This window comes from Prevotella aff. ruminicola Tc2-24, from assembly GCF_900110895.1.
In the GTDB taxonomy this organism is placed as follows: Bacteria; Bacteroidota; Bacteroidia; order Bacteroidales; family Bacteroidaceae; genus Prevotella.
This window is the reverse complement of record NZ_FOIQ01000001.1, coordinates 819158-876828: the sequence shown is the minus strand read 5'-3', so window position 1 is coordinate 876828 and position 57671 is coordinate 819158. Positions and strand designations below refer to the sequence as shown.

Annotated in this window: 47 protein-coding genes (2 of these 47 running past the window's edge); 22 read left to right on the top strand and 25 right to left on the bottom strand. The window is 48.9% G+C overall.

What is annotated here, in order from left to right:
- The 3 genes in view from BMY63_RS03755 to BMY63_RS03745 are tightly spaced (at most 32 nt apart) and all read left to right on the top strand, a layout consistent with a single transcriptional unit that may run on beyond the window.
- On the top strand, positions 1–1206 hold the 3' portion of the coding sequence (locus BMY63_RS03755; protein WP_091899819.1) for a RapZ C-terminal domain-containing protein. 339 nt of this gene lie to the left of the window's left edge; only the last 1206 of its 1545 coding nucleotides appear in the window; its start codon lies beyond the left edge, outside the window; its stop codon occupies positions 1204–1206.
- A gap of 32 nt (positions 1207–1238) precedes the next feature.
- Positions 1239–1598 carry a hypothetical protein gene (locus BMY63_RS03750; protein WP_091899818.1) on the top strand — a complete coding sequence of 120 codons (360 nt, stop codon included), beginning with the start codon at positions 1239–1241 and terminating at the stop codon, positions 1596–1598.
- 11 nt (positions 1599–1609) lie between these two features.
- Positions 1610–1891 (top strand): TIGR04076 family protein, encoded by a 282-nt coding sequence (locus BMY63_RS03745; RefSeq protein ID WP_091899817.1) that lies wholly within the window; start codon positions 1610–1612, stop codon positions 1889–1891.
- 57 nt (positions 1892–1948) lie between these two features.
- On the opposite strand, the gene BMY63_RS03740 is transcribed toward BMY63_RS03745, so the two are convergent.
- Positions 1949–2506: an MptD family putative ECF transporter S component gene (locus tag BMY63_RS03740; RefSeq protein ID WP_091899816.1), complete on the bottom strand. Its 558-nt coding sequence runs from the start codon at positions 2504–2506 to the stop codon at positions 1949–1951.
- 297 nt (positions 2507–2803) lie between these two features.
- Here BMY63_RS03740 and BMY63_RS03735 point away from each other — a divergent pair, with 297 nt between their 5' ends.
- The 3 genes from BMY63_RS03735 to guaA all read left to right on the top strand — a co-directional run bounded on the left by BMY63_RS03735 (position 2804) and on the right by guaA (position 6037).
- A complete protein-coding gene (locus BMY63_RS03735; protein WP_369807697.1) occupies positions 2804–3565 on the top strand; it encodes an SGNH/GDSL hydrolase family protein in 762 nt (253 codons plus the stop codon).
- A 122-nt stretch (positions 3566–3687) separates the two neighbouring features.
- Entirely contained in the window at positions 3688–4425 is a 738-nt protein-coding gene (locus BMY63_RS03730; RefSeq protein ID WP_091899814.1) for a nucleotidyltransferase family protein, read from the top strand.
- A gap of 1 nt (position 4426) precedes the next feature.
- Positions 4427–6037: a glutamine-hydrolyzing GMP synthase gene (guaA, locus tag BMY63_RS03725; protein WP_091899813.1), complete on the top strand. Its 1611-nt coding sequence runs from the start codon at positions 4427–4429 to the stop codon at positions 6035–6037.
- Between the two features lie 8 nt (positions 6038–6045).
- Here the strand turns inward: guaA and BMY63_RS03720 are convergent, their stop codons facing one another.
- From BMY63_RS03720 to mscL, 10 genes are all read right to left on the bottom strand, one after another.
- Positions 6046–6414 (bottom strand): hypothetical protein, encoded by a 369-nt coding sequence (locus BMY63_RS03720; RefSeq protein ID WP_143065707.1) that lies wholly within the window; start codon positions 6412–6414, stop codon positions 6046–6048.
- Positions 6411–7868 carry a hypothetical protein gene (locus BMY63_RS03715; protein WP_091914770.1) on the bottom strand — a complete coding sequence of 486 codons (1458 nt, stop codon included), beginning with the start codon at positions 7866–7868 and terminating at the stop codon, positions 6411–6413. Before BMY63_RS03715 ends, BMY63_RS03720 begins: the two co-directional genes overlap by 4 nt.
- Before the next feature lie 18 nt (positions 7869–7886).
- Positions 7887–9593: an SLC13 family permease gene (locus BMY63_RS03710; RefSeq protein WP_091914768.1), complete on the bottom strand. Its 1707-nt coding sequence runs from the start codon at positions 9591–9593 to the stop codon at positions 7887–7889.
- A gap of 83 nt (positions 9594–9676) precedes the next feature.
- Complete coding sequence (locus tag BMY63_RS03705) at positions 9677–10147, bottom strand: CYTH domain-containing protein (protein ID WP_091899809.1); 471 nt, start codon at positions 10145–10147, stop codon at positions 9677–9679.
- A 4-nt stretch (positions 10148–10151) separates the two neighbouring features.
- Positions 10152–10796 (bottom strand): hypothetical protein, encoded by a 645-nt coding sequence (locus tag BMY63_RS03700; protein ID WP_091899808.1) that lies wholly within the window; start codon positions 10794–10796, stop codon positions 10152–10154.
- A gap of 42 nt (positions 10797–10838) precedes the next feature.
- Positions 10839–11678, bottom strand: coding sequence for a lamin tail domain-containing protein (locus BMY63_RS03695; protein ID WP_091914766.1), 840 nt, complete (start codon positions 11676–11678; stop codon positions 10839–10841).
- A 37-nt stretch (positions 11679–11715) separates the two neighbouring features.
- The gene (locus BMY63_RS03690) at positions 11716–13077 is read right to left on the bottom strand and encodes an OprO/OprP family phosphate-selective porin (protein WP_091914764.1); all 1362 of its coding nucleotides are present in this window, start codon (positions 13075–13077) and stop codon (positions 11716–11718) included.
- 67 nt (positions 13078–13144) lie between these two features.
- Positions 13145–14707: a helix-turn-helix transcriptional regulator gene (locus tag BMY63_RS03685; RefSeq protein WP_091914762.1), complete on the bottom strand. Its 1563-nt coding sequence runs from the start codon at positions 14705–14707 to the stop codon at positions 13145–13147.
- A gap of 15 nt (positions 14708–14722) precedes the next feature.
- The gene (locus BMY63_RS03680; protein ID WP_091899804.1) at positions 14723–15370 is read right to left on the bottom strand and encodes a DUF47 domain-containing protein; all 648 of its coding nucleotides are present in this window, start codon (positions 15368–15370) and stop codon (positions 14723–14725) included.
- A 311-nt stretch (positions 15371–15681) separates the two neighbouring features.
- Positions 15682–16065 (bottom strand): large conductance mechanosensitive channel protein MscL, encoded by a 384-nt coding sequence (gene mscL, locus BMY63_RS03675; RefSeq protein ID WP_091899803.1) that lies wholly within the window; start codon positions 16063–16065, stop codon positions 15682–15684.
- A gap of 279 nt (positions 16066–16344) precedes the next feature.
- Here mscL and gap point away from each other — a divergent pair, with 279 nt between their 5' ends.
- The 8 genes from gap (at position 16345) to BMY63_RS03635 (ending at position 26900) form a co-directional block, all read left to right on the top strand.
- Positions 16345–17370 carry a type I glyceraldehyde-3-phosphate dehydrogenase gene (gene gap / locus BMY63_RS03670; RefSeq protein ID WP_027451058.1) on the top strand — a complete coding sequence of 342 codons (1026 nt, stop codon included), beginning with the start codon at positions 16345–16347 and terminating at the stop codon, positions 17368–17370.
- 397 nt (positions 17371–17767) lie between these two features.
- Positions 17768–19435, top strand: coding sequence for a hypothetical protein (locus BMY63_RS03665; RefSeq protein WP_143065706.1), 1668 nt, complete (start codon positions 17768–17770; stop codon positions 19433–19435).
- Between the two features lie 17 nt (positions 19436–19452).
- Complete coding sequence (locus BMY63_RS03660) at positions 19453–20025, top strand: DUF5025 domain-containing protein (protein ID WP_091914758.1); 573 nt, start codon at positions 19453–19455, stop codon at positions 20023–20025.
- Positions 20026–20176: 151 nt separating this feature from the next.
- A complete protein-coding gene (gene miaA / locus BMY63_RS03655; protein ID WP_091914969.1) occupies positions 20177–21109 on the top strand; it encodes a tRNA (adenosine(37)-N6)-dimethylallyltransferase MiaA in 933 nt (310 codons plus the stop codon).
- A gap of 44 nt (positions 21110–21153) precedes the next feature.
- Positions 21154–22089, top strand: coding sequence for a diacylglycerol/lipid kinase family protein (locus BMY63_RS03650; RefSeq protein WP_091914756.1), 936 nt, complete (start codon positions 21154–21156; stop codon positions 22087–22089).
- A 169-nt stretch (positions 22090–22258) separates the two neighbouring features.
- Positions 22259–24208: a glycogen debranching enzyme N-terminal domain-containing protein gene (locus BMY63_RS03645; RefSeq protein ID WP_177178368.1), complete on the top strand. Its 1950-nt coding sequence runs from the start codon at positions 22259–22261 to the stop codon at positions 24206–24208.
- A 12-nt stretch (positions 24209–24220) separates the two neighbouring features.
- Complete coding sequence (locus BMY63_RS03640; RefSeq protein ID WP_091914752.1) at positions 24221–25489, top strand: glycosyltransferase family 4 protein; 1269 nt, start codon at positions 24221–24223, stop codon at positions 25487–25489.
- Between the two features lie 28 nt (positions 25490–25517).
- The gene (locus BMY63_RS03635; protein ID WP_091914750.1) at positions 25518–26900 is read left to right on the top strand and encodes a glycoside hydrolase family 57 protein; all 1383 of its coding nucleotides are present in this window, start codon (positions 25518–25520) and stop codon (positions 26898–26900) included.
- Positions 26901–26921: 21 nt separating this feature from the next.
- Here the strand turns inward: BMY63_RS03635 and BMY63_RS03630 are convergent, their stop codons facing one another.
- Positions 26922–27722, bottom strand: a complete 801-nt coding sequence (locus BMY63_RS03630) for a tRNA threonylcarbamoyladenosine dehydratase (RefSeq protein ID WP_091914748.1) — start codon at positions 27720–27722, stop codon at positions 26922–26924.
- Between the two features lie 895 nt (positions 27723–28617).
- On the opposite strand from BMY63_RS03630, the gene BMY63_RS03620 reads away from it, so the two are divergent.
- Complete coding sequence (locus tag BMY63_RS03620) at positions 28618–29118, top strand: hypothetical protein (RefSeq protein ID WP_091899795.1); 501 nt, start codon at positions 28618–28620, stop codon at positions 29116–29118.
- A gap of 228 nt (positions 29119–29346) precedes the next feature.
- Here BMY63_RS03620 and BMY63_RS03615 read toward each other — a convergent pair whose 3' ends face one another.
- Genes BMY63_RS03615 through BMY63_RS03595 form a run of 5 tightly spaced genes read right to left on the bottom strand, consistent with a single transcriptional unit; the run spans position 29347 to position 34399 of the window.
- Positions 29347–29943 (bottom strand): response regulator transcription factor, encoded by a 597-nt coding sequence (locus BMY63_RS03615; protein ID WP_091914742.1) that lies wholly within the window; start codon positions 29941–29943, stop codon positions 29347–29349.
- A 10-nt stretch (positions 29944–29953) separates the two neighbouring features.
- On the bottom strand, positions 29954–31111 hold the full coding sequence (locus BMY63_RS03610; RefSeq protein ID WP_091899793.1) for a sodium ion-translocating decarboxylase subunit beta: 1158 nt from the start codon (positions 31109–31111) through the stop codon (positions 29954–29956).
- A gap of 22 nt (positions 31112–31133) precedes the next feature.
- Positions 31134–31586 carry a biotin/lipoyl-containing protein gene (locus BMY63_RS03605; RefSeq protein ID WP_091899792.1) on the bottom strand — a complete coding sequence of 151 codons (453 nt, stop codon included), beginning with the start codon at positions 31584–31586 and terminating at the stop codon, positions 31134–31136.
- A 44-nt stretch (positions 31587–31630) separates the two neighbouring features.
- On the bottom strand, positions 31631–32650 hold the full coding sequence (locus BMY63_RS03600) for an OadG family protein (protein ID WP_091914740.1): 1020 nt from the start codon (positions 32648–32650) through the stop codon (positions 31631–31633).
- A 57-nt stretch (positions 32651–32707) separates the two neighbouring features.
- Positions 32708–34399: a putative transporter gene (locus BMY63_RS03595; RefSeq protein WP_091899945.1), complete on the bottom strand. Its 1692-nt coding sequence runs from the start codon at positions 34397–34399 to the stop codon at positions 32708–32710.
- Between the two features lie 228 nt (positions 34400–34627).
- On the opposite strand from BMY63_RS03595, the gene mutA reads away from it, so the two are divergent.
- The 4 genes from mutA to BMY63_RS03575 are packed head-to-tail and all read left to right on the top strand — an operon-like array spanning position 34628 to position 40749.
- Entirely contained in the window at positions 34628–36493 is a 1866-nt protein-coding gene (mutA, locus tag BMY63_RS03590; protein WP_091914738.1) for a methylmalonyl-CoA mutase small subunit, read from the top strand.
- 18 nt (positions 36494–36511) lie between these two features.
- On the top strand, positions 36512–38677 hold the full coding sequence (gene scpA / locus BMY63_RS03585) for a methylmalonyl-CoA mutase (protein ID WP_091899789.1): 2166 nt from the start codon (positions 36512–36514) through the stop codon (positions 38675–38677).
- Positions 38678–39706 carry an NAD(P)/FAD-dependent oxidoreductase gene (locus tag BMY63_RS03580; protein WP_091914737.1) on the top strand — a complete coding sequence of 343 codons (1029 nt, stop codon included), beginning with the start codon at positions 38678–38680 and terminating at the stop codon, positions 39704–39706.
- Complete coding sequence (locus tag BMY63_RS03575) at positions 39703–40749, top strand: NAD(P)/FAD-dependent oxidoreductase (RefSeq protein ID WP_091914735.1); 1047 nt, start codon at positions 39703–39705, stop codon at positions 40747–40749. Before BMY63_RS03580 ends, BMY63_RS03575 begins: the two co-directional genes overlap by 4 nt.
- Before the next feature lie 148 nt (positions 40750–40897).
- Here BMY63_RS03575 and BMY63_RS03570 read toward each other — a convergent pair whose 3' ends face one another.
- Entirely contained in the window at positions 40898–42169 is a 1272-nt protein-coding gene (locus BMY63_RS03570; RefSeq protein ID WP_091899786.1) for a phosphoglycerate kinase, read from the bottom strand.
- A 180-nt stretch (positions 42170–42349) separates the two neighbouring features.
- On the opposite strand from BMY63_RS03570, the gene queC reads away from it, so the two are divergent.
- Positions 42350–43006, top strand: a complete 657-nt coding sequence (queC, locus tag BMY63_RS03565) for a 7-cyano-7-deazaguanine synthase QueC (protein ID WP_091914733.1) — start codon at positions 42350–42352, stop codon at positions 43004–43006.
- On the opposite strand, the gene radA is transcribed toward queC, so the two are convergent.
- Positions 43003–44427 carry a DNA repair protein RadA gene (radA, locus tag BMY63_RS03560; RefSeq protein WP_091914731.1) on the bottom strand — a complete coding sequence of 475 codons (1425 nt, stop codon included), beginning with the start codon at positions 44425–44427 and terminating at the stop codon, positions 43003–43005. The genes queC and radA overlap by 4 nt on opposite strands.
- Positions 44428–44554: 127 nt before the next feature.
- On the opposite strand from radA, the gene BMY63_RS03555 reads away from it, so the two are divergent.
- Complete coding sequence (locus BMY63_RS03555; RefSeq protein ID WP_091914728.1) at positions 44555–45475, top strand: ABC transporter substrate-binding protein; 921 nt, start codon at positions 44555–44557, stop codon at positions 45473–45475.
- On the top strand, positions 45472–47661 hold the full coding sequence (locus tag BMY63_RS03550; protein ID WP_091914727.1) for a tetratricopeptide repeat protein: 2190 nt from the start codon (positions 45472–45474) through the stop codon (positions 47659–47661). Before BMY63_RS03555 ends, BMY63_RS03550 begins: the two co-directional genes overlap by 4 nt.
- Here BMY63_RS03550 and BMY63_RS03545 read toward each other — a convergent pair.
- From BMY63_RS03545 to BMY63_RS03520, 6 genes are all read right to left on the bottom strand, one after another.
- Positions 47621–48787: an acyltransferase family protein gene (locus BMY63_RS03545; RefSeq protein ID WP_091899781.1), complete on the bottom strand. Its 1167-nt coding sequence runs from the start codon at positions 48785–48787 to the stop codon at positions 47621–47623. The two genes, BMY63_RS03550 and BMY63_RS03545, sit on opposite strands and share 41 nt — an antisense overlap.
- A gap of 3 nt (positions 48788–48790) precedes the next feature.
- Positions 48791–50029, bottom strand: coding sequence for a cardiolipin synthase (gene cls / locus BMY63_RS03540; RefSeq protein ID WP_091899780.1), 1239 nt, complete (start codon positions 50027–50029; stop codon positions 48791–48793).
- A 67-nt stretch (positions 50030–50096) separates the two neighbouring features.
- Positions 50097–53870: a two-component regulator propeller domain-containing protein gene (locus tag BMY63_RS03535; protein ID WP_091899779.1), complete on the bottom strand. Its 3774-nt coding sequence runs from the start codon at positions 53868–53870 to the stop codon at positions 50097–50099.
- A 16-nt stretch (positions 53871–53886) separates the two neighbouring features.
- Positions 53887–54834, bottom strand: a complete 948-nt coding sequence (locus BMY63_RS03530; protein WP_091899778.1) for a KpsF/GutQ family sugar-phosphate isomerase — start codon at positions 54832–54834, stop codon at positions 53887–53889.
- A gap of 21 nt (positions 54835–54855) precedes the next feature.
- A complete protein-coding gene (gene kdsA / locus BMY63_RS03525; protein WP_091899777.1) occupies positions 54856–55617 on the bottom strand; it encodes a 3-deoxy-8-phosphooctulonate synthase in 762 nt (253 codons plus the stop codon).
- A gap of 57 nt (positions 55618–55674) precedes the next feature.
- Positions 55675–57671 carry the 3' portion of a mechanosensitive ion channel family protein gene (locus tag BMY63_RS03520; RefSeq protein ID WP_091899776.1) on the bottom strand. Its footprint extends 340 nt past the window's final position, so only the last 1997 of its 2337 coding nucleotides appear in the window; the start codon falls outside the window, past its right edge; it ends in the stop codon at positions 55675–55677.

Here is a 57671-nt window from a genome sequence, read left to right as displayed (position 1 = left end):
TTGTTGAAGCGCACCATCCGTGAGTTGCCAAACGTTCAGATCCGCGGAGCACGTGGCCTCGACTTCTCGAACTGCTATCCGCAGGCAGAGTTTGACGTGGACAGTGTGCTGTTCGACTTGAATTACTTCAAGTATTGTTTTCTGAAAGCTACGGAGATAGACTTCCATGAGTTGAAGCTCGAGGCTGACTTCCGATTGCTGGCCAAGGATCTGACCAACGACGATTCTGCTGTGGGCGACTGTTTTCTCTATCGTGACTTCCAGGCACGTAATGTGATGCTCGACCGCGATGGTAATCCATGGTTCATCGACTATCAGGGTGGTCGTAAAGGACCGTTCTACTATGACCTCGCCTCGTTTCTCTGGCAGGCCAGTGCACGCTATCCTCACAAGCTGCGCCGCGACTTGGTGTATGAGTACTACAACTCGCTGAAGAACTATACTGAGGTGCCGCCTGTGCGCCATTTTGCCAATCGTCTGTCGCTCTTTGTGCTCTTCCGCACACTTCAGGTGCTGGGTGCCTATGGCTTCCGTGGCTATTTCGAGCAGAAGAAACACTTCATCGACAGCATTCCGCCTGCTATACAGAACCTGCGTGAGCTCCTGAACAGCTCTTCGCAGTTCCACTATCCTTATCTGGTGGAGATACTGAAACATCTGACAGAGTTGCCACAGTTTGCCCAGATAGAGGCAACTGCCAGTCGGGCCGATGGTTATAAGACGACGTCGCTCAACCCCTATAAGACTCATCCGCAGGACGGACCTGCCACCTTCTCGAAGTATGATGCCCAGGGACCTCTGGTCGTGAAGGTCTTCAGCTTCTCCTATCGTAAGGGCATCCCAGAGGATGAGAGTGGTAATGGTGGCGGTTATGTGTTCGACTGCCGAAGTACGCATAACCCTGGCCGCTATGAGCCGTATAAGCAGTTAACAGGGCTCGACGAGCCTGTCATCCGATTTTTGGAAGACGATGGTGAGATCCTCACCTTCCTCGATTCGGTCTATAAACTGGCTGATGCCCATGTGCGCCGTTATATCCAGCGTGGTTTCACCTCGCTGATGTTCTCTTTCGGCTGTACGGGTGGTCAGCATCGCAGTGTCTATTCCGCCCAGCATCTGGCGGAGCATATCCATGAGAAGTTCGGTGTAGAGGTCCGCATCTGTCATCGGGAGCAGGCCGTCACTCAGGTTCTTGAGGCAAGATAAGTATATTACCAATTATATAAAACTGACAGATTATGAAAGGAAGACATCTTTTGATTTGTGGTGCTTTGGCACTGACATTGACCTCCTGCTACACGAAGCAGGCAGCAATCAACCAGTTGGAGAATTTCTCCTATGAGTTACGTGACAACAGTCGCTATTACGATCTGAACGATTGGGAGCATGCTGGTAAGAAGTTTGTGAAGATCACCAAACGGGTGAAGAAACACGAGTTTGATTATACCCCTCAGGAGAAGGCCAAGATCGGCCGTTTGGAGGGAGAGTGTGCTGGCTATATGGCCCGTGGTGCCAAGGATAATGTCAGCGATCGTCTGCGTGGCATCTTTAATGAGATCCGGGGGATCCTTGATGGTGTCACTGACGTCTTTAAATAGATGTTATAAAAATGGAAGAAAACAAAGAGAAAGTGAGCCCGAAGTATGCTGATTATAAAGTAAAGGCAACAGTTATCGAGAGTCATTGTCCCAAGTATAAGGTGGGCGATGTCGTTTGTTTCGAAGGAAGCATGCTCGATAAGGAACACAGTGATAATGTCTGTATGGTAGCAATGAACGCGATTTATCCGTTTGTCTACGCATTCAGAAGAGGCGGCAACTTAAGAAACGGTCCGTACCAATGCACGGATTGCGGTGAGACCGTTAAGTTCATCATAGAAATAGTTCCTTAGGGGGCTGATAAGAAAAAGGGTGCCGAAGGGCACCCCTTTTTGTGAAAAGGCTTGTATTCAGGGTTGTGGTTTGATCTTTGCCGCACAGCGGATGCCGATATAACCTGCTAGCGCCGTCAGAAGCACCAGAAGTATCAATGCCCAAGGACTGGCAAATGCCATGAGTCCTTTCGCGTAGTCGGCACTCATCTCTCTGGTGGCTCCTTCGTAATACCATGTGGTATGGGTCCACAAGGGCAGGATCCATGCAATGACGCCTATACTCTGAATCGGGTAGCCAAAGGTCATGGCTTCTTGCGATTTGTTACCTGCCACCATGCGAACGATGTCTCCCAGTACACCAGCGATAACGATCAAGAGGCATCTCGGGGGGGTACATTCGTCGAGGATGAGCAGGAGGGCGGCAAGCACGACAGCCAGTAAGGTGCTCACGCCGAAGCTCTTCCACTTAGAAGCAATCATGTAGTAAGAGAATGCTCCGAACAGGGCGGCTATCACAGGGAAACCGACCCAGCAGAGAGGTGCTGTAAAACCGAGAAAAGCAGTCGCGAAGGTTGTCACGACATAGAGAATGGTGAATCCGCAGATTCTCCCGTAGTTGATTGATTTGTCCATTTTCTTTTAATAATTAAATCGTCGGCAAAGGTACGATAAACGACTAATCCGTGCAATACCCAAATCGGATGATTTTCTGTTTACACGGATAGGTGCATACTTTGTTCCTGTGATACTCCTTCGTGATCTTCGTGGATGATGTAACGAATGTGTTATATGTTTCTTAAAATGTGTCTTATTGGTGAAAAGCGGCAGATGAAAACCTGTTTCCCCGAGAAAAAATCGTACCTTTGCATAAAAATATAAAGATACAAAATGAAACGATTATTGACAGTCTTGTTCGTTCTCGTGCTCACCATGCCGGCCATGGCGCAGCATATGATCAGTCACCCCTGGCAGGGTAAGCGTGTTGCCTATTTCGGCGATTCAATCACCGATCCGTCCAACAGCGGTTCAAAGAAGAAATACTGGGGCTTCTTGAATGACTGGCTCCAGATAGAGCCTTATGTCTATGGCATCAGCGGACGTGAGTGGAATGATATCCCTGCCCAGACCGATAGACTGAAGGCAGAGCATGCCGACGAGGTTGATGCCATCCTGATTTTTATAGGTACCAACGACTACAATACGGGCATCCCCATAGGTGAGTGGTTCGTGGAGAAGGATGAACAGGTGATGGCTGGCATCCATGAGGCAAAGCGTCTCGTGAACCGCAGGCACCGTTACCCCGTGATGGCCGACTCGACCTATCGTGGCCGAATCAATAAGGCACTTGACTATGTGAAACGGAGCTATCCGTCGAAACAGATCGTGTTGTTGACACCCATTCATCGTGCCGAGTTCTATGCGAACACGTACAACTGGCAGCCCCGTGAGGACTACACCAACAAGTGTGGGGAGTATATCGATGCTTATGTGCAGTCGGTGAAGGAGGCGGGGAATATCTGGGCTGTGCCTGTGATTGATCTCAATGCCCTTTGCGGACTTTATCCGTTGATGGATGAGCAGACTCTGTTCTTCAAGAATGCTGAGAACGACCGTCTGCATCCTAATGATGAGGGGCACCGTCGCATGGCCCTCACCATCATGCAGCAACTTCTGTCTCTCCCTGTGTTCTGAACGGGGTACATTCGTACCTCTACCATCAAAGATGGCGAAATTACTTTGTTTCAGAAAAAAAGAAAACGAGTTTCTTTGTTTTGCGCTCGACTTTTCGTAATTTTGCAGGCAAATTGCGGAAGATGAAGCAAGCGATGATTTTTGCGGCTGGGTTGGGCACTCGTCTCAAGCCCCTTACCGATGCGATGCCAAAGGCGTTGGTAAGGGTGGACGGACAGCCCCTGCTCTGGCATGTCGTTATGAAACTGAAAGCCGCCGGCTTTGAGCGGATCGTGGTCAACGTGCACCATTTCGCTCAGCAGATCATCGATTATCTGGAAGAGCAGAATCTCTTTGGGATAGATATCCGGATCAGTGATGAGAGCGACGGTCTGCTAGAGACGGGCGGGGGTATCAAGAAGGCTCTGCCGCTGTTCGACCCGTTAGAACCTGTTCTTATCCATAATGTCGATATCTTCAGCAATGTCGATCTGGCCGCGCTTTATGCGTTTGCCAAAGAGCATGAGCCCGATGCGCTGTTGCTGGTGAGTCGCAGGAAGACCAAACGCTACCTGCTCTTCGACGACGAGTATCTGCTGGATGGGTGGACGAACATCGAGACTGGTGAGGTGCGGAGCCCGTATCCGACTCTCGACACGACCGCACTCAAGCAGTTGGCTTTCTCGGGTATCCATGTGATTTCGCCGAAGGTTTTCTCTCTCTTCAGTGAGATGCCTGATCGCTTCGGCATCATTGATTTCTATCTGAAGTATTGTCACCAGCGCGCCTTCCTCGGCTGGGAGAAAAGCGACCTGCGTCTTCTTGATGTCGGCAAGCTCGACTCTCTGCATGAAGCAGAAATTTTCATTAACAACTTATAATATGACACAGAAGATTATTATTTTGGATTTCGGCTCACAGACGACCCAATTGATCGGTCGTCGTGTGCGTGAGCTGGACACCTTCTGCGAGATTATGCCTTACAACAAGTTCCCGAAGGACGATCCGTCGGTGATCGGTGTGATCCTGAGTGGTTCACCGTACTCGGTGCACGACCCGGAGGCATTCAAGGTGGACCTGAGTCAGTTTATCGGCAAGCTGCCTGTACTGGGTATCTGTTATGGCGCGCAGTTCATCTCCCATACGCTTGGCGGGAAAGTGGAGAAGGCCGACTCTCGTGAGTATGGTCGTGCGAACCTCCAGACGGTGGACACGACGAACCCTCTCTTCAAGGGCTTCGACCAGCACTCACAGGTATGGATGAGTCATGGTGACACCATCACCGCCATTCCCGAGAACTTCGAGGTAATCGGCTCTACGGCTGACGTCAAGAATGCGGCTTTTGCCAGTAAGCAGCAGCCAGTCTGGGCTGTGCAGTTCCATCCCGAGGTGTTCCACACCCTGCAGGGCACACAGCTGCTGAAGAACTTTGTGGTCGACATCTGCGGTAGTCGTCAGGAGTGGAGTGCAGCCTCGTTCGTCGACTCGACGGTGGCAGAGCTGAAGGCTCAGTTGGGTAACGATCGTGTGATCCTCGGCTTGTCGGGTGGTGTCGACTCCTCTGTGGCAGCCGTGCTGCTGAACCGTGCCATTGGTAAGAACCTGACTTGTATTTTCGTCGATCATGGTATGCTCCGTAAGAACGAGTTTACACAGGTGATGGACGACTACAAGGTGCTCGGTCTGAACGTGATTGGTGTCGACGCTTCGGCGAAGTTCTTCGGTGATCTGGCTGGTGTGACGGACCCTGAGCAGAAACGTAAGATTATCGGTCGCGACTTTGTGGAGGTGTTCAACGCAGAGGCGAAGAAGATTACCGACGCCAAGTGGTTGGCACAGGGTACGATCTATCCCGACCGTATCGAGTCGCTGAACATCACAGGAAAAGTGATCAAGAGTCACCATAACGTGGGCGGACTGCCGAAGGAGATGCATCTGCAGCTCTGTGAACCGCTGAAGTGGTTGTTCAAGGACGAGGTGCGCCGTGTGGGGCGTCAGCTCGGTATGCCAGAGCATCTGATCACCCGTCATCCGTTCCCAGGCCCGGGCCTGGCTGTCCGTATCCTCGGTGATATCACACCCGAGAAGGTACGTGTGCTCCAGGATGCCGACGATATCTATATCCGCGGTCTGCGCGATTATAAGGTAAAACTCTCTGGTGAGGAGGCCCGTAAGGTCCTGGCTGCAGGTGTACCTGCTCAGATGACTGATGGTGAGATCGAGGTGTCGCTCTACGACCAGATCTGGCAGGCAGGAGCAATTCTGCTCTCTACTGTACGCAGTGTGGGTGTGATGGGTGATGAGCGTACCTACGAGCATCCCGTGGCCTTGCGCGCTGTGACCTCGACTGATGCCATGACGGCCGACTGGGCTCATCTGCCTTACGACTTCATGGCTAAGGTGTCGAACGAGATTATCAACAAGGTGCGTGGTGTGAATCGTGTTTGCTATGATATCTCGTCGAAGCCACCCGCAACCATCGAGTGGGAATAGTCAACTGGCTATTTCAGTCTGACCTCGATGTTCCGTCGCCTGAAGGCAAAGAGATTCTGACGGAGTTGGGTATCGGACTTATTAATGGAGAAATTCTTCTGTGACCGTTGCTGGATGCTCGGAACACGGAATGAGATAGAAGACCGGTCTTTGCTGTAAGTATATGGCAGAGGCTGGTTTTTCTCGTTGAGTAGGATTAGTGTGTCGCTGATGCTGATATCGAGCCATTGACGGATGGTGTCAAGGGCGATGGTGACCTCTCTGTTCTCCAGGGGCTGGTCGCTGCTGTTGGAGATCAGAATATTGACAGAGTTTTGGTTGTCGCATGCCGCCAGCATGACGGCGGACAGTATGAATAGGAGTATCTTCTTTCTCATCTTATCTCTTTGATTTTGTGTATGCCCTTCCTGCTCATGCACACACGATAACGATAGAATCGGGTGGTGTTCTCGTACTTGAACTGGATGATGAGGTTCAGGTAATACACTTTGCGTCCTTCGGCCGGCACGTACTGGCCGTCGCCCTTGTTGGCACACAATGAGACCTTGGGGTTATCCATCTTACGCATGAACTCAGAGAGGTTGTAGCGTACGATATCGTTGATGCCACTGAGCGGATAGGGTGACAGACGGTTGACGGCCTTCTGGTTCAGGTGGATACGCTTACGATACTGGATGACCTGTTCTTCTGTTCCTCGGCCGATGACCAACGGTGAGTGCCTGTTACGCATCTTCCTCACAGGCGAGGAGATCTTCTCGGGTGTCAGGAAGTCGAACCCTTCCTTACACCAGCCCACCTTGATATCGCCCACGCGGATGCCAATCTTATAGTCGAACAGACGACTGCTCAGACGGGTGGCGAAGTAGATACGCACCAGTTCCTTAATACGATCCTTAAACATATAGCTGATGACGAGGGCGATGAAGAAGGGAAGGGTGAAGTTGCCATAGGTCTGCTGGAATGCAAACGAGATGACTGTGGCAAAGACCATCGACAAACCAGCCGCCAGACTGAACACCATCTGCTCGAGGAAGACGGCATTGCGACGTTTGTGGGTGGGCAGGTAGAGGTTACTTTCGATATACTTCTTAAGCTGACCAGCGTGATATACGAACTGGGTATTGCTCTCGTCGTCTTTCTCTTCGACGCAAAGATAGCCGACGCGCTGACGATAGCTGTGCTCGTTGTCGAGCACCTGACGGATTGAAGGCTCTAGTGTCGTGTAGCTCTCTGGGGCCTCGGAACGCAGTCGCTCGATAAGGCGCGACACATGCTGTTCCACAACGTTAGACATGAACTCGTCGCCGTAGTGGAAGTAGAGCATCTGCTGACTGGGTACTGGTCGTTGCTCCATCTCCTTGCCGAGTGTGCGATAGATATCGAAGATCTTCGATATGCTCTCCAGAGCATCCTTGCAGTGGGCCTCGCGGAGCGTCCCTTTCTCGTTGAGCGCGTTTCGGAACGTGTCGCGGATGCTGCTTTTGAAGATCGAGGCATACATCTTAATCTCGCGTTCGTAGTTCTTCTGCTCTTTCTCGTCGGGCTGCCGATGGAGCGCCATGCACACATCGCTCAGGCGACGGTAGGGCAGGCACGTGGTCGAAGCCAACTCGTCAAGATGGTAGAAAGGGGTAATCAGTCGTATATATGACAGTATGTCACGATAGAAATTCTCCTTCAGATAGGTGTGACGGTTTACACCCAGAGTCTCTGGGATATAGATCCATGTGTTCATCTCGAAGTCATTATATGTGGCTCCGTTAGAGGCCTTATAGCCCACCTTGAACTCGAGGGTATTCCTGTCGTGTATCTTTGGTTGAATATCTATCATGGCAAAACTGTTGGATGGTTAGAAAAATACGCCGCTGGTGTAGCCGAACCACTTCAGAACGGTCTCACCCCATAGGATAATGGTGAGCCAGCTGATGAACATCATGGTGATGCCGAACTTGAAGGTGTCGCTCCAACTATACTGATTCGTGGTGTAGAGCAGGGCGGCAGGCTTACTGTTGAACGGGAGCACATAGACATGGCCTACGAGCATGGCTACGGGGAAGGCGAGACTCATAATCGGATAACCGTTCTTCTGTGCCACGCCGATGGCTATCGGCACGAAAATAAGCGTGAGCATCGTCTTTGACTGGAATATCAATGAGAAGAGCAGCATACCAGCGGTCAATATCAGGTAGAGTACCCAGAACGGTGTCTCGGCAGTGATTCCGAGACTATTAAACAGTGCGTCGATCAGAGTGCCGGGAAGTCCTGTGGCGTCGAGTCCGGCTCCCAGAGTATATGCTCCAGCGGAGAAGAGTAGCAGGTGCCAAGGGATATCCACGTCGTTCCATTTCACCACACCGATGCCTGGTAGCAGTGCTACGACAGCACCCATGAAGGCAACGGCCGTCTGGTTGATGCCGTGCTGTTTGTCAGTGGCCCAGAGGATGAGTACGACAACGAAGATGGCGACGGCTTTCCACTCGTCGGCGCGCATCTTACCCAACTTCTGCAGTTCCTCGCGCAGACGCTCCATGCCTCCTGCAATCTGAGGCACACGCTCCTCCTTTCTCAAAGGGAAGAAGATTTTCGTGCCCACGAACCAGGCGACGAGGATGAGAAACACGCTCATGGGGAAGGCGGCCTTGAACCAATCCTGATAGCTGAACGAGCCGATGCCCATGGCGCCGGCGATGAGTGATCCAGCTAGGAGAGTAGCGCCAGAACCCGTCAGGAAGGCGTTGGCGCCGAGGTTGATCTGGAACAGATTCTGCAGGATGAGGTTACGGCCGAAGTTATTCCTGTGGTCTCCGCCTGTGGCACCATATATGGCTGCCACTACCATGAAGATAGGTAACAAGATTGCAGCCTTTGCTGTGGTGGCGGAGATGAAGGCCGAGAGCACTAGGTTGATGATGATAAAGCTGATCATGATGCCTCCTGCATTCCGTCCGAACTTCAGTACAAACCACAGGGCAAAGCGTTTGGCCACCTGTGTCTTGACAAGCATGCTCGCCAGAATGAACGAGAGGATGTTCAGCCACATGACTGGGTGTCCCAACTGGGCATAGGCCGTCTTGTCTGTGGTGATGCCCGTGAGCACGATACCCAGTATCACCATCAGTGAGGTGAGGTAATTGGGAATGGCCTCTGTGATCCATAAGATGATGGCGGCCACAAAGACAGCCAGCATGGCATAGTTGATACGTATGAATTTCTGGTGGGCTGTCTCTTGTACCTGTTCTTCCAGTTGCGGAGAGACTTCTTGGGCGGCCTCACCAGTGGTGAGCTTTTTCATGGTGGCGTTAGCCAACTGGTCGTAACGGCTCACTGCCGATTCCGTCAGGGTCGTAGTAGTTTTATTGGTGTCGATCCTATCCACAAACGGGATGTCTATTACCCAGTAGATGAGAACGAATGCCAGAAGGGCGAGTGGTGCGCCGATGCGTTGCAGCACACGCTCGAAGCCCGACTTCTGCATCTTGGGCAGTTTCTCGATGCGGTAGTTGTTCATGTCCAGCGGATCGAACGCTGTTTTGGTTTGGATATTGTTGTTGTTCATAATTGTCAGTTGAAAAGAAAGAAGAGGTGTGGGCTCTACATGAGAGAGCCCACCCCTCTCAAGTCGTTAGAAGAATCTGGTTGTTACTTCCAGTTCTTATACGGGTTCTTCATGAGCATGGAGTTGTAGAAGCGCACATCGCCTGTCACCTCCTCACCCAGCCATGCTGGACGGTTGAACTCGGCCTGCTCGTCGGGCAACTCGATCTCTGCTACTGTCAGTCCTTCGTTGTCGCCGTAGAACTCATCCACCTCGAAGGTGAACTCGCCATTCTTCACCAGATAGCGTGTCTTGTCAATGACACCAGGCTCACAGATCTTCAGCAACTCGCGAACCTCCTCGACGGGAATCTCCTTCTCCCACTCGTAGCGACTGGCTCCGCTCTCGTTGCCAATACCTTTGATAGTGATAAAGCCCTTTTCGCCCTTCACTCTCACGCGGACAGTGCGCTCGGGTACTGAACTGAGATAGCCCTGAGTGATACGAGTACTTTTGAAAACTTCGCTTTTGAAATCACCTTTTACAAGGAATTTACGTTCTATTTCCTGTGCCATAATTTTAGTTTGCTAAAGGTTTCTTAATCATTCCAATCACACGCTTGATAGCCTGCAGGTAGTTGATGTTCTCGACACCCTCCAGTCCTACGTCGGCAATGGTCTTCTTGATATCCTCGATCTCAGTAGACTCTGAGTTGATGGTCTTCACCAAAGCACCGTTGATATAGACGTCGCCAGTCTCGCAGATGGTGTCGTTCACCATATAGCCAAAACGTACCTTCTCTACCTTCACGGCCTCGAGGTCGGGGTGAGCATCGATGATGCTGAGGAACTCCTCGAGAGTGTATGTAGGCTTGTCGAGCTTCGGCAGACCGTTCACCTTGAAGGCGGGGAACACATCGTTCTCCAGTACCTCCTTGGCGATCGGGAACTCACCCTTCATCAGCGGGTTCCACTGCTCCAGACCGTCTACGCTCTGTACGAAAGTCTTGATGTCCATCTTTCCGTCACGGATCTTAGTATTATTCACGTCGTTGGTGCGGCTCACGATATAAGTTTCTGTGCTGTGACGTTCCCATACTTTCTCAGGAACGGGTACGCTGAGGCGTGCCATACGCTTGGCAGCGTCGCAGAAGCAACGGCCGAAGCTGCGGAATTCAAAACGCGGTTTAGAGATCTCGCCGATCTTCAGTTTGTCTTTTTCCATAATGTTTTTTAATAATTAAATGTGATTTTGGTATTAATGATATTATTGTACTACAGTCTCATCATCCTTTCCTTCGCTGGCGTTCTTCTCACCGCAGGTGGGATCGGTAATCTTCCACTTACCCTCGCCATCAGGGATGCGGCTCCACGAGCCTTTCACCTTGTCGAGTGACTGACTGCCCCATTCTGCGTCTTTCTCTCCACGCTGGAACTTGTCAATCAGTTGTCCGCTGGGATCGAAGAGCTCAATCAGTACAGACTTCTTGTTGGAGAAACCGCTGCTGATACCACGCTCAGTGGTTCCCTTGGCGCCGATGATGGCGAACACACCATGTGCAGGAATTACCTCGCCCTCGATGCCTGTCCATGCCAGTTTCTCATCCTTGTTGATGGTGATGCCCTTCAGTTTGATGGGGAACTCGCTCATGTTATACAACTCGATGAACTTACCCTCGTCAGTATCGGCGGCTCCGTAGAGTTCGTTCAGACGCAGCTTCGTAAAGTCTGTTGGGGGATCGCCTACAACATACTCACGTTCGGGAGAGGTGCTGGAGAAACCAGCCTCGTTCACAACAGTCACCGTGTACTTCACGGTGGTGCCATCAGCCTGAGCAGGGATTACGCCAGTGTAGGTGCTACCGCTACCTGTCATGGCAACTTCATTGGCACTGCCGCCATTGAGGGTATAGGCTAACGTCACTGTCTTCGCTGCCTGGAGCCCGGAGATGGTGGCTGTCACGGTTACGGCGTCGTTGGAAGTGGGCGCTGCCACGTCGGCAGTTACCGAGTCAATGTTTGAAGGTCCTTCGTAGACCTCATCTTCTACGCATGCGGCCATCAGAGACATGGTGGCGAGCACGAGCATATATTTTATTGTCTTCATGATTTTCTCTTTTTAATGTTATTATTGATGTCATGACTTAGAAATTGATCTCGAAACGTACTGCCAGGGTGTTGTATTTGATACCTCCCTTGCCCTTGGGCTCTGTGACCTTGGTGAAGTCGGCGGTCGGTTTGCCGGCGGCATCATGACCGACAATCAGCTTACCCTTTCCGTTGGCATAGCGGTCATTAATTGAGCGCATGTAGTTCAGTACCATCTTGACAGAGTTTCCGAAGTAGAAGGTCAGACCTGCTGTATAGTTCTGGCCAGAGCCTCCGTAGATGTTCCGATCGTTCAGGTCGAGATAGTCGTAGCGCAGACCGAGTTCGATGTCACCCCATTTCTTACCTGGAGCGATTGATGTGAACTCACCCTCTGCCACGTTGAAGTGCTGCTGACCGCCGAGGAGCAGAAAACCTACTTGTGCGTAGTAACCGCCGAAATCATAACCCTCGCCAGGTACGGCTACGTGGGTGTTGATCCACTCAGTCTGGTATTTCATACCTTTGTAGTAGCCGGCCGACTCAATACCATAGAGCCACTGGTGGTGCACGTTAGGGATGACATCCGTGTCGATATACTTCTTACGGTTGATGCTTGTAGAGTTACGGGTGCTGAAACGCATGCCACCGTAGTCGGAAGCAGCCTCGTCGGTCTTAGGTGTACGGTAGGAACCTTTTCCTGCAAGGTAGACTCCCATGGTGCGCTCTTGGTTGTAAGGCATCCATCCGATCTTTGAGGTGATCGAGTAGCCTTGACTGCGTCCGAAGTCCTTGTTGTTGTTCTGGACATTCTCAGCTGCCTCTGCTCCTTCGATAGCCTGAAAGAAGGTTCCGATAGAGGCGCGGAAGTGGTCGCGCAGATAGGCTGCCTGGAATCCCAGATGGCGTGAAGGCGCGAGGGCCTGGGTGACCATCGGGCGCTCGATGAACTGCAGATAGCGAGAGGTGGTGGTGCGCTCCATGGAGAAGTCTTCTTTGAAGTTACCCATCTTCAACTCTACGTTCTTTAGGCCGTCGTACTCGATGATAGCATCCTTGAGTTCAAAGACACCGTCGGCCATATCCATGTCGACCTCACCGTACCAGTCTTTGGTAATCTGTGCCTTGATGGCGAAACGTACACGACGGGTGCTCACACCGTTACCGATTCTGTCGAAATCGGACTTGGCGCCCCAGAAAGAGGCACCGTCAACCTGTACGCGGTTATCCATCCACAGTTTGTAGCTTTGGTCTTTAGACTCCATGACAAGAATGTTGTTGCGTGCTTCAGTATGCAACTCCTTCCTGTCGACCGCTACGCCATACTGGTTGTAGCGTACTTCCTCGTTCTCCTGAGCCGACATGCTGCCGCTTATCAGTAGCAAGGCTCCTAAAGTCAGAAATGCAGTTTTTCTCATAATTGTTGTTGGATTAGTGAATTAATATAAATTTGGTCGTTAGAAAAGTTAGACGTCAAATGAATACTTACAGCATCTGCAGATAACCTACCAGATTCTCACCACGGTCGAGTTGCAGCTTCTTTCGCAGTCGGTAGCGATTAATCTCGATACTTTTTGTCTCCAGGTTCACGATGCTGGCAATCTCCTTGCTTGAGAATCCTAATCGTAGAAGGATGGCGAGCCGCCGCTCACGCTCCGAGAGGTTCGGACAGCGCATCTGCAGGCGGCATACGAAGTCGTGGTGCATCTTCTCCACATCCTGATAGATCTTCTCCATCTCAGGTGGATAGCACAGCGTGTCCTTCAGATCGCGATCGATATCTGTCAGCGACTTCTTGATGCTCTCTATGTTGTTCTCTTGGATGAGGCGCCTGAGGCGGGCACCCACCTCGGTCATATATTCGCGTTGCTGTTGCACGAAGAGCGATAGGTCGATGAGTTCTCTGTGTTTGAAATCGATCTCACGCGTCATGCTGTCAAACTGTGAGGTGACAGCCATCACATCCAGACGGTTCATCTCGTGACTCACTTCATCGCGGTGTCTCAGCTCGTCACTGAGCATCCGACTGACATACTTGTTCTTTTTATATTGTATGTAGTAGAGCCTGATCATCGAGCATACGAGCACGGTGAACAGAGCGACTGCCCAGAAGAAGTAGGGACGGGCATAGAACCATCTCATGCCAGCTCCGATCAGGAAGGCCAGCAATGGTGAGGTGACGGCTATCGACACAATGTTCATCACACTCCGGCTCTCCTTCCCCCGTTCCAAGATGAGGGTGTTGCTCTCTTTCAGTAGGTTAGCCGACACAAGCACGGGGGGGAACAATCCTGTGATGAGCGGCAGCAGGGTGTTCATAATGGTCATTACCAGGGCCTGTGCATAGAGCGACGATACGTGTCTGGACATTCCGTTGCTATGTGAGCGCTGGTAGACACATCTGACGATGGGACTCAGGCATACCACACTGGCGGCCACTACAAACAGCCATAGACACCAGTTGCCGGCGTGTCCTCGATATAGGGGCGTGAACAGTGAGTCGATAAACAGGCCGTAGTTACAGGCCAGGGCGATGCCTCCAAGTATCAGACCCACATAAGCAATCCATTTGGTGTAGAGCTGTTTCATCAGAAGATGCATGTTGCTCTCCTCGATATAGCTGCGTATCATCGAATGGAAAAGCACAGAGGCTGCCATGCTTAGTAGGGGGGCGACGATGATGGATACCATGACGGTAGCCCAGATAATGCTGTCGGCATGCCCTTCTTGTGTGTATTTCATGGCCAGCAGTACACCCCAGAAGATGGTGACAGTGGAATAGGGTCTGTTGATTGTCGACATGAGCACGAGAGTGAGCACCATAGATACTAGAACGGTGATCACCTCGCCCATGCCTGCCATAAAATAGCTGTTCTCATGCAGGATAATCAGTCCTGTACCTGTCGACATCGCCACGAGCAGACAGATCAGGAACGGCCATACCCTCAAGATATCTGCCACGTGGATGTCGGAGAAGCTGTTGGCAAGCTCCTTCCATCCGAGACAGAAGCATATCGATAATATGAGGATGATGGCAACGATCAGCATGAGCGAAAAGGATTTTTAGTAACGCTGTTTAACTGCCAGTACCGACAACAGGTCGGCGGCCTTGACGGCCTCCTCGGCTATTTGTTCTACATGGAGCGTGAAATAACGCAAGTGTATTTTCTGACTGAGTTTAAAGTTTTCCATCTCGTGGAACACCTTACGCTTGATGGCCTGAGCCAGTTTCTCCACCTCTTTTTCATAGAAATAAATGGTGTGAATCTTTTCCGTCAATTGCTGCGGCGAACGGAAATGATCGCGGATAGCCTGTGCCACGATTTCCACAGAGAGCGACACCAACTCCACCAGTTTCAGGAACTCGATGTTCAACTCAGAGGGGAAGAAAGGAATCTCAATCTCATATTGCACTAGGTTCTTATAGAGCTGTCCTACAATCATGTCCATGTGCTCCAACAACTGCAGAATGTCGATACGGTTCTCGGTGATGAGGGCATAGGTGTAGAGACTGTTCTCTATACCGCGACGCATGTCTGTAGTGTTGTCGCGAATAGCGGTGATCGCCTGGATATTACCATTGAAAGCATCCTTGTTTCCTTCCAGGTAGTTCCTGATGCCGTTCTTATAAATCAGTACGCACTCGTCCATCTTATCAATGAACTGGTCGAGGTCTGCTACAATCTGTTTTACTTTGTTTCGTCCAAGCATATGCTGCTAAGTTGATGAGTTTGAAAAACGGTTTCTAATTACTGGGTACAAAGGTAGTGAATAGTTTTGAAACTACAAAATCTGATATAGAGTTCGAAAAATAGCTGTGTTAAGGAAATGGAGAGTTGTGGATATATGCTAAATTATTAAGACTTAATGTTTTATAAATTTTGCATGTATTGTGTTTTGAGTGCCGTAAAAATGTGCTTGTAGAGTTTTTGTATAATTCAAACAAGGGTGGATGTGGCTAAAAAAAGAAGGACTGCATCATCGCCATGATGCAGTCCTTGTGCTTATTGCTGTCCGACAGATTACTTGTTCTTCAACAGGTCACGGATTTCAGCGAGCAGTTCCTCCTGAGAGGGACCCTTCGGTGCCTCGGGAGCTGCGGGCTCTTCCTGCTTGCGGTTCAACTTGTTCATGCCTTTAATCATCAAGAAGATACAGAATGCGATGATGACGAAATCGATGACACTCTGAACAAACTGACCGTAGGTGATGTTGGCATCACCGATGGTAGCCTTCAAACCAGTAAAGTCAATACCGCCAGTCACGATACCAAGGATAGGCATCAGAATGTCGTTTACCAGACTTGTAACAATTTTACCAAACGCGCCGCCGATGATGACACCGACTGCCATGTCCATCACATTGCCTTTAACGGCAAACTCCTTGAATTCTTTAATAAATCCCATAATTTAATAGTTTTAATGTTTAACGTATCGCTTGGCTTTGCCAGTTGGCTCGGCCAATAATGATTGAATTGTAATCTTCGTTTTGCAATCGTCCGTGTAAAAGCACCGATTTGGGAGCTTTTTACTTTTAGGTTTTCACTTTTTGCTTCTTTTTAGTTAGATTTCATGTGCAAATATAGAAAATATTTCGTAACTTTGTGCCCGAAAACGAGAAAAAGTGCAAAAATGCACTAAAATTAGTAAGGATTAGGTATAAACCCTTTAAATATTTAATGTAAAATGACAAAAGTAGCAATTAACGGTTTTGGCCGTATTGGTCGTCTCGCATTCCGTCAGATGTTCGAGGCTGAAGGTTATGAAGTAGTAGCTATCAACGACTTGACAAGTCCTAAGATGCTCGCTCACCTGCTGAAGTATGATACCGCTCAGGGTGGTTTCTGCGGCAAGTTCGGTGAGAACAAGCACACTGTTGAGGCTGGTGAGGATTTCATCGTAGTTGATGGTAAGAAGATCACTATCTATGCTATTCCTAACGCTGCTGAGCTGCCTTGGGGTAAGCTGGATGTAGACGTTGTTCTGGAGTGCACAGGTTTCTACACATCTAAGGAGAAGGCTTCTGCTCACCTGACTGCTGGTGCTAAGAAGGTTGTTATCTCTGCTCCTGCTGGTAACGATCTGCCTACTATCGTTTACAATGTAAACCACAAGACTCTGACTCCTGCTGACACTGTTATCTCAGCTGCTTCTTGCACAACGAACTGTCTGGCTCCTATGACCAAGGCTCTGAACGACCTTGCTCCGATCCAGAGCGGTATCATGACAACCGTTCACGCTTACACTGGCGACCAGATGATTCTCGACGGTCCTCAGCGCAAGGGTGATGTACAGCGTGCTCGTGCTGGTGCTCAGAACATCGTTCCTAACTCAACTGGTGCTGCTAAGGCTATCGGTCTCGTTATCCCCGAGCTGAACGGTAAGCTGATCGGTGCTGCACAGCGCGTTCCGACTCCTACAGGTTCTACCACCATCCTGCACGCTGTTGTTAAGGGTGATGTAACTGTTGAGAGCATCAACGCTGCCATGAAGGCTGCTCAGAACGAGAGCTTCGGTTACACTGAGGAGAAGCTCGTTTCTAGCGACATCATCGGTATGAAGTTCGGTTCTCTGTTCGACGCTAACCAGACCATGGTAAGCAAGATGGAGGATGGTAACTCACTCGTACAGGTTGTTTCTTGGTACGACAATGAGAACTCTTACACTTCTCAGATGGTTCGCACCATTAAGTACCTCGCTGAACTCAAATAAGCAGCGAGAGCAAACGAAAGTTTGTTTTCAGTTTGCCGAGTCGCGTATTTGAGTCGATGAAGTCAACTGAAATAATCTCATAGAGATATCAAATCCTTAAGCCGTCCGATTCCTTCGGGCGGCTTTTTGTTTGATTACCCGTCTGTTAAATAGTACAAATTACAGGGCGTGGTAATGTTAATTTGCTTTACTTTGTTTTGTAATTTGCGAATAGTTATTTAATTTTGCATAACAAAATAAAGAGGATAAACCTTTTTCATGAAATGGCGGGTAAACTGATGACGCTTTTTATGGTGGTCACATACATCAATGATGAAGTATAAACGGAGGTTATGCTGAAAATCCGGAAAAATAGAGTAGGCATATCGTATTATTAACAAATAATTATCAATCAAAAATGAAAAAACATTTTTTTAGAATGGCTTTTGCTGTATCGACTTTTAAAGTTGTGAAAAAAGTTTTAGTGTTATTTGTGTTATTCGCTTTAATCTCTTGTAGTGCTAAAGATGAGATTTCTTTATGTGAACAAGAAAACGTTAAAAGTGAGAATATTGGGATAAATCAAAACGCACAACGAGATTTTGCGATAATTCTCTCAAAGGCTGTAGAGGATAATGCTGATTTACGAATGTTCTTAAGAGATGAGGCTCAGAAGCAATTTGACAATACATATGATGTTTTTTATCCTTATGTGAGAAACTCAAAAGTTGGTGGGAATAGCACGTTTAGAGAGATATTGTTGAATTACACGACGGAGAAAGAACTTGCTGGCATCGAGAGAAGTCTTCCCTTGCTGAATATTGTAATTCCGGATTTGTCGATGTTTGATGCGTTCAGCGTGAATGAGTGGGATGCTTATAATGATGAGATTGCTGTTAGTTATATAGAAGGCAATAATAATTCTGTGTTCTATTCAAATGGTGATTCTGTTTTTTCACTCCCTAAGGGATCTCTTCCTGCTTTTCCGTATATGGTTGTGAAGAACAGCGAGCGAATGAAAGTGGTTAATCGTGGTTTTACTCGCTCATCAAATATGGATGATTTGCAATATGACTTTGTTGATGATATATTCAATAAAAGATTGAATAAGCCAACAACAAGATCCAAAACAACCAGTTATATAAATTATAATGTGAATGAGGAAGGACCATATATGAAAGCAGAATATCTTGATCAAAGAGTTAAGGAGGCCTATGCAAAATACAAAAACGATCCTTTCGCCTGTGACAGAGATTTGATTTATTATAATATGGATAAGTCGAATTCTGAAAAAGGAAAACTAAATACAAAGTGGCGTGAGAAGTTATGGAAATTCAGAGTTGTTCATAGTGCTTATTCTGAAATTGCGCAGAAAGAGCTTGGTGATCCCGTAATTGATACCGAATGCCATAGCCGCAAAGCTCCATTCTCAAATGAAGAACTTATTGAGAAAATATGGACGAACGGAGATTATGTATTTAAATTCTGGATTGAATATGGTAGAAATAATACCCAAGATAAAAGTACGGTAAGAATAGTCAATGTTCCACCATATAAGCTTTTCCAGTTTTCGAAAATCAAATGTGCGTATCAACATAGTACTGCTTTCAGAAAGTCAAAATATTATTATACGGTGGATTTGTCTGATATTAAACCCCTTTGGGTTAATGTTAACGAGATGCTAGATGGAAATGATCTTCTTTTAATGGATGAACCTTGGGATTTGACTAGCTTGTCAACCAATATTAATATCAGGATAGAAGAGTCTGATCCTACAATTGAATTCACAAAATCAGTTGAATTCAGCAATACTTTTGCTGGAAGCGCAAATTTCGATTTAGGAATCGGAGGTAAGGACGCCAGTGCAACAGCAAAGGTTTCGTTAGGCGTTTCAGGTTCATTTACAACTAAGCGAACTCACTCGGAAAAATGGGTTGAAGAATCTGATGAATTGGGAAGCGTATCATTGAATTATGTAGCTCCTGTTATTGTGTCAGATTCTGAACTATCGACAAAGGGATACAAAATACATACGCTTCATACAGGATTGATAGAAATTATGATAGTTCCTGTAACTGTTAGGTGATATAAATATTTCTAGCGATGAAGATAAAAGCTATATTATTGTTGATTGCTGTGGCGGTCATGTCGTCGTGCCATAGTGATGGCGAAGAGGATGGATTTAACAAAGTCCGTTTTGGCTATTTTGAAGGAAATATTGGGGATTCTTATGTGAATATTTGTAATACAGAAGACCATAGGGACAGAATACATGGGGCACTTCGTGAGTATCACAATGAACTCGAAGTCGCTGTTTGGGGAGTACGTTATAATTCGTCTCCATCGACTTTGTCACGTTTGCATATACGTCTTTGTTCTTTACATAGAGGAATTTATAAAATGAAAAAGACATTGAACGAAGTTGCCTTGGATCCATTGGAATATCAATATATCAGTAGTGCTGTTGAGTTCGAGAGAAAGACCGAAAATGAGAGCGTGCTCTATGGTCCCAAAAGGGAGAACCCTTTTCTCGTGTATGTCACTGATGTGAGATATGATCCGAGGGATATGGATGACCTGTCAATTGTGGAAGGTTATATGAACGGCGTTCTTTATAACAGAGAGAACCCTACTGACAGTATTGTAATCGATCATGTAAAGTTTGGCTTTCGCTGATGGCAATGCTTTCAGATAATCATTAACTTAAGCCGTCCGATTCCGTCGGGCGGCTTTTTTGTTCTTTTTATTTGGTTCTTTCCTTGATTTCTGCTATCTTTGCATCCGATAGGCAGTGCCTGTAGTGTCGTAAATGATGAACGAGAAGAAAATGATAACGATATTAGGTCCGACGGCATCGGGGAAGACCACGGTGGCGGCTCATCTGGCGGCCCTTGTCGATGGAGAGATTATCTCGGCCGACTCACGACAGGTGTATCGGCGGATGGATATCGGCACGGGAAAGGATCTGGTCGACTATCGCCTGCCTGCCGCCGAAGGACAGGAGCCAGTCGTCATTCCCTATCACCTGATTGACATACGGGAGCCTGGTACGAAATACAACCTGTTCGAGTATCAGCAGGATTTCTTCGATGCCTATCAGGATATCCGTAACAGACAGAAACTGCCTATCCTCTGTGGTGGAACAGGACTCTATATCGAGGCTGTGCTGAAAGGCTACCACCTCTCGCCTGTGCCTCAGAATCCCGAACTGCGAGAACGCCTGGATGGGAAACCACTCGCAGAGCTCACGAAGATGCTTGTGGAACTGAAGTCGAAGACGGGCTCGAACATGCATAACACGACGGATGTGGACTCCTGTCAGCGAGCCATCCGCGCCATCGAGATCGAGACATACAACCTGCAGCATCCGACACCGCGACGCGAGTTGCCACCTGTTGAGTCGCTCATCATCGGTATCAGCATCGATCGTGATGCGCGCCGCGAGAAGATCACCCGTCGACTGAAGGCCCGTTTGGAGGAAGGCATGATCGATGAGGTGCGTGCACTGCTCAACGAAGGTATCCCGCCGGAGGATTTGGTCTATTACGGATTGGAGTATAAGTTCGTGACGGAGTATCTGACGGGTAAGACCACCTACGATGAGATGTTCACCCAACTGGAGATCGCCATCCATCAGTTTGCCAAACGGCAGATGACTTGGTTCCGAGGGATGGAGCGGCGAGGTTTCAAGATCAACTGGATCGAGGCGTCTCTTCCCATGGAGGAAAAGATGGCGCAGATTCTAAAACTCAATGTTTAATCGACAATCATCAATGTTCAATCATCAATGTTCAATAGTATAACATGGCAGTAGAACCAACAAGATGGGCTATCCTGTATTGCCCGAAAGCAGGCATCTCCAACAAACGTAAGCGTTGGGAGAAGATCCAGAAGGTGCTTGATGAGCACAAGGTGGAGTATGACTTTGTGCAGAGCGAGACGGCTAATAGTGTGGAACGTCTCATGCGGATGCTGATCAGCAACGGCTATAAGACCATCATTATCGTTGGTGGCGACTCTGCGCTCAACGATGCCGTCAACTGTCTGATGGCAGAGGAGAAGGCTGTGCGCGACAGTATCGCACTGGGCGTGATACCCAATGGCATCATGAACGACTTCGCCCGTTTCTGGGGCTTCGAGGAAGACAAGATCGAGCAGACCGTCGAATGGCTTCAGAAGCGTAGGATACGGACGATCGACCTGGGCTGTATCCGTTATCAGAACGCGAAGGGCGAGCGCTGTCACCGTTATTTCCTGAACTGTATCAATATCGGTATGACGGCCGACATCATGAACCTGCGTCGCCAGACCCGTCGCTTGTTCGGCTCACGCACGCTGTCGTTCATCTCGTCGCTGTTTGTCATGCTGTTCCATAGGATGGAGTACAAGATGAAACTGAAGATCAACAACGATGTGATTGAACGCAAGGTGATGACCATGTGCGTGGGCAGTGGTCCAGGCTATGGACAGACCCCCAACGCCGTGCCCTATAACGGCATGCTCGACGTGTCGGTGGTCTACCACCCCGAGGTGGTCCAACTGCTCGAGGGACTATGGCTGTTGGTCACTGGCCGCTTCCTCAACCACCGCAGTGTGCATCCCTATCGCACCAGGGAGGTGTTTGTCGACTATGCGAAGCGGGCGATGGTGGGTATCGACGGTCGTTTGATGAAGACACCGAAGGGCTCTTATCGCATCGATATCGAACAAGAGGTTATCAACTTCCTTATACCAGAGTAGAAAAACCAGAGGGCACAGTCTGCCTTCTGGTTTTTCTTCATAGATACCCTTTGGTTTCTTAAAATAAGTGTTAAATCATATCGAACGCTTTGCCGACTGCGTAAAAATACCTACCTTTGGAAAATTAATGACTAATACAACAATAATTAAATACCTTTAGACAGGAGCTATGAGCTATTTACGATTAGAAAAGGCCGTGATGACCAACCTGCAGGAAAGTCTGCGTCGTGAATTCCTCCGGACTAACCGTTCCGGCGCCTATAGCAGTTCAACGCTTGTTGACTGCAATACGCGCAAATACCATGGTCTGCTGGTAGTTCCCGTACCCGAGCTTGACGACGAGAACCACGTGTTGCTCTCCTCGCTCGACTGTACGGTCATTCAGCACGGAGCAGAATTCAACCTCGGACTACACAAGTATCAGGGCAACATCTTCAGTCCTAACGGCCATAAATACATCCGCGAATTCGATGCCACCATCGTGCCTACGACGACCTATCGTGTCGGAGGTGTCGTGCTGAAGAAAGAGGTGATCTTCCAGCACTACGAGGACTGCATCCTTATCCGCTATACCCTGGTCGAGGCCCATTCGGCCACCACCCTGCGCTTCCGTCCGTTCCTGGCCTTCCGTTCCGTGCGTCAGTTCACCCACGAGAATGCGACAGCCAGTCGTGAGTACAGTCAGGTGGACAACGGCATCAAGACCTGTATGTATGCCGGCTATCCCGACCTCTTTATGCAGTTCTCCAAGAAGAACGAGTTTATCTTCCGTCCCGACTGGTATCGCGGCATCGAGTATCCGAAGGAGCAGGAGCGCGGCTATGCCTCCAACGAGGACCTGTATGTGCCTGGCTATTTCGAGATGCCTATCAAGAAAGGCGAGAGCATCGTCTTCTCGGCCTCTACCTCGCAGATCAAGACCTCGACGCTCATGGCGCTCTTCGACAAAGAGGTGGCTCAGCGCGTGCCGAGAGATAACTTCTACCACTGTCTGGTCACTGCCGCCCATCAGTTCCATAACCGTCAGCCCAACAACGACCGTTACCTGTTGGCGGGCTATCCCTGGTTCAAGTCGCGAGCCCGCGACACGTTCATCGCCTTGCCAGGACTCACCCTGTCGATTGGCGAGCGTGACTACTTCGAGTTGGTGATGAAGACCGCCGAGAAGGGGCTCCGTGAGTTCATGAAAGGTAAGCCCCTGACGGTGAAGATCTACGAGATTGAACAGCCTGATGTGCCCCTGTGGGCCGTGTGGGCTATCCAACAATATGCCAAGGAGGCAGGGCGCGACGAGTGTTTCAAGCGCTATGGCAAGCTCCTGCAGGATATCATCCGTTACATCATCGACGGCGGTCATCCGAACCTCCGCCTCGACGAGAACGGCCTGCTCTACTCGAATGGTCGCGACCGTGCCGTCACCTGGATGAACTCCACAGCCAACGGTCGTCCTGTGGTGCCGCGCTCAGGCTATATCGTCGAGTTCAACGCCCTCTGGTATAACGCCCTGAAGTTCTGTGCCTCGATGGCAGCCGAGAGGGGCGATGCCGAAGGTGCTGCCGGCTTGGAGCAGCGTGCCGACCTGGCCAAGCGCTCGTTTGTCGATACCTTCGTCAACGAATATGGCTACCTGCTCGACTATGTCGATGGTAACATGATGGACTGGAGCGTGCGACCCAACATGATCTTCGCTGTGGCGCTCGACTACTCACCGCTCTCACAGGAGCAGATGAAGAGTGTGGTCGATATCTGTACCCGTGAGCTGCTCACACCGAAAGGACTGCGCTCCTTGTCGCCTAAGAGCGGCGGCTATAATCCCATCTATGTGGGTCCGCAGACCCAGCGCGACTATGCCTACCATCAGGGTACGGCTTGGCCTTGGCTCGGTGGTTTCTATATGGAGGCCTGTCTGAAGCTCTACAAACGCAGTCGTCTGAGTTTCATCGAGCGTCAGCTCGTGGGCTATGAGGACGAGATGGACTATCATGCCATCGGAACCATCAGCGAACTGTTCGATGGTAACCCGCCGTTCAACGGGCGCGGCGCCATGTCCTTTGCAATGAACGTGGCCGAGATCCTGCGCACGCTGAAGCTCATGGATAAGTATTCATATCAAAAGTAAGGAGGAACGACGATGAAAGTATTGATGTTTGGTTGGGAGTATCCTCCTCATGTGTTTGGTGGACTGGCTACCGCGAACTACGGTATCTCTGAGGGTCTGAAGGCCCAAGGCGATATCGAGACCGTGCTCTGTCTGCCTCATCCCTTTGGCGACGAGAGTCAGCATGCCTGTCGTATTGTTGCCATGAACGCCGTTCCTATCGTATACCGTGATGTCGACTACGACTACGTGAAGCAGCGCGTGGGCAGCATCATGGACCCCGATTACTATTTTAGGCTCCGCGAGCATATCTATGCCGACTTCAGCTATATGAACGTCAACGATCTTGGTGCCATGGAGTTTGCCGGAGGTTATCCGGGCAACCTGCACGAAGAGATCAACAACTATTCGATCATTGCTGGACAGGTGGCACGAACGGAGCAATTCGATATCATCCATGCCCACGACTGGCTTACCTTCCCTGCCGGCATCCATGCCAAGCAGGTGAGCGGCAAGCCTCTCTGCATCCATGTCCATGCCACCGACTTCGACCGCTCACGCGGTAAGGTGAACCCCACGGTCTACTCGATTGAGAAGAACGGTATGGACTGGGCCGACTGTATCATGTGTGTGTCGGAGCTGACCCGTCAGACGGTCATCCAACAATACCATCAGGACCCGCGTAAGTGCTTCACGGTCCACAATGCCGTCTACCCCCTGCCGCAGGAGTATCAGGATATTCCGCGCCCCGATCATACGGGCAAGGAGAAGGTGGTGACCTTCCTCGGGCGCATCACCATGCAGAAAGGTCCCGAATACTTCGTCGAGGCTGCCACGATGGTGCTCCACCGTACCCGTAACGTTCGTTTCTGTATGGCGGGCTCAGGCGATATGATGGACGCGATGATCCATCTGGCTGCCGAGCGTGGCATCGCCGACCGTTTCCATTTCCCCGGCTTTATGCGAGGTCGACAGGTATATGAGTGCCTGAAAGCCTCCGATGTATATGTGATGCCCTCCGTGAGTGAGCCTTTCGGCATCTCTCCCTTGGAGGCCATGCAGTGCGGCACTCCCTCGATCATCTCCAAGCAGTCGGGCTGTGCCGAGATTCTCAACAACTGTATCAAGGTCGACTACTGGGACATCCACGCCCTGGCCGATGCCATCTACTCGATCTGCCACAACGACTCGCTCTTCCAATACCTCAAGGAGGAAGGGCAGCGTGAGGTCGACCAGATCACCTGGGAGAAGGTTGGCCGCTGGATACGTACCCTCTATCTCAGAACCCTGGGGTGGGAATAATTAAATAAAGAATTAAGAATTAAGAGTTATGAAAACGATTTGTTTATATTTCGAGATACATCAGATTATTCATCTGAAGCGTTACCGTTTCTTCGATATCGGTACCGATCATTACTACTACGATGACTATGAGAACGAGCGTAGCATCACCGACATCGTAGAGCGCAGTTATATGCCCGCCCTGAATGCCCTTCACGAGATGATCCTCGAGAACGGTAAGTACTTCAAGGTGGCCTTCTCCCTCTCGGGCACAGGTATCGAGCAGTTGGAGATGCATGCCCCACAGGTACTCGAGAAGTTGCAGCAGATGAACGAGACTGGTTGCGTGGAGTTCCTGGCCGAGCCCTACAGTCACGGACTGTCGTCGCTCGCCAACGAGGAGACCTTCGCCCGCGACGTGAAGAAACAGGCTGCGAAGATCGAGGAAATGTTCGGTAAGAAGCCCACCGTCGCCCGTAACTCGTCACTCATCTACAGCAACGATATCGGTGCACAGATTGCCGCCATGGGCTTCAAGGGTATGCTCACCGAGGGTGCCAAGCATGTGCTCGGCTGGAAGTCGCCCCATTATGTGTACCACTGTCAGAATGCTCCCAGTCTGAAGCTGTTGCTCCGTGATATCGAACTGTCCGATGATATCTCCCTGCGCTTCAATAACTCCGAGTGGGACGGTTATCCGCTCTTCGCCGACGACTATATCGACCGTATCGCTCGCATGCCCGAGGAAGAGCAGATCATCAATATCTTCATGGAACTCTCCGCCCTGGGTATCGCCCAGCCCTTGTCAAGCAACATCCTCGACTTCATCAAGGCGTTGCCGGCCTGTGCCAAGGCCAAGGGCATCACGTTCTCCACGCCCACCGAGATCTGCAAGGCCTGCAAGAGCATCAGTGAGCTCGACGTTCCCGACACCCTGTCGTGGGTCGACGAGGAGCGCGACGCCAGTTGCTGGCTCGGCAATGCCATGCAGCGCGAAGCCTTCGAGAAGCTCTACTCCGTGGCCGACCGTCTGCGCATCGCCGACGATCCGCGTATCAATCAAGACTGGGATTATCTGCAGGCTTCCAACAATTTCCGCTTCATGACCACCAAGCCCTCTAACGTCGGACTCGACCGTGGTATCTACAGTGGACCGTTCGATGCCTTCACCAACTATATGAATATCCTTGGCGACTTCATCAACAGGGTGAACGCTCTCTATCCGCTCGATATCGACAACGACGAGCTGGAGAGTCTGCTCACGACCATTAAAAATCAGGGCGATGAGATAGAGATGAAAGACAAGGAGATCACGCGCCTCAAGGCTCGTCTCGAAAAGCTCCAGTCCTCTGCCGCCAAGAAGCCTGCCGCTAAGAAAGCCGCCGCTCCCAAGAAGGCCGTAGCCAAGAAGTCAGCCGCCAAGAAAGATTGATGCGGCGACGCTCAGGCGTTCCTATTGATGACTGATATCCTTCAGCACCAGTCCGCCCAGCATGAAGCCGAAGATGGCGGTGATGTGAGCCATCGTACCGTTGATCTGTGCCTTCGCCGAGCACCACTCGTGGTTGAGTAGGGTGGGGTCGCCAGGCCCCGCTTTCGTCTTCGGACACATACACTGCTCTGTGCCGCAGGTGCCGTTGTGACCGCGGTTGGTCAGCAGTTCATCGCTGTACACACACTGGAACTTACGCTTGGGATACAGCCCCTGACTCTTGAACTTCTTACGGAGGGCTCGCGCCAGTGGGTCGCCCTTCACCTTCCAGAACTCCGTTACCTTGATGCGTGTGGGGTCCATCTTCAGGGCAGCCCCCATCGACGAGAAGAACTTCGCTTGTGTCTGACAGGCCAGACGGATGAGCAGTGCCTTATCCTTCAGCGAGTCGATGGCATCGATGATATAGTCGTAGCTGTCGAGGTCGAACGCGTCGGCCGTCTCTTGGGTGAAGATCTTCTGCAGTGCGTTGATCTCTGCCGACGGGTTGATGGAGAGCAGTCGTTCTTTCAGGGCTTCCACCTTCACCTGTCCGATGGTCTTGGTCGTCGCCATCAGTTGTCGGTTGATATTGGTGATGCACACGCGGTCACTGTCCACGATCGTCATCTGTCGGATGCCGCTTCGCACCAGACACTCTGCGCACCACGATCCGACGCCCCCCACGCCGAAGATGATGACCCGTTGCCGGGCGATCTTCTCCATGGTGTCGTCGCCGAGCAGCAGCTCACTTCTTCTGAATATCGCACTCTCTATTGCCATCGTTCTTGTATTTTGGCTGCAAAGGTACATCAAATCGTTCGAAAAACCAAAGACTTCTGTGCTTTTCCTCTCTCCCCGCCACAGCCCCAATGCCCTCCACGCTCCCTGAGCCCCCTCCCTCCGCGGTCCCTGAGCCTGTCGAAGGGCCGAAAGGACCTGTCAAAAGCATTGAAGGGGCGAAGAAAGGACAAACATGATATATCTTTACAAACGCCCTCTCATAACTCGTGTGGCAGTCACAAACATCATCATGAGCCCTGTACACGCGATTTTTGAGTTGTTTGTGTATTTGACTGATAATAAGCGAGTTAAGTTTATTCACGAAAGGGGTGGCATCTTTCGTTCAAAGAGATAGGCCCCATGAGTCATTCAGATAGGGTTTACGAGTGAAAGAGATAATCCCTTATAGGGTATAGAGATGATCCCTTTCTCTCGTAAGTGCCATTCCTTACAGTCGTGGAGATAATCTCCTTGACTGTAAGAAGCCGGGGCTACCCAGAATACCCCCTCTCTCTACACCGAACAGGGCAAAAAGGGACTAAAGAAGCCCCTTGTTTTTTCTAGTTTGCAACTTCAGACGAACACTTTTTTCGGCACTTTTTCAGGACAAAACGAAGGCTGGAGCTACTATAATTCAACAGACCTTGACGGAAATATGAAGACTTTTAGAGCCGCAACGGTACACCTTTCTTGTATCTAAAGTCCTATCACATAGGGTGATATATAACTTTTATCATCAAAGATTTGGTTCGATACGAGGAATTTGTTATCTTTGCGGAGTAGAACTTAAAACAATAGTCTGACATCGATAATAACTATATAACCAATCCCTTGTTGTTTTATACAATGAGACAAAAAATGAATAACGATGATTATAAATCGTGTTTGGACCGAGATGTATAAGGCAAAGAGCTACCTCTTGCAGATTGAATTGTATAACGATAAGAAACGCAGGTTTAACAGAGTTGCGTCGTTATTGATTGTGTTAGCTTCTGTTATTTGTGCTTCAACAGCATCGTTCTCTGAATGTAAATGGGCAACCATCATCTCAGCCGTCATAGCTGCTGTTTCTGCCATTATAAAAGAATGTTTGCCTCTTCTGATGCAGTCTGATGAAGAGCTAAAGAAGATGGATAATATATATGACTTTTATAAAGGTTATTTGCAGAAACTCGAGAAACTCTTCATGGAGCGGTACGATCCCAATACTGATGTAGATGATGTGAAAATGACTGCTCGATTTGATGAGATTGTAAAGACAGAAGGCAGCAACGAGTCTGAGCTAAACTGTTTGTGTCGTAGCTTAACAAAAAAAGAGGAAATGAAGATCCAAGAGCTTACTGATAGATATTTTGATCGGATTTATAATGATGTCTACGATAATAACATACAGTAAAAAGAAATATGGGAACAAGAACATCTGATTCGGAGAAACGCCCAACGCCTCCTAGAAGAAAGCTGGTGAATGTTGAGCCAAAGAAGCGACCTCCTGTAGCTCCTCAGAAGTAGTTGCTTGGCTTAAGAATCTTGGCTTTTATATAAGTAGTAGGCAGTTAGGAAACTGCCTACTACTACGTGTTATTTAAAACGATAGACTCTACTAAGAATGGTGGTAGACTTCGTTTTAGATCTTGTTGATGTCGACGTAGCCGTGCATGACGGCATAGATGGTAAGGGCGCTGACACTCTTCATGCCGAGCTTCTCCATGATGTTCTTACGATGGGTGATGACGGTGGACAGACCGATATGCAGACGGTCGGCAATCTCTTTGTTGATATATCCTTGTACGATGAGCGACATGACCTCGATCTCACGGTCGGAGAGAATCTTACGGGTGAGGATGTCGGGCATCGGCGGGAGGTTCTCACCATGGCCGTGGGCATGCTGCTCGAGCATGAGCAGCGCACGCACCAGGTCGGACTCAGGCACATTGATGCAGAGGCTGTGGAACTCGGACAGCTGTGACATACTGTCGAGCGAGAGCGTGAGCACAATGGTCTTCCGTCTGCGCTCGGCGAAGAACGCCTTGTTTTCGAGCACGATGTTCATCGCGGCAAAGTAGTGGAAGTAGCTGTCGGGACTGTTGGCCTCGAGCTCGGAGAACGAGCCGAAGGTGTCGACCGTCATGATGGGCATGACGGTCTGGAGCATTTGCTTCAGTCCCATGGCCGCCAGAGTGTTGGGGTCGACGACAGCTATCTTCGGTCTACCTTGCATCATGGGCGGTTGTCTATGAGAGGAAGCCGAGCAGAGCGCCGGCAGCTACGGCCGAGCCGATGACACCAGCCACATTCGGACCCATGGCGTGCATGAGCAGGAAGTTGTGGCGGTCGTACTCGAGACCGAGGTTATTACTGATACGTGCGGCCATCGGCACAGCACTCACACCGGCATTACCGATCAGCGGATTGAGCTTCTTACCTTCGGGCAGGAAGAGGTTCATGATCTTGACGAAGCACACGCCGGAGGCGGTGGCAATCATAAAGGCCATGGCACCGAGGGCAAAGATCTTGATGGTGTTCATCGTGAGGAACTCGCTGGCCTGTGTGGAGCAGCCGACGGTGAGGCCGAGCAGCATCACGACGATATCGTTCAGTGCGGCACCTGCGGTCTTCGCCAGACGGGTGGTCTTACCACTCTCCTTGAGCAGGTTACCGAAGAACAGCATACCCAGCAGCGGCAGGCCCGAGGGCACGATGAACGTGGTGAGCAGCAGACCGATGATGGGGAAGAGGATGCGCTCGGTCTGTGACACCTCACGACCGGGCTTCATCTTGATGACGCGCTCTTTCTTCGTGGTGAGCAGGCGCATGATGAACGGCTGTATCACTGGCACGAGGGCCATATACGAGTAGGCACATACGGCGATGGCACCCATGAGGTTGGGTGAGAGCTTGCTCGACAGGAAGATGGCGGTAGGACCGTCGGCACCACCGATGATGGCGATGCCTGCTGCCTGTGAGGGCTCGAAGCCCATGGCCAGCGCTACCATGTAGGCACCGAAGATACCAAACTGTGCGGAGGCGCCGATGAGCATGAGCTTGGGATTGGCCAGCAGCGCCGAGAAATCGGTCATGGCACCGATGCCGAGGAAGATAAGGGGCGGATACCACCCTTGTCGTACGCCTTGGTAGAAGATGTTCAGCACGGAGTTGTCTTCGTAGAGACCTATCTCCAGTCCGGCGTCAGCGCGGAAGGGGATGTTACCCAGGATGATACCCAGTCCGATGGGTACCAGCAGGAGTGGTTCAAAGTCTTTTCTGATGGCGAGCCAGATGAAGAAGGCTCCCACCACAATCATGATGAGGTTCCCGACGGTGGCATTGGCAAATGCCGTATAGGTGAGGAACTCATGGAAGTTCTGTATGATAAATTGTCCGAGATCCATGTGAGTAGACTATTGATTAATGCTATCCGATGGTCATGAGGACGGTGCCTTCCATGACACTCTCGCCCTGCTTGACGGTGATGGATGTGACTGTTCCCTCGTACTCAGACTCGATATTGTTCTGCATCTTCATGGCCTCGAGCACCAGCACGACATCGCCGCGCTTGACACTGTCGCCCACGGCTACCTTCACGTCGGTGATGGTGCCTGGCAGTGGGGCCTTGACAGCCGAGCCTGTACCTGCTGCCATCGGCTTACTGGCGGCAGGAGCCACCTCGGGAGCCACGGCCGGACGGGCCACGGGCTTGGGAGCCTCGACATGCACCTTCTTCAGGGTGCTGGCGGGGTTGATGGGCTGTTTCATCTCCACGTCAAAGAGGATGCCGTTGACATTCACCTTGGCGATGTTGCCCTCTACTTCTTCTATCTCAACGTCGTAGTCGACGCCTTGTACTCTATATTGATACTTGTTCATCTTTTCTACTATAATCTGTAAATCTATAAACTATCTGCTATACACTATCTCATGTCCGGGGTCGTGGGAATCACCGGCGCTGTGTGATCCTGCGGTTGAAGCGGATCGTGGAAGTGAGTCATCTGGGTGTACTCATAGCTCCAGTCGGTTTCTTTCGACTTGATGGTGATGATTCCACTCTCCACATCGTGCACATCGTCCTGGTACTGCTTGAGTGCCATGGATATGACAGCGATATAGACTTCTTTGTCGATACCCTTGGTTTTAAGACCATCCTGCAGGAGATTGCCCGTGGCATGTGCGATGTCGTGGGTCACCTCGACGGTCTTCGTGACAGCCTTGATGGGCTGGGTGTTGACGACCTTGCGCGCCGTATCGATATGTCGCATGATAAGGCCGAAGAGCCAGAAGAACACGAAGAGCACAGCCAGACAGAAGAACACGATGCCCATGGCCAACAGGGTGATGCCGAAGCCGTGGGGATCGTCGCGCTTCAGCTTGGCATCCTTGGTCTCGTCGGTCTTGATGAAGTTCTCGATGCCTGGGGTGACATTGTCGGCCGACTTCACGCTCCAGCCACTGGCATGGCGTGCGTAACTCTGGTCGGCGGCCAGTGCGGGGATGCTTACCGAGTCGATAAGCTCGGTGGCGTTACCGTTGTATAGCGCCAGCCATACGGGTTCGGAGATGGGCATCGGGAGTGAGAGATGCAGCTTACCCTGTGCAGGGTTGGAGTTGCAGAAGAAGACAAGATGCTGCCGACCGCCAATCTGTGTGCGGGGATCACCACTGGGGATGACGCTCATGCGTTTGATGCGTTCGGGAACACTCATCTGCGGGTCCAGGACGGAGCGGTCGGTGGTGAAGTACATGCCACGGATATTATAGGTGGTGAACGAGGTGTTCTCCAGCTCTATCCATGCTTCACGACTGCCGTATTCGTCCACGACGCTGGCAGTGTTATTGGTCAGCACCTCGTTGATCCGGATGTTCTTGGCTCCCTGAGCAAACATCCCCGAGACACTGAGCAGCGCACCGCCGAGCAGTAGTAATGTTTTTTTCATTCTGGTTTTTGTATTATTATATAAGTTATTGTTTTTTGTGTCAGTCTGTTCAGCACCCTAGCCACAGAAGAACAGGACGATGATCTGGGCGGTGAAGATGCGAAGGAACATAGCCAGCGGATAGACCGTGGAGTAACCTACGGCCGGGGCCTCCTTAGAGCAGATGCTGTTGGCATAGGCCAGGGCAGGGGGGTCGGTATAGGTACCAGCAATCATACCTGCGATGGTGAAGTAGTTGAAACGGTAACGGAGGCGTGCGATGGGGCCGATGATCAGGATAGGGATGATCGTGATCAGGAAACCTGTGAGTACGAACAGCAGTCCGTTGCCTTGGATGACTGTCTCGAAGAAGTTAGCACCAGCCTTGATACCTACCGAGGCGAGGAAGAGTACCAGTCCGATCTCTCGCAGCATCATATTGGCCGAGGTGGTCGTATAGGTGACCAGGTGGATCTTATAGCCATAGCGGCCGATAAGGATGGCGATGATCAGCGGACCGCCAGCCAGTCCGAGCTTCACGGGCACAGGCATGCCGGGGATGACCAAGGGCAGGGAACCGAAGATCAGTCCGAGGAAGATGCCCACGAAGATGGTGGCGATGTTTGGTGCCTCGAGGCGGCGGATGCTGTTACCCATCTTTCCGGCTACGCGGTCGACGGCATCCTCGGGACCAACGACCATGATGCGGTCGCCCACCTGCAGGGGTAGTGCGGCTGAGGCAAAGAGATCCATGCCATGACGTGTCACACGGGTGACGTTCACACCATGCACACTTGAGAAGTGCATGGATGCCAGGGTCTTGCCATTCACCTTCGGGTTGGTAATAAGAATGCGCTTCGATACGAGCGGCTGGTCTTGCTGCTCGAAGTCGATATCGATGATAGGACCGATGAAGGCGACGATGGCCTCGTAGTCGGCCTCAGCACAGACGATCAGCATCTGATCGCCCACGTGGAACACCGTGTCGCGGTTGGGTATCGAGAGCTCACCATTATGTACGATGCGAGAGCAAACGAAGTCGCGGTTCAGAAAGTCGTGTACCTGCAACAGGGTCTTGCCCTCCAGGTATTTGTTGGTCACCTCAAGGTGCATCTTATAGGGCTTTCTGTTGACATTGGTCTCTTCCATGCATTTCAGTTGGGCTTCCTCCTTCTCGAGCTTCACCTTGCAGATGTACCTTATTAATATGGTGGCACCGATGATGCCCAGCACACCAAGGGGGTAAGCGCATGCATAGGCCGATGCGATCTGGGGTGCTCCTTGCGGGAACACAGAGGTGAGCGCCTCGTTGGCAGCACCGAGTCCGGGGGTGTTGGTCACAGCACCATAGAGCGTTCCAACCATCATAGGCAGGTTGGTCACGTCGCTGGTATCGAAGAACAGATAGTAACAGGCGAACATCACCACGATGTTCAGCAGAATGGCGATGGCAGCCAGTCCGTTGAGCTTGATGCCGGCCATGCCGAAACTCTCGAAGAAGCCCGGGCCTACCTGCATACCAATCATGAAGACGAAGAGGATCAGACCGAAGTCCTGTACAAAGGTGAGAATAGGTGTCGGGGCTGTGAAACCGACATGTCCGGCGATGATACCGGCGAAGAGAACGAAGGTCACTCCCAGGGAGATACCGAACAACTTAATCTTTCCTAAATAAACACCGATGGCGATGACGATGGCGTAGAGCAGAACAATATGCGCTACGGAATCTGTGGCCGTAAACAGGTCCTTCAACCATTGAAAAGAATCCATATCCAATTACTAACTTTTACTAATCCCAAATTTGACTGCAAAGTTACTTAAAAAAATGCGCATGACAAGTATTTTATATATTAAATATTGAATAAAAACTGATTTTTTATTTCTTTCACAATTCATTGTAGTTAATTGCTTAAATATTTCGTAACTTTGTAGCCTAATAGTAATAGTAAGCAAGAACCAATTTAAAACTTAAAACAAACTTATATATAATTTATACGTATGATGGAAAACAAAGAGAAGCTCTTTACCGAGTTTACGGCGCCGACAACCCAAGAATGGCTCGACAAGATTGAAGTCGACCTGAAGGGTGCCGACTTCCAGAAACGACTGGTATGGAGAACAAATGAAGGTTTTAATGTGCAGCCCTTCTATCGCCGGGAAGACCTGGCGAACCTGAAGACCCCCGACGCACTCCCGGGTGAGTTCCCGTTCGTGCGGGGTAACAAGAAGGACTCTAACGAGTGGTATGTCCGTCAGAATATCGAGGCTAGTGACCCGAAGGCCGCCAATGCCAAGGCTCTTGACATCCTGAACAAGGGAGTCGACTCGCTAGGATTCCACATCCCTGGCAAGATCGTGTCTATGGAGACGGTATCAACGCTGCTCGAGGGTATCTATTGCGAATGTGTCGAGGTGAACTTCTCGACCTGTCAGCGTCACTCGCTCGAACTCGCTGAGATCCTGAAGACCTATTGGCAGAGGAAAGGCTACGACAAGGAAAAGATAGTAGGCTCTATCGAGTGGGATCCCATGAAGAAGATGGTGCTGAAAGGAAAAGATGTGTCCCCAGTGCTGGCGTTCGGTCCTAAGCTGGCTGAGTCGCTTAAGGAGTATCCTCATTTCCGTGGTATCGTAGTTCATAGTGATGCACTCAATAATGCCGGTGCCTATATCGTTCAGGAGTTGGGCTATGCACTGGCCTGGGGTAATGAGTATCTGCAACAGCTCACGGATGCCGGAGTCGATGTGGATCTGGCAGCTAAGAGCATCAAGTTCAATATGGGCGTTTCCGAGAACTACTTCATGGAGATTGCCAAGTTCCGTGCCGCCCGTCTGCTCTGGGCTCAGATCGTGAAGCAGTATGAGCCGAAGTGCGACTGTGCTTGTAAGATGATCATCAATGCGACAACCTCGACATATAATCAGACGCTGTTTGATTCGTACGTGAACCTGCTGCGTTCGCAGACAGAGGCTATGAGCGCTGCCTTAGGGAGCGTGCACTCGATGGTAGTTACTCCGTTCGACGCGCCCTACGAAGAGGCCACGGATTTCTCGGAGCGTATTGCCCGCAACCAGCAGTTGCTGATCAAGGAGGAAAGTCATTTCGACCGTATCGTCGACCCGTCGGCAGGCTCTTATTATATCGAGCACCTTACTGATGCGTTGGCCACCGAGGCCTGGAAGATCTTCCTGAAGGTGGAAGATGAGGGTGGTTTCCTTGCCGCTGTGAAGGCCGGTACCATCCAGGATGATATTAACGCCACGAACGTGAAGCGTCATGGCGATGCTGCTAAGCGCAAGGAGTTCCTGTTGGGTACCAACCAGTTCCCTAACTTCACAGAGAAAAGTGAGGGTAAGCGCGCCTATCATCATGTGTGCGGTTGTGGTGGCGCTCATCATCATGGCGGGGATAGCGTTTCGCTGAAGACGATCGAGAGTACTCGTCTGGCGGCTGACTTCGAGGACCTGCGCATCCATACCGAGGAGACGAAGGTGCCTACAGCCTTTATGTTGACGATCGGTAATTTGGCCATGCGTCAGGCTCGTGCACAGTTCTCGTGTAACTTCCTCGCCTGTGCTGGTTACAAGGTCATCGATAATCTCGGTTTCAAGACCGTTGAGGAAGGTGTCGACGCGGCGCTCGAGGCTAAGGCTGATATCGTGGTAATCTGCTCTTCGGATGATGAGTATGCCGAGTATGCTATCCCAGCCTTTAAGTATTTGGACGGTCGTGCGATGTTTGTCGTGGCTGGTGCTCCTGCTTGCATGGAGGACCTGAAGGCTGCCGGCATCGAGAATTACATTCATGTGAAGTGTAATGTCCTCGAGACTTTAAAAGAGTATAATCAGAAACTTGGTATCTAAAGAATAGGAGATTGAATGATGCGCAAACAATTTAAAGATATAGATATCTACGCAGGCATCAAGGCTCAGGATGGTGCCAAGTGGATTAAAGATAATGGAATCGTAGAGAACTGGAAGACGCCCGAGCATATTGAGGTGAGACCGGTCTATACGAAAGAAGACCTCGAAGGGATGGAACACCTCGACTTCACAGCCGGTATCCCTCCCTATCTGCGTGGTCCGTACTCGATGATGTATCCTTTCAAACCGTGGACCATCCGACAGTATGCCGGATTCTCAACGGCCGAGGAATCGAATGCTTTCTATCGTCGTAACTTGGCTTCTGGCCAGAAGGGTCTGAGTGTTGCCTTCGACCTGCCGACCCATCGTGGCTATGACCCCGACAACGCCCGTGTAGTGGGTGATGTGGGCAAGGCTGGTGTGAGTATCTGCAACGAGGAGAACATGAAGGTGCTCTTTGGTGGCATCCCTCTCAACAAGATGTCAGTGTCGATGACCATGAACGGTGCCGTGTTGCCTATCCTGGCCTTCTACATCGTGGCTGGTCTGGAGCAGGGCGCACAGCTCGAGGAGATGGCTGGTACTATCCAGAACGATATCCTGAAGGAGTTCATGGTTCGTAACACCTATATTTATCCTCCTGCCTTCTCGATGAAGATCATTGCCGATATCTTCGAGTATACCTCACAGAAGATGCCGAAGTTCAACAGTATCTCGATCTCGGGTTATCACATGCAGGAGGCAGGAGCTACGGCAGATATCGAGTTGGCCTACACCCTGGCCGATGGTATGGACTACCTTCGTACGGGTGTGAATGCTGGCATCGACGTGGATGCTTTTGCACCGCGACTGAGTTTCTTCTGGGCCATCGGCATGAACCACTTCATGGAGATAGCCAAGATGCGTGCAGGTCGACTGCTGTGGGCGAAGATCGTGAAGAGCTTCGGTGCCAAGAACCCGAAGTCGCTCGCATTGCGTACCCACTCGCAGACATCCGGTTGGTCGCTCACCGAACAGGATCCCTTCAATAATGTGGGACGAACCTGTATCGAGGCCATGGCTGCCGTACTGGGTCATACCCAGTCGTTGCATACCAATGCTCTTGACGAGGCTATCGCACTGCCTACCGACTTCTCGGCTCGTATCGCCCGTAATACTCAGATATACATCCAGAACGAGACAAAGGTCTGTAAGCAGATCGATCCGTGGGCTGGTAGCTACTATGTTGAGACCCTGACCAATGAACTCGTACATAAGGCTTGGGAGCATATCCAGGAGATCGAGAAGTTGGGCGGTATGGCCAAGGCTATTGAGACCGGTCTGCCCAAGATGCGTATCGAGGAGGCTGCAGCTCGTACCCAGGCTCGTATCGACTCTGGTGTGCAGACCATCGTTGGTACTAACAAGTACCGTCTGGAACATGAGGATCCAATCGATATCCTTGAGGTGGACAACACCGCTGTGCGTAAGCAGCAGGAGGAGAGTCTGAAGGAGGTGCGCAGCAAGCGCGACGAGGCTGCCTGTCAGGCAGCCCTGAAGGCCATCACCGACTGCGTACGTGAGTTCAGCGAGGGTAAGAAGAGTAAGAGCAACCTGCTCGACCTCGCCGTCAAGGCTGCCCAGTTGCGCTGTACGCTAGGTGAGATCAGTGATGCCTGCGAAGAGATCGTAGGCCGGTATAAAGCAGTAATCAGAACAATTTCAGGTGTGTATAGTTCAGAATCAAAGAACGACAGCGACTTCGAGTTGGCTTGTAAGCTGACCGATGAGTTCGCAGAGAAGGAAGGTCGTCGTCCTCGTATCTTCATCGCAAAGATGGGACAGGATGGACATGACCGTGGTGCTAAGGTTGTGGCCACCGGCTATGCCGACTGTGGTTTTGACGTGGATATGGGACCGCTGTTCCAGACGCCCGCAGAGGCGGCTCGTGAGGCTGTGGAGAATGATGTGCACTGTGTGGGTGCTTCTTCACTCGCCGCTGGTCATAAGACGCTCATCCCGCAGTTGATTGAGGAGTTGAAGAAATTGGGTCGTGAGGACATTATGGTTATCGCCGGTGGCGTGATTCCTGCCCAGGACTATGACTTCCTCTATAAGGCTGGTGTAGCTGCCATCTTCGGTCCTGGTACCTCTGTGGCGAAGGCTGCCGTCGAGATGATGAAGATATTGTTAGACAAAGAATAAATGAAGCATGTAGATGTACTGATTGTCGGAGCCGGTCCAGCCGGCTCCGTTTGTGGATACCTCCTTAAGAAGGCGGGGGTTGACTGTCTGGTGGTTGATCATGCGACCTTTCCTCGGGATAAGGTCTGTGGTGGTGGACTCAGTTCGAAGACGTGTCGTCTGCTCGACCAGTTAGTGCCGGGTCTCCATTATGATTATAACACAGTAGGACATATCCGTCTTTCTATTGACAACAAGGCGCATTGCGAGTTTGATACCAAGGAGCCCCTCCGTATCGTTCAGCGTAAGCATTTCGACCATGATTTGCTGAAGCAGTACATATCGGTTGGTGGCGCCTTTCAGCAGGCTGCGTTCGAGCGTTTTGAGGAACAGAACGGGCAGATTGTTGCCAGACTGAAATCGGGAGAGGAGATTGCCTGTCGTTATCTGGTGGGGGCCGATGGCTCGAACAGTCGTGTGCGCCGCTGTCTGAAGCCTGATACTGAGCGTGGTATCCTCGCGATGGAACAGTATGTCGAGAAAAGCGGAGACAATGGTGTCGATGTGGTTTTGTCGCAGTCGTATGACACTGGTGGTTATTTCTTCCGTTTCCCCAATAAGGCGTTTGATGTGGTGGGCTTCGGTGATGTGTCGACCACCCCGGAGAAATTCCGTAAGGTGATGCGTCAGAACAATATCGCAGATGGAAAAGCGCGTGGTGCCTTCATCTATCTTTCCAACGATTATCCCATGCATGATCATGTGATCCTGATAGGTGATGCCGGTGGATTTGCAAACCGTTGTACCTGTGAGGGATTGTTTGATGCCTTCAGAACTGCCCGGAATGCTGCGGAGGCTATTACCAGTGGACGGTCTTTCCGTGAGGTGAATGCTCCTATATTTAGGAAAATGAAGAAGGAAGAGCGATTGAGCAGGGTCTTCTTCAGTTCGTTTGGCTTCGCCATACTCAGGTGGTTGTGCGGTCATCCTGGATTGGTAAGGTGGGCCTTCGAGGCAAAGATGAAACGAGAAACTTTTTTTAAGAAATGAAGAATATAGACGTTTTGATTGTTGGAGCCGGTCCTGCCGGTTCGGTATGTGGTAGTCTGCTGAAGCAGGCGGGTGTTGATTGTGTGATCGTTGATCAGGCAACGTTTCCACGCGACAAGGTGTGTGGTGGCGGACTGACTGTGAAGGCTTGGCGCCTGCTCGACCAGTTGTTGCCAGGCATCAAGTATGATTACCGTCCTATCTACCGTATGCGTTGCCAGTTCGAGAACGATCCCGTGTGCGAGTTCCATTCTGAGTATGAGATCCGTATGACGCGCCGTAAGGACTTTGATTATACATTGCTGCAGTATTATATGAATCATGGTGGTGAACTCATCAAGGGTTCCTTCGCCCGATTCGAGCAGCAGGTCGATGGTCGTATTCTCGTCACCCTGAAGTCGGGTGATCAGATATCTTGTCGTTATCTGGTAGCTGCCGATGGCGCCAACAGTCTTATTCGTCGTCAGATGACCGGAGCGCCGAAGTTGCATGCTCTCTTCCTCGAGCAGTACAACGAGGGAGAGACTGATGACGATGTGTTCGTTCATTTCTCAAATAATTACAAGCCCGGCGTGTTCTATAAGTTCTCCAGTAAGGGGCGCGATATGTATGGCTTCGCAGCGTTGGAGTCGAACGAGGACTTCCCTCGTCATAGAGAGAAGTTCCGTGAGACCCTGACAACCTTCGGCATACCTGTAGGACGCATCCGTGGCGCCTATATTCCTTTGAATACTGTACAGTCGACTGTTGATAATGTCATACTTATCGGTGATGCCGGCGGCTTTGCCAACAAGTTGACAGGTGAAGGACTCTACGATGCTTTCAAGACAGCCGCCAATGCACAGCGTGCTATAGTTGAGAATAAGCCTTTCACCGAGACCAATAAAGAGGTGTTCCGTAAGATGGAACACCAGGTGAATGTCTTTAAGTTCTTCTTCAGTCCTTGTGGCTGGCGATTGATCCGATGGGGTATGCATCATCCTCGTCTGATCAAATGGCTCTTCGATGCCAAGATGAAACGTGAGACATTCCGTAAGAAATAGGAAATCCGTTCATCATTCAAACTAAAAGATAAAGTATTTATAGGTGTACAGAACTCGGCAGTCGCCTTAGTTTCCCCCTTTTTAAAAGTATGATGGCTGCAAGCTATAAGCGCTGCAGCCATCATTATTGTTATTAAAGAGTTTCTTATTACTCGCCCTTAATAGCGGCTACGCCGGGGAGAACCTTACCCTCGATGGCCTCGAGCAGAGCACCACCACCAGTAGAGATGTAAGATACCTGGTCGGCCAGACCAAATTTGTTGACACAAGCTACAGAGTCGCCACCACCGATCAGTGAGAACGCACCTTCAGCTGTTGCCTTAGCGATAGCCTCACCGATGGCACGTGAACCTGCAGTGAAGGCGTCGCACTCGAACACACCAGCAGGGCCGTTCCATAGGATTGTCTTAGCACCCTTGATAGCCTCGGCAAATGCCTTCTGGCTCTCGGGACCAGCGTCAACACCCTCGAAACCTGCGGGAACCTGGTTTGCAGGGCAGGTGATGATCTGAGCACCCTCCTTGACACTCATCGTGCCGAAGTCGAGACCGTTAGTAGCGGTGCAGTCAGAACCCAGAACGAGCTCAACACCGTTCTTCTTAGCCAGCTCCTCAACACCCAGAGCTACATCCAGTTTGTCGAGCTCAACGATTGAATCACCAATCTCACCATTGTGAGCCTTAGCAAAGGTGTAGGTCATACCACCGCAGAGGATGAGCTTATCAACCTTACCGAGTAGGTTCTCGATGATACCGATCTTAGAAGATACCTTAGAACCACCCATGATAGCAACGAAAGGACGCTTGATGTTAGAGAGAACGGCATCAACAGCCTGAACCTCCTTCTCCATCAGCAGACCCAGCATCTTGTTGTCAGCGTCGAAGTAATCAGCGATAACAGCGGTAGAAGCGTGCTTGCGGTGAGCTGTACCGAAGGCATCCATTACGTAGCAGTCAGCGTAGCTGGCAAGCGTCTTTGCAAACTCTTTCTGGCTGGCCTTCATAGCCTTCTTAGCCTCGTCGTATGCAGGATCAGCCTTGTCGATACCTACAGGCTTACCCTCTTCCTCAGGATAGAAACGAAGGTTCTCGAGCAGCAGAGCCTCACCCATCTTCAGAGCCTTAGCAGCATCTGCAGCCTTAGCGCAGTCGGGAGCGAAAGCAACAGGGACACCCAGTGCCTTCTCAACAGCCTCGCGGATCTGACCGAGTGACTTCTTTGCATCTACCTTACCTTTGGGCTTGCCCATGTGGCTCATGATGATGGTAGCACCACCGTCGGCTAGAATCTTCTTAAGAGTGGGGAGGGCACCGCGGATACGGGTGTCGTCAGTGATCTTACCATTCTCATCGAGGGGTACGTTAAAATCTACACGTACGATTGCCTTCTTACCGGCAAAGTTGAATTCGTTGATTGTCATAGCTGTGTATAATTTAATTAATGTGAACTACTCAATTTTAATGCGCGTGCAAATTTACGACATTTAATTGATAATTAACGATTGATAATGGATTATTTAAGTCTTTTTTGCGTACCTATAATAATAATGTAAGGCGGAGTTGACAAAAACTAAGAAAAAAGCCGTAACTTTGCGGCCGGAATGAAAAAAGACACGATTATCATACTGAGTGGTGGCATGGATTCTGTGACACTGCTCTACGATCAACAGGAGCGTATCGCCTTGGCTGTTTCGTTCGACTATGGGAGTAATCATAATGCCCGTGAGATACCCTTTGCCAAGCTGCATTGTGAGCGGTTGGGCATTAAGCATGTGGTGATTCCTCTTGACTTTATGGCGCACTATTTCAGAAGTTCGCTGTTGGAAGGTGCGGAGGCCATACCCGAAGGGCATTATGCAGATGAGAACATGCGTTCGACAGTTGTGCCCTTCCGCAATGGTATTATGCTTGCCATCGCTGTGGGTATGGCAGAAAGTAACGGACTTCGCTTTGTGATGATGGCCAATCATGGAGGAGATCATACAATCTATCCAGACTGTACGCCTCAGTTCGTGGCTGCCTTTGATGAGGCTTCTCGGGCTGGTACATTTGTAAATGTCGGACTGCTAACGCCATTTGTTAACTGGTCGAAAGGGGATATTGCCCGTAGGGGTAAGGAACTCGGCCTTGATTATGCGGAAACGTGGAGTTGCTATAAAGGTGGCGAGAAACATTGTGGTAAGTGTGGCACATGTGTTGAAAGAAAAGAGGCTTTGGCCGATGCCGGCATCGACGATCCGACCATATATGAAAGCTAGCCGAAGAGCAGGCGAAGGGCTTCCTCGACCTTGCGAACAGGGTGAAGGGTGATGTGATATTTTCTTGCGTCTACCCCCTGCATATTATACTTCGGAATAATCATATCGCTGAAGCCGAGTTTCTCGGCCTCGGCGATTCTTTGTTCGATACGGTTGACAGGACGGACCTCTCCTGAGAGGCCAACCTCGCCTGCCATACACCAGCCACTTTCGATGGGTGTATCAACATTCGAAGAAAGAACGGCAGCGATGACTGATAAATCGATGGCCAGATCGGTCACCCTGAGACCACCTGCGATGTTGATGAACACATCTTTCTGCATGAGTTTGAAACCCACACGTTTCTCGAGTACGGCCAAAAGCATGTTCAATCTTCGTTGATCAAAGCCTGTGGCAGAACGTTGGGGAGTACCGTAAGCTGCTGTGGAGACGAGGGCCTGTGTCTCTACTAAGAAAGGTCTAACACCTTCGATGGCTGAGGAAATGGCGATTCCTGATAATCCTTCGTGATCTTGTGTGAGCAGTAGCTCGGAAGGATTGCTGACTTGCCTTAGTCCGTTCTGCTGCATTTCATAGATGCCTAGTTCGGAAGTTGAGCCGAAACGGTTCTTCATAGAACGGAGGATACGGTACATGTAATGCTGGTCGCCTTCAAACTGAATAACGGTATCGACGATATGTTCCAGAATCTTTGGACCAGCCAGTGTGCCTTCCTTCGTGATGTGTCCGATCAGGATGACGGGTACACCACTTGACTTTGCAAAACGGAGTAAGGCAGAAGCACACTCACGCACCTGGGCGATGGATCCAGCTGAAGATTCCACATCTTCGGTCATGATGGTCTGGATGGAGTCTATAACGACAATCTCAGGTTGTTCTGCTTTGATATGATCGAATATATGCTCAAGGGAGTTTTCACAGAGAATGAGGAAGTTGTCAAGACCATTAGACAAATTGTCGGCAGATGTCCTGTTTGTCGTAAGACGATTGGCGCGCATCTTTAGTTGGTGTGCACTCTCTTCTCCGCTGACATAGAGAATTCGTTTATCAGGCATGCTGAGCATCGTTTGGAGGGATAGGGTGGACTTGCCGATGCCTGGTTCACCACCTAGAAGGATAATACTCCCAGGAACGAGTCCCCCACCGAGTACACGATTTAATTCTTCGTCATGCATGTCGATTCGAGGATCGTCATGATTGGAAATGTCCTTCAGACGAAGCACGTGGTTCCCTTGTGTATGGGACTGTACACCGCTTCGGAGCGAGGCTGCAGCAGAACGTGCAGCCTGCGTACCCGTATCATTGGCTATCCGGATTTCCTTGAACGTGTTCCATTGTCCGCATGATGGACATTTGCCTATCCACTTTTGCGACTCTTGGCCGCAGTTAGAGCATACGTATGCAATCTTGTCTTTTGCCATAGTATTGCAAAGATAGATATAAAAGTGAAGACAGAACCATAAAGATATGATGTTTTTCTCCTTTTTAACTTTTCTTTGTGTCTTTGTGTCTTTGTGTTCCATATAAATGTTGTATCTTTGCAAACTAATGAAGAGACTTGTTATAGGTATTTTGACAGTATTGATGCTCATAGGTTGTGGGCAGTCATATGAGGAGACAAAGCGTCTGTCACGACAGCAGCGTCTTCAGTTGGCGCGTGAGGACTCAGCTGCGTTGAAGATTGCTGTGATGCCTACACTTGACTGCCTGCCTGTTTTTGTCGCCAAAGAGTGTCATCTTTTTGATTCGGCTGTGGACATTCGTTTGAAGCGGTTTGCTGCTCAGATGGACTGCGACACAGCGCTTTTGCGAGGCAGGGTGGAGGGTGCTTTCACAGATTTGGTCAGAGCCGAGCGGATGATTAAAAGCGGGATGCCCTTGAGGTATGTTTTTTCCACAAATGCCTATTGGCTCTTGATTGGCAACAGACAGTCACGTGTGACCCAATTGAAACATCTTGATGATAAGATGCTTGCTATGACACGCTATTCTGCCACAGATATGTTGGGCGATCTGGCGGTCGATAGTGCCAGACTAAAGAGCGAGCGTGTTTTCCGTATACAGGTCAATGATGTGAATGTTCGTCTGAAGATGTTGGAGAATAATGTGATGGATGCCTTGTTGCTGACGGAGCCTCAGGCCACGCAGGCGTTGTTAGCTAAACATAAGGTATTGCTTGATACACGAAAACTTGACTTTCATCTTGGCGTTGTCGCCTTCCGCAAGGAGGGTATGGATCATCCGAAACGGAAACAGCAGATAGAAGCCTTCATGAAAGGCTATCGTGCAGCCTGTGATTCCATCAACCGAATGGGAATTGGTCATTATAGACAAATCGTAAAGAAATACTATGGTATTTCCAATCAAACCTTGAAAGCCCTTCCAGATACTTTGAAATATACATATGCTCTTCCTCGAGAGAAGGATGTTGAGAAAGTCAGGGAATGGCTTCATAAAAAACAGCTATGATACAGAATGAAGCGCTCAACTTGGTTCTAGACCGTTTGATAGAGAGAAATCTCGGTGAAGCAATACAGGCAATGGAGTCTTTTCTTTCCGTTCATCCTCATCAGGTGAACACTGATAGGCTTTTCGCCATTAAGACCGATTATCAGACGATGGTTGACTATTGGCGAAAGGGTTTCAAAGATCCACAGTTGAATTCCCTTTATGATAAACTGTTGCAACGGATGTATGTGCTCTATACAAATATAGCCATCAGCTATGCTATTGGTCATTCCTCATTCTTGTCATCAATCCATATGCGTGTGCATATATCAGCTAGAGATTGGTCTCCTCAGGTTATTAGGGAAGAATTGGAGTCGTTTGTGTCGGATGTTGCCATGCTAAGTCTGGAGACAGGTCGCATGTCACAAGATAGTCGTAGGGAGATATATGTACGGCATCAGCAGTTGATGGCGGGACTCTTTGATTTCATTCTGACATCCTCGGTGTGGTCTGACGGTTTTGCCGGAGCCATGGAGGGTATTCTTCTTTCACCGACTGTCGACACGAATGATCAGCAGTTGATTGTTAGTGTAATCATGCTTTCTCTCATAGAGCATTTTGATATGGCGAAATTCCGTCTGTTGGTGCATGTCTATCAGCAGACAACGGATGAGGCTGTCAGACAGCGTGCTCTTGTCGGATGGGTATTCGCCTTAAATGAAGAGATCGGACGGGAAATATACCCAGAGCAAATATTTTTGGTAAAGGAGTTGCTTAAGGATGAGAACTGTTGTCGGGAGTTGACGGAGTTGCAGGAACAGATGATCTACTGTATTAATGCTGAGAAAGACCATCAGACGATTCAGCAGGAGATCATGCCAGACCTGTTGAAACAACAGAAGATACAGGAGTCTATCGGTGGAGTTGATCATATTGATGATGAGGCTCTCCATGATATTCTTTACCCAGAAGAAGCCGAGCAGACCATTGAGAATATAGAAGCCAGTTTCCTAAAAATGCAGGAGATGAAACAACAAGGATCGGACATCTATTTCGGTGGATTCTCGCGAATGAAACGATTCCCCTTCTTCCAGGAGCTCTCAAACTGGTTTGTGCCGTTCTATATTGATCATCCGGATATTGCCTCTGCTGCAGAGAAAATGCAAGGACTTCGATTCCTACAAGATATGATGACGAAAGGCACGTTCTGTAACAGTGATAAGTATTCTTTTATGCTTGCATTTGAACAGGTGATGGGACAGATTCCACCACAGGTGCGTAAGATGATGGAGCGTGGCGAATTACCTTTAGATGATTTTGGTGAGGAAGACATTCATAGTTCTGCGTACATCCGTCGTATCTATTTGCAGGATCTTTATCGTTATTCCAGAATATATCCGAAACGTAGTGAGCTTACTGATGTTTTCGGTCAGGACAGTGGAGGGTATCTTTTCTTCGCTAATCGACTGTTCTCGAATACCCCATTAGAAGAACACTTTAGTGAAGTGGTTTCTTTCTTGATCAAGAAGAATAGAAACTACGATGCTTGTCGTTTGCTGAAGAATTATGGAGAGCTTCGCCGTGATTTCCGATATTATATGATGGCAGGCTATCTTGCCCAGAAAGGCTATGATGTGGTTGCAGGAAGTAAAGTAAAGAAGACTGATCCGGCGGAATATTATGCGAAAGCTCTGCTACAGAAACCAGACCACGAGCGTGCGCTTTTCGGGTATATGCGTGGGCTGATAGCATCGGAGCATTTTGTGGAAGCGTTGGATGTCTGCAATAGACTGTTAGAACTCCGATCAGATAAACGTATCTATCTATCCTTTAGGGCCTTGTGCCTTTTGCGACTTCAACGCTATGAAGAAGCTCAACAGCAGTATTTCCGTCTGAACTATGAGTATCCAGATGATCTAGAAGTTCGTAGGTCATTGGCATGGGCTCTGACATGTAATGGAAAGTATGATCAAGCTGATAAAATATATGATCAACTGATATCTACAGATGATTATAAGCATGTCGACTTGTTGAATTATGGCTATTGCTTATGGTTTGGGGGGCATGTAGACAAAGCTGTTGATTGTTTTCGTCGTTATTTGAAAGAGACAGAAAAAAGTTCGGATGCGATCCTTGAGGAGCGTCCGCTGATACTGGCCAAGGGTATCACAGAGGCAGAGATCCAGATGATGCTCTACTTGCTTTGATTTTCTCTCTTATGATCTCGCTAAGTTTAGTGAAAAAAAGAGGTATTCCAACACCGGCAATCGTGTAGAGAATCCAGAATAAATCTTGTTGTGAATAATCATGAATGACCATGTGACATCCAATTTGTTGGGTGTCTAGGTGGTAATACCATATTTTGATGAGACTAACTGTTTTATAGGCGACGATATGGAAGATGAAGATGTTGAGTGTATGGTCTCCGGTATACACTAGAAACCGTTTCAGCCATCCTTCATGCCTATCAAGCCAACGGCTGATATTATATGTCATAAGGAAACCGAGGATGGCGGGGATCGGAAGGGAAAGAAATTGAACGTAGGTAGATCTCCAGTTCATATTTGCTGTCAGGTGTTTTGAGAACATAAAGACGATGAGTGCAAACAGAAACGTAGAAAGAACGGACATGTAGTGTCTGTCCATAAACGTCCGATATCTGCTTACATATTGTCGGAAGATAAACCCGCAGCCGAAGAAGAAGCACCCCATCATGTCACGGTAGCCGCCTTGTACAAGTGTTACAATCTTCAAACCCTCGTATGTCTTCCATCCACAGAGAAATAGTAATACCAGACAAACAATATATGGAGTCAGGTCGGACATCTTAATTCTTCCGAACCAACGGGATAGTTTGGTGAGTCCTGCATCTGTCACCTTATATATAATAAGATAGAGAATGCTGGCAACAAATAATCCTCGGAAGAACCAGAAAGCGCCGCAGAGGAACTGATCGTAACCTCCCATGGATGAAATAATATGCCATAGATTTTGTTGCATCTGATGCCATGTATAGGGATGAGTGACACCCCCCATCTCATTGCCGAATTTCTCATTGAGGATACCAATGTCGAACATCCAGTTATGAATAATCAAGAAGAATACCGACCACTTGACGAAAGGCAAGTACAATCCTTTGATACGCTTCTTGATAAATTCCGCTTCATTATTTAAGTATTTCAATGAAAAGAAGAAACCGGCAGTGATGAAGAACAACGGCATGTGGAACTCAAAGATAAACTTACAGAGCGCTCCAGGGGCCTCGGCATGCGCAACGACCATAAGGATGATAGCGACGCCTTTACAGATGGATATGGTGGTATCGCGACTCATATGTTATAGAAATGGTGTTAGCATATGACCAAGCCATCCGCGGATTTTCTGCCATCTCGTGCGGCATTTCTGCCACTCATCTTCTGATAGATAGACACTTTTACCCGTGTCTTGTATGAACTTATCCTCAAGTTCACGGGTAATTGCTTTATCGATAATGAGAGCGTTTATCTCATAGTCGAAACGCAGACTACGTGCGTCAAGGTTGGTGCTTCCAACTGTGCAGAAGAGACCGTCAACCATCATAATTTTGGAGTGGTGAAAGCCAGGTTGGTAACGCCATATATGTGCGCCTTCCTTGATAAGCTTGTGAGCATTATATAAAACAATATCCGGTACGAGTGGAATATCATTTTTTGCGGAGATGAGAATATCTACCTTAACCCCTCGTTTAACTGTGCGCTTGAGTGCCTTCATAATCGATGGCGTAGGGACGAAATAAGGGTTGATAATCTTAACGGAGTCTTTTGCCTTATCCAGAGCGTCGATGTAAAAACGACGCATGATCTTGTTTGAGATGTGCGGCTCACGGTTGGCAATGCCCACCATCTTATCTCCTGCAGCCTTTCCTCGGAAATACTGCTCATCAGTAATATCCTCTTTGGTCACTTTCTTCCAAATGCGACAGAAAATGTCTTGTAATTCATTGACAGCTGGTCCCTCAATGCGACAGTGCATGTCACGCCATTCACCTACTTGTTCTGTACCCACGATGTAATAGTCGGCCACATTCATACCGCCTGTATAGGCAACCTCACCATCGATAACAACAATCTTCCGATGGTCGCGCGGCCATATGTGATTAAACCACGGGAAACGAATAGGGTCGAATTCGTAGATGTTGATGCTGTCTGCATGTAATTTGCGTAGGTGCTCTTTCCTTAACGGTTGGTTATTGGAATCGTTTCCGAAACCATCGAATAGGGCACGTACTTCCACTCCTTCCTTGCGTTTCTCTTTTAAGATGTCGAAGAGCAGATTTGCAATGGAGTCGTTGCGAAAATTGAAATACTCCAGATGGATGCTTTTCTTTGCCTGTCGTATGGCGGTGAACATATCATCGAACTTCTCTTTTCCAGACATCAGAAGATGTACGCTGTTATGATGTGTAAAGACAATACCTTGTTGGCGCATCTTCTCTACTATGAGGGAGTCGCTACTTTGTGCATTCGCTATGTTATAGGAAAAAAGAAGAACGATGAATGATAGACAAATCCTCTGTGTCAGCTTTTCTCCTCGCATTCTAAAAAAACAATTATCATTCATTTCCCTTCATTGACGGTGTTGTCTGTGACAGACCAGAACCGTATTATTTCCTATGCTTTAGTCTGTATTCGAGTGGTGTCATACCAAACTTCTCCTTGAAGATATTGATGAAGTTCTCGGCAGTCATGAAACCTATGTTCGAGGCTAATTCACTCATATTGATATTTGTACGTTTCAGCAATATACATGCATGCTTTAGACGCATATCACGCACCAATTCCGCAGGTGTCTTGCTAGTTAGGTTACGGACTCTGTGGAAGAAAGGTACACGTCCCATGCCCATAGCAGTAGCCATTTCCTCAAGGCTAATCTGACCACGGCTCATATTTTGCATCACATACTGCTCGATGTTCCTTAGCAGTTGCTGATCCATGGCATCCAGCATGGAGTAATCTGACAACGTCTGTTCCTCTCCATACTCCTGTTCCTCAGTGACTTGGGTGACTAATTGACTTTCTGTTCGTTTAATGATTTTGGTGTCAACCTTGTTCATAGGATCGTCAGCATCTGCTTCACCATCGTCTTGGGGAGAGTATTCCCCAATGCTATAACTTTCTGTCGCAGTAGTCATACTTGAGTTCCTATCTTCCAACATACGGGTCTCTGCTCCTTCAATCAGGTTGCTATTCATCTCTATGGGACCAAGACCAAGGAGTTTGTTCAGACGAATAGAAGCCTCCTGTAGATTAAAAGGCTTGGCTAGATAATCATCAGCAGAGAGGGTGATATTCTGAGAACGCATATCTTGCGGTGTGAGAACACCTTCTGTCATCAGTACGAATTTGATATTCTGGGTTTTCATGTCCATCTTCAACTGATTACAGAGATCGCTACCAGTCATTCCTTTCATGTCTTGTTTGCAGACAACGATGTCACAACGCATTTCATCTAAGTCGGTGGCTGCTTTCTCAATGTCATCGTATGCGTGGAAGTCGTAGACATACTGTAGACGTGCGGTGGCAAACTTCAGAAACTCTTCATTGTCGTCAATCATCACCACAGTGAACTTCATTGTTGGCGTGTCAAGGGCGGCACGTGATCTGCCGGCATCTGACGTGAGCGTCTGATTGATAATCTCGGGTAATTCGATCTCTCCTCTGCCGTTAAGTTCCAAACGGTCTTGAACAGTATTCTTGGCTCTCTCCTCAGGATTCTCAAGGTTGGTTTGCATATCACTTACGCGGGTGATGATTTGTAACATCTGGGAGTGAAGCGCATTCAACTGCTCTTTCTCCTCTAGCGATTTCTCTTTTTCTGAGAGGTTGCCGATAATAGAGGTCATTCGCGCCATCGGTTGTCGTAGATCCTCGCTAGCTGCCTTAATCTCCTCTCTCTGTAGGGTGAGTTCGCGGATTACTGCTTTTTTCCTGGCCTTGATGACTGCCAGTTGTTTGATGCCAATACGCCAGAAGTAGATAACGACTAGAGCAAGGATGATGTATGCAAGAATCATCCACCATGATAATAGCCAGTGTGGTTCGATAATTATTTCCAGTCTGCGTTCCTGGTTGCTGACGGCACCTTCTGCGCTGATGGCCTTTACATGGAGGATATATTTGCCACTTTTCAGGTTTTTGAAGGTAACGCCATGTGTTAAAGCGTTTCCATTGCGCCAGTCCTCATCTTTACCTTCCATCCAATACATGAACTGGAGACGCTCGCTCTGGTTGTAGTTTCCTGCAGCAAATTTTATCGTAAACGTGTTCTGGTTGTGCCCAAGAACAAGTTTATTGGTCTCGTTAAGTGCCTGGGGCAAGACAATCCTTTCATTGTATTCGTGACCAGTAAGGATCTCTTCTTCACCGATGAATAATTGTGTCAGCATGACGCGTGGAAGGGCATCGTTATCATCAGATGTTTTCTGAAGCACCCAGTTTACACCATAGAGACCGCCCAGAAGCACATTGCCATCTTGTCTCGTAAGTATAGATCCCGGATTGAACTCGTTGCTTTGCAGACCATCTGCCGTAGTATAATTATATAGGCCGTAGTTATTCGAACCATCTTCATGGTTACGTTGTACGACGATACGGCTGACACCGCTGCTTGTCGTTACCCATATACTATGGTTCTTATCTTCTGCGATACCACAGATGTTATTGTTACATAACCCTTGCTTTTCAGTCAGGTAGTTCAGAGTATCATTCTCCAGATTCAATATATTCAGACCTTCGCGAGTGCCAATCCAAATCAGTCCACGTGAGTCTTGGAGTACTTGTGTGATAAAATTGTTTGTAAACGATTTTGTGTTTGTTGTATTTCCTGTAAGGACTGTCTTATCGGTTGTGGAGAGGTTCAAAATAACCAATCCTTCAGATGTGCCTATATAAAGATCGTTAGATTTTCCATGATGGTTGTAGTACAAACTCGTGATGTTATTCGTGTTGAGTTTACCGTTCTCCCGAGTATATGAGGAGAAAGTGTTCATCCGAGGATTATATACCTGAAGACCGCCGTTAGTGGCAATCCATAGGTTGCCAATTTTGTCTGTGCAAAGTGCATTGATATGATCATCAATCAACGTGGAGGTACTGTCTTTTGCCAGAGAATAGATAGTGGACGTTCCATTCTTGATTCGAGTCAGACCATTACGTTTCGAACCCACCCATAGACTTCCGTCTGGAGTCGTTGCCATAGTGGCCACCTTTTTGCTGGCCATTACACCCTCATAACCTATAACGCCTTTGTCGCTTGTTCCATACCAGATGGTTCCATTCGCATCTTGTGCAATGGCTGTGATATCACCGTTCAGGTTTGATCCAAATCGGTAGATGTAGTTGCCAGAGTATGCCACACCTGATTTTTCTGTACCGACCCATATTAGGTCCGTATCATCTACATATACACTCTGGATGCTAATCTTCTCCTTGATCCACTGACTGTCATTAATGTTCCGTGGTTGTACCGCTTCCACAACGTGGGTATGAACATTCATTTTAAGCAGTCCGAGTTGATCGGAGCCAATCCAGATGTTTCCGTTACGATCACCGGCCATACCATTGATATTACGATCTACTCCGACTCCGGTCAGTCCTAACTGGTCACCGATAGAGGTGTCCCATGAATCTGTACCCTTATTGTACATCGCCAAAGTGCCTTGTCCGTAAAGCCATATATTATCCATTTGGTCGGCATATGCCCTCAGCGACTTGTTTTTACGTCGTTTGAGTGATGCAAGCCCTTGAGTGGCCCAGACAGTATGTTGTTGATGCATGACATCGCAGCATACCATGCGTCCATCATCGTAGACAATAATCGCTCCGTCGCGGCATTCGCTAATAGAGCAGATGACACCTTGCGGAACACCATGAGCATCGTCGGTATAGCCAAACTCATAAAGAAGTTGTTGTTGTTGGTTATAGCATACAACACCTTTGTTGGGGATGGCTCCCCATAGGTTCTTGTGTCGGTCGATAAAGACAACGCTAGGGATAGTTTCAATACCCATTCTTGCGAAAGACTGTTTCATGTCACGCTCAAAGCTTTCGGTTTGCGGGTGATAGATACAATAGCCAGAAGAAGTTTCTACTAATAGGTTCCCGTCGAGAGTTTCTTGAATGGAATTAATATAACTATCGTTAAGCGAAGAGCCGTCCTGTGAGTCGCTTTGAAAGTTCTTGAACGTATAACCGTCGAAACGATATAAGCCTGCCGGCGTTCCGAACCAGACATAGCCTCGTGAATCTTTCAATATGCAGTTTACTTGACTAGAAGTCAGACCGTCATGTGCGTCTAGCGTTTTGAACAGATGGTCGGCTATAACTGCCAAGGGCAGGAAAAGTAAAAGGATTAATAATATTTTCTTGGTTGTTTTCATAAGGCTCGTTTTCGTGTTATATCATACAAGAGTAGTGGTCGACGACTCCAAGCAAATGTTCGTCGTTGTCGGTGACCAGTACAGAGTGTACTTTATATTTGTTCATGATTTGCTGTATCTCTGTAATCTTTGTGTCAGGTCTGACTGTCTTTGGCGTGCGTGTCATAATGTCCTCAACGGTACGGCCAAAGAATTCTGCCTGCCATTTCTCCATTGCACGACGGATATCACCATCGGTAATCAGACCAACGATCTTGCCGTTTACCTCAGCGATTCCAAGTCCAAGTTTCCCCTTGCTGACCAGAATGATAGCCTCTCCGAGATGCATCTCGGGAGGAAGTATGGGCATGTCGTCTGAACGCATCACGTCTTGCGCAGTTGTCAAAAGTCGTTTCCCCAGTTCTCCTCCGGGATGGAATTGGGCGAAGTCATGCGGTTGGAAGTTTCTTTTTTCAATCAAGGCTACAGCAAGCGCATCACCCATGGCCATCTCTGCCATAGTAGAACTTGTAGGCGCAAGGTTAAGAGGGCATGCTTCCTTTTCCACGCGGACGTTCAGATGACAGGTGGAGTATTTGGCTAATAACGATTCGGAATTTCCACTCATGCCGATGATCGGGATATGCATGTGTAAAACCATCGGAATGAAACGCAGCAACTCATCAGTCTGTCCGGAGTTTGATATGGCTAGAACTACGTCTTCGGGTGTCATAACACCTAAATCACCGTGAAATACATCTAATGGATTAATGAAGAATGAAGGAGTACCGGTACTTGATAGGGTAGCAGCAATCTTAGCTCCGATATGGCCACTTTTGCCGACACCTGTTACGATTACCTTGCCTTTGCATTCGTACATTAGCTGTACAGCCATGTCAAAACTGTCACTGAGTTGCTCAATCAGTCCTGTTACGGCTGCTGCCTCATCCTTAAAACACTGTATCGCGTACTCTCTAGTTGTCATCTTCTTCGTCTTCCCTTTTTGTTACTCTACAATCTTTGTAATCAAATCCTCTAGTTTGTCCAATTCCAACATGTTAGCAGCATCACTTAATCCTTCGTCAGGAGAGGGATGTACCTCAAAGAACCATCCGGTCGCCCCAAAAGCCTTTGCTGCTAACGCCATCTGTGGCACAAATCTGCGGTCGCCACCAGTCTTTCCGTTGCTCCCTCCTGGCCGCTGTACGCTATGGGTACAATCCATAATGACAGTTGGTACAATCTCTAACATATCGGGTATATTACGGAAATCCACCACAAGGTTATTGTAGCCCATCATGTTACCACGTTCTGTTAACCATACCTCTTGAGCTCCAGCGTCTTGTGCTTTTTCTACGGGGTATCGCATGTCCTTTCCACTAAGAAACTGTGCCTTCTTGATGTTGACCGTTTTCCCAGTTTTTGCAGCGGCCACAAGCAGATCAGTTTGCCGGCAAAGAAAAGCTGGTATCTGTATGACATCGCAAACCTCGCCTGCAAGTTTGGCTTGCCAACTCTCGTGAATATCGGTGAGAATCTTTAGGCCATATCTTGATTTGATATCAGCCAACATCTGCAGCCCACGCTCTATGCCGGGGCCCCGGAAAGAATGAATAGAGGTTCGATTGGCCTTGTCAAAGGAGGCTTTAAATATGATGTCAGTGCCCAATTTGGCATTGATATCCTGAAGCTTGCGCGCCACAGTGCTCAGTAGCTCAGCCGACTCGATGACGCATGGTCCTGCAATAATCGTTCTCTGATTACTCATAATGATGATGCAAAAATAAGTATTTTATCTAAATCTACCAAACAAATTGACTGTTTTTTAATCTTTTACCAGATGGATGTCACGTTGTGGGAACGGGATGCTGATGCTGTTTTTGTTCAATGTCTCGTAGACACATTTCAGTACATCACTCATCACGTGTGTTTTTTTCGTAGCCTCGGCCCAGACTAAAAGTTTGAAGTTGATGCTCGAATCGGCCATCTCTGATACAACTGCTTTTGTTTCCTTAGAGGCATCCATCCAAGGGTGATTCATCGTATTGACGGCATCCTCGACCAATTGAGTCACTTCCTTTAGGTTTGAACCATATGCGACACCGAAAGGAATGACTGCAAGTACATACCCATGGTTACGAGTCAGGTTCTTGTAGTTCTTCGCAAACAGTTGGGAATTCTGAAAGGTGATAACCTCTCCGGATCGTGCTTCCACGACAGTTGAGGTATAGCTGATAGAACTAACTTTCCCCATAGTTCCATCGACCTCAATCCAATCACCTACTTTGATACGACCTGCCATGAGTGAGGCGCCGTAATAGATGTTTTCGATGATATCCTTGGATGCGAAACCTATACCGGTTGATAGACCTCCAGAAATAGCGAGTAGCCATGCGACACTAATATGCAGGACGGAGAGTGAAATCATCAACCATATTCCCCATACGAGTACTTGAATCACATTTCTTCCCATTACTTCTTTCGAGGCAGCTGTTGACGGGTCATCTGTTTCATAATGGATACGTAATAAGGCGAGGATGGTGTGGGCAATGTAACGGAAGAGAAACCACAACGTGATGACCATCGAGAGTTTTAGGATGCTCACTTGCAAATTCGTCATGTCTATAAAACTGTATTTGAAGATCTGCCAGCAGAGCTCACTCAGATTGAACACCTTCGCTGCCCAGTAGATACTTAACATAATAGAATTCACGCTCAAAGCAGGCATTACTACCTTTTCGACAAATAGATAGGCCCATGTCTGTGTGATGGGTTTCTTGTCATATCCTTTGCGTTTTGCAAAGATTTCAATGTATTGGCTGACACAGGTAATAGTTAGGATACAGGTTAACTGCATGATCCACCATATCAGTAATTGTACAGCCAGTAATGTATATCCGGCCCAGGAGCAACATACAGATGCAATGAAGACAACGAGGGAGATATAAGTATAGAAAATGTCCGACTTGGGAATGTTTTGATTGTGTTTTCTGATGACTAGCCATTGCCAGACTGCACACGCGAGCAATATTGGAGGTAATGCAATGTTTACTAACTCGTTGGGAATAAGAATGATGCGGCATCCGATAACGATAAACCCTACAGCGATTAAAGGCGCATAGATACGAAAGGCGCTACCTATCTGTTCACCTTTTACACGGAGTAGCAATGAGATAAGAATTACACCAAGCAGCCATGCGTATTCCACCAATAGGTTTGATGCCATAAGAATGAAGTTTTGAGTGGAGTTGCTCATTAGTAATCCTTGTATCACCGCGAAGGTGATGGTGGTGGTAGCCATGATGATGGCGGCCTGCTTCTTCTTAAACTCCTCAGTCTTAAACCGCTTTGGTAAGAGAAAACGGAAAAAGAGCTGGTTGAGGACTATGGCAACGATGACATAAAAAGCTATGGCGATAAATAGTCCGAATATCCACCGTGAACTCCATTGAGAATTGTCATCGTTATTGATTGTATATTTCTTTTTGACAGTTTCTGTCATAGAACTCCAGCGCCGTCCGAGGTTGTTTAATAGCGTGGGATAGCTATCGCTACCATTGATGAAGATGCTCCGCTGAATATCTGTGTAACGGTTTCTGGCATAATCATTCAGTTCGCTGAGGCGCCGCTCTGTCTGTTTGTAGAAGTGGATGTTGCGCTTTAGTTGTTGCTCGCCATCAGCTAGCATCGAACGGATGTTTTTGGCTAGAACTAGACATGAATCACGCCGCTTAGAGCCGTAGGCAGTTGTCATCATCTCTGGCATCGCCTCCAAACGTTTCACAAGACTATCGTATCGCGCAAGTTCTGCTCCGCTTTTCT

Excerpts from the sequence above, each read along its gene's own strand:
- BMY63_RS03750 (WP_091899818.1), top strand. The coding sequence starts at position 1,239 with ATGAAAGGAAGACATCTTTTGATTTGTGGTGCTTTGGCACTGACATTG.
- BMY63_RS03745 (WP_091899817.1), top strand. The coding sequence starts at position 1,610 with ATGGAAGAAAACAAAGAGAAAGTGAGCCCGAAGTATGCTGATTATAAA.
- BMY63_RS03740 (WP_091899816.1), bottom strand. The coding sequence starts at position 2,506 with ATGGACAAATCAATCAACTACGGGAGAATCTGCGGATTCACCATTCTC.
- BMY63_RS03735 (WP_369807697.1), top strand. The coding sequence starts at position 2,804 with ATGCCGGCCATGGCGCAGCATATGATCAGTCACCCCTGGCAGGGTAAG.
- BMY63_RS03730 (WP_091899814.1), top strand. The coding sequence starts at position 3,688 with ATGAAGCAAGCGATGATTTTTGCGGCTGGGTTGGGCACTCGTCTCAAG.
- guaA (WP_091899813.1), top strand. The coding sequence starts at position 4,427 with ATGACACAGAAGATTATTATTTTGGATTTCGGCTCACAGACGACCCAA.
- BMY63_RS03720 (WP_143065707.1), bottom strand. The coding sequence starts at position 6,414 with ATGAGAAAGAAGATACTCCTATTCATACTGTCCGCCGTCATGCTGGCG.
- BMY63_RS03715 (WP_091914770.1), bottom strand. The coding sequence starts at position 7,868 with ATGATAGATATTCAACCAAAGATACACGACAGGAATACCCTCGAGTTC.
- BMY63_RS03710 (WP_091914768.1), bottom strand. The coding sequence starts at position 9,593 with ATGAACAACAACAATATCCAAACCAAAACAGCGTTCGATCCGCTGGAC.
- BMY63_RS03705 (WP_091899809.1), bottom strand. The coding sequence starts at position 10,147 with ATGGCACAGGAAATAGAACGTAAATTCCTTGTAAAAGGTGATTTCAAA.
- BMY63_RS03700 (WP_091899808.1), bottom strand. The coding sequence starts at position 10,796 with ATGGAAAAAGACAAACTGAAGATCGGCGAGATCTCTAAACCGCGTTTT.
- BMY63_RS03695 (WP_091914766.1), bottom strand. The coding sequence starts at position 11,678 with ATGAAGACAATAAAATATATGCTCGTGCTCGCCACCATGTCTCTGATG.
- BMY63_RS03690 (WP_091914764.1), bottom strand. The coding sequence starts at position 13,077 with ATGAGAAAAACTGCATTTCTGACTTTAGGAGCCTTGCTACTGATAAGC.
- BMY63_RS03685 (WP_091914762.1), bottom strand. The coding sequence starts at position 14,707 with ATGCTGATCGTTGCCATCATCCTCATATTATCGATATGCTTCTGTCTC.
- BMY63_RS03680 (WP_091899804.1), bottom strand. The coding sequence starts at position 15,370 with ATGCTTGGACGAAACAAAGTAAAACAGATTGTAGCAGACCTCGACCAG.
- mscL (WP_091899803.1), bottom strand. The coding sequence starts at position 16,065 with ATGGGATTTATTAAAGAATTCAAGGAGTTTGCCGTTAAAGGCAATGTG.
- gap (WP_027451058.1), top strand. The coding sequence starts at position 16,345 with ATGACAAAAGTAGCAATTAACGGTTTTGGCCGTATTGGTCGTCTCGCA.
- BMY63_RS03665 (WP_143065706.1), top strand. The coding sequence starts at position 17,768 with ATGAAAAAACATTTTTTTAGAATGGCTTTTGCTGTATCGACTTTTAAA.
- BMY63_RS03660 (WP_091914758.1), top strand. The coding sequence starts at position 19,453 with ATGAAGATAAAAGCTATATTATTGTTGATTGCTGTGGCGGTCATGTCG.
- miaA (WP_091914969.1), top strand. The coding sequence starts at position 20,177 with ATGATAACGATATTAGGTCCGACGGCATCGGGGAAGACCACGGTGGCG.
- BMY63_RS03650 (WP_091914756.1), top strand. The coding sequence starts at position 21,154 with ATGGCAGTAGAACCAACAAGATGGGCTATCCTGTATTGCCCGAAAGCA.
- BMY63_RS03645 (WP_177178368.1), top strand. The coding sequence starts at position 22,259 with ATGAGCTATTTACGATTAGAAAAGGCCGTGATGACCAACCTGCAGGAA.
- BMY63_RS03640 (WP_091914752.1), top strand. The coding sequence starts at position 24,221 with ATGAAAGTATTGATGTTTGGTTGGGAGTATCCTCCTCATGTGTTTGGT.
- BMY63_RS03635 (WP_091914750.1), top strand. The coding sequence starts at position 25,518 with ATGAAAACGATTTGTTTATATTTCGAGATACATCAGATTATTCATCTG.
- BMY63_RS03630 (WP_091914748.1), bottom strand. The coding sequence starts at position 27,722 with ATGGCAATAGAGAGTGCGATATTCAGAAGAAGTGAGCTGCTGCTCGGC.
- BMY63_RS03620 (WP_091899795.1), top strand. The coding sequence starts at position 28,618 with ATGTATAAGGCAAAGAGCTACCTCTTGCAGATTGAATTGTATAACGAT.
- BMY63_RS03615 (WP_091914742.1), bottom strand. The coding sequence starts at position 29,943 with ATGATGCAAGGTAGACCGAAGATAGCTGTCGTCGACCCCAACACTCTG.
- BMY63_RS03610 (WP_091899793.1), bottom strand. The coding sequence starts at position 31,111 with ATGGATCTCGGACAATTTATCATACAGAACTTCCATGAGTTCCTCACC.
- BMY63_RS03605 (WP_091899792.1), bottom strand. The coding sequence starts at position 31,586 with ATGAACAAGTATCAATATAGAGTACAAGGCGTCGACTACGACGTTGAG.
- BMY63_RS03600 (WP_091914740.1), bottom strand. The coding sequence starts at position 32,650 with ATGAAAAAAACATTACTACTGCTCGGCGGTGCGCTGCTCAGTGTCTCG.
- BMY63_RS03595 (WP_091899945.1), bottom strand. The coding sequence starts at position 34,399 with ATGGATTCTTTTCAATGGTTGAAGGACCTGTTTACGGCCACAGATTCC.
- mutA (WP_091914738.1), top strand. The coding sequence starts at position 34,628 with ATGATGGAAAACAAAGAGAAGCTCTTTACCGAGTTTACGGCGCCGACA.
- scpA (WP_091899789.1), top strand. The coding sequence starts at position 36,512 with ATGCGCAAACAATTTAAAGATATAGATATCTACGCAGGCATCAAGGCT.
- BMY63_RS03580 (WP_091914737.1), top strand. The coding sequence starts at position 38,678 with ATGAAGCATGTAGATGTACTGATTGTCGGAGCCGGTCCAGCCGGCTCC.
- BMY63_RS03575 (WP_091914735.1), top strand. The coding sequence starts at position 39,703 with ATGAAGAATATAGACGTTTTGATTGTTGGAGCCGGTCCTGCCGGTTCG.
- BMY63_RS03570 (WP_091899786.1), bottom strand. The coding sequence starts at position 42,169 with ATGACAATCAACGAATTCAACTTTGCCGGTAAGAAGGCAATCGTACGT.
- queC (WP_091914733.1), top strand. The coding sequence starts at position 42,350 with ATGAAAAAAGACACGATTATCATACTGAGTGGTGGCATGGATTCTGTG.
- radA (WP_091914731.1), bottom strand. The coding sequence starts at position 44,427 with ATGGCAAAAGACAAGATTGCATACGTATGCTCTAACTGCGGCCAAGAG.
- BMY63_RS03555 (WP_091914728.1), top strand. The coding sequence starts at position 44,555 with ATGAAGAGACTTGTTATAGGTATTTTGACAGTATTGATGCTCATAGGT.
- BMY63_RS03550 (WP_091914727.1), top strand. The coding sequence starts at position 45,472 with ATGATACAGAATGAAGCGCTCAACTTGGTTCTAGACCGTTTGATAGAG.
- BMY63_RS03545 (WP_091899781.1), bottom strand. The coding sequence starts at position 48,787 with ATGAGTCGCGATACCACCATATCCATCTGTAAAGGCGTCGCTATCATC.
- cls (WP_091899780.1), bottom strand. The coding sequence starts at position 50,029 with ATGCGAGGAGAAAAGCTGACACAGAGGATTTGTCTATCATTCATCGTT.
- BMY63_RS03535 (WP_091899779.1), bottom strand. The coding sequence starts at position 53,870 with ATGAAAACAACCAAGAAAATATTATTAATCCTTTTACTTTTCCTGCCC.
- BMY63_RS03530 (WP_091899778.1), bottom strand. The coding sequence starts at position 54,834 with ATGACAACTAGAGAGTACGCGATACAGTGTTTTAAGGATGAGGCAGCA.
- kdsA (WP_091899777.1), bottom strand. The coding sequence starts at position 55,617 with ATGAGTAATCAGAGAACGATTATTGCAGGACCATGCGTCATCGAGTCG.